Origin of the sequence: Bacillus sp. FSL M7-0003, assembly GCF_038628485.1 — a bacterium.
In the GTDB taxonomy this organism is placed as follows: Bacteria; Bacillota; Bacilli; order Bacillales; family Bacillaceae; genus Bacillus; species Bacillus safensis.
This window is the reverse complement of record NZ_CP152024.1, coordinates 1,438,455-1,496,125: the sequence shown is the minus strand read 5'-3', so window position 1 is coordinate 1,496,125 and position 57,671 is coordinate 1,438,455. Positions and strand designations below refer to the sequence as shown.

Genomic DNA, 57,671 nt, shown 5'->3' with positions numbered 1-57,671 from the left:
TACCGACAGCGACTGCACTTGCACCTGCTAGTAAAAATTCAAGTACATCTTCAGCACTTTGCACTCCGCCCATCCCGATAATCGGAATAGAAACCGCTTGACTCACCTCATGCACCATACGTACAGCGACAGGTTTGACAGCTGGTCCTGATAATCCGCCTGTTTTATTGGCAAGGATGGGTTTCCCCGTTTTTAAATCTAAACGCATCCCAATTAATGTGTTAATCATGGTGAGTCCATCTGCTCCAGCAGCTTCAATCGCTTGAGCAATTTCTACAATATTGGCTACGTTAGGTGACAGCTTGACATAGACAGGTACGGAAGAGACTTTCTTGACTGCTTTTGTCAATGATGCTGCCATATTTGGATCTGTACCAAAGGCGATTCCGCCGGTTTTAACATTTGGGCAAGAAATATTCAGTTCAAGGGCATGAACATTTTTTGCTTGGCTGATTTGCTTGGCTACTTCAACATAATCTTCAACCTGTGAGCCAGCAACATTCGCAATAATAGGCGTATCAAACTGCTCGAGCCAAGGCAATTCATTTTCAATCACGCCTTTTAGACCTGGATTTTGAAGGCCGATTGCATTGAGCATACCAGCTCCTGTCTCGGCTACCCTTGGAGTCGGATTGCCAAATCTCGGTTCAAGGGTTGTGGCTTTGATCATGATACCGCCCAGCAATGATAGGTCATATAAGGATGCAAATTCTCTCCCGAATCCAAAGCAGCCTGATGCAGGGATAATTGGATTCTTTAAAGATAATCCCGGTAACTCAACGTTTAGCATGACAATGCCACCTCCTCTGCTTTAAAAACAGGTCCATCAAGACACACTTTGACGTAAGGTTTGTCGAGCTGATCGGTATGACAGACACATGCAAAGCAGGCACCAATCCCGCAGCCCATTCGTTCTTCCATCGAAATGTAGACAGGCTTATCAGGATACGTGTCTTTCAGCGCTTTTAGCATAGGTGTTGGACCGCAGGAAAACAGCACATCAAAGCTCAGGTTTTGCTCTTTTATCACATCTGTTACAAAGCCTTTAGCACCGTATGTGCCATCAACCGTTGCAATAAACGTATCGCCGAGTGCTCTAAATTTTTCCTCGTAAAATACATCCTTTTTCGACTGAAAGCCGAGGACATGCTTTACGATGACACCTTTTTTCGTTAAACGCTTAGACAGCTCATATAGAGGCGGTACGCCAATTCCGCCGCCGACTAGTAATGCCGTCTCTCCGGGCTTGACGACTGAAGGATCATACCCGTTTCCAAGCGGCCCTAATACATCGACTGATTCTCCCTCCCGCTTTTGGGAGAGGAGCTTTGTGCCCTCTCCCTCTGCGCGGTAAATGATGGTTGCTTCTTTTTGCTCGGCATGAATGTTGGCAATACTGATCGGTCTTCTCAGCAGCGGTGTCATCGATTCACTGACCTTTAGATGAAGAAATTGTCCAGCCGTTTGAAAGGAGTCCACAAGGTCACCTTGTAATGTCATTTCGTAAATATGATCAGCGATCTCTCGGTTCGAGACGACCGTCAAGTATGCTTTTTTCATATCGTTACTGTCACCTCAGCATTCGTTTTCACTTCTGGCATTTCATCCGCTCTAAATGTCATGCTCTCAAGCACTCTTAAAATGGCTTCTGCTGTATCTAGTGACGTTAAGCAAGCCACTCCGTTTTCAACAGATTCACGTCTAATTCTAAAGCCGTCTCTTGCCGGCTGTTTTCCTTTTGTTAATGTGTTGATCACGAATTGGGCTTCCCCGTTTCGAATGACATCAAGAAGATTTTTGCCTTCTTCTCCAATTTTGCCGACCACACTTGATGGAATGGAGGCTTGTTTTAAATAATTCGCCGTTCCTTCTGTTGCTAAAATATGATAGCCGATCGAATGGAATCTTCTTGCGATCTCAAGTCCTTCTTCTTTATCCTTATCAGCCACTGTCAGAAGAACGGTTCCGTCATTAGGGATTTGGATGCCTGATGCAATCAATCCTTTATAAAGGGCTTTTTCGATCGTGACATCTTTCCCCATGACTTCGCCTGTTGATTTCATTTCAGGCCCGAGTGTAATATCCACTCTTCTTAATTTTGCAAAAGAGAAGACTGGAACTTTGACGTACACTCCTTCTTGCTCTGTGTGAAGCCCTTCTTCGTAGCCATAATTTTTGAGCTTGTCTCCTAAGATGACTTTTGTCGCAAGATTTGCCATCGGAATGCCTGTAATTTTACTTAAGAAAGGTACCGTCCGGCTTGATCTCGGGTTCACTTCAAGGACATACACTTCACCTTTTGATAGGACAAATTGAATGTTCAAAAGCCCAATAATGTTGAGTCCTTTTGCAAGCTTGATCGTGTATTCTGCGATCTTTGCTTTGATGTCCTCAGACAATGTTTGCGGCGGATAGACCGCAATCGAGTCACCAGAGTGAACTCCGGCTCTTTCAATGTGTTCCATAATGCCTGGGATTACGACAGTTTCTCCATCAGACACGGCATCTACTTCAATTTCTTTTCCTGTCAAATACTTGTCAATTAACACTGGATGCTGCGGGTTGACCTTCACCGCATTCTCCATGTAGTGAAGAAGCTCAGCTTCTTGATACACAATTTCCATCGCGCGGCCGCCTAATACATAGGAAGGACGGACAAGGACTGGGTAGCCGATTTGATTGGCAATCGCTACTGCTTCAGACACAGACGTTGCTGTTTTCCCTTTCGGCTGGGGCACGCCGAGTGTTTCTAACGTTTGTTCAAACTTGTCCCGGTTTTCTGCGCGGTCTAGGTCTTCTAGAGAAGTTCCAAGAATTTTAACCCCTCTATTTGATAATTCATCTGCTAGGTTGATCGCCGTTTGTCCGCCGAACTGAACGACGACTCCTTCAGGCTGTTCAAGGTCGATGATATGCATGACATCTTCTACAGTGAGTGGTTCAAAGTAGAGCTTATCTGAAATACTAAAGTCTGTTGAGACCGTTTCAGGATTGTTGTTAATAATGATCGCTTCATAGCCTGCTTGTTTAATTGCCCACACAGAGTGAACAGTCGCATAATCAAATTCAACCCCTTGTCCAATTCGGATAGGACCTGAACCTAATACGATAACGCTTTTCTTGTCTGTACGTTCTGATTCATTTTCATCTTCATATGTGCTGTAGAAATATGGTGTCTCTGATTCAAATTCTGCCGCACATGTATCCACCATTTTGTATACAGGTACAATGCCTGCTTCTTGTCTTAGCTTGTAGACATCCGCTTCGTTCATCTCCCACTCGCGGCTAATGTAGATATCTGAGAAGCCTTTTTCTTTCGCTTCTTTTAATACGTCTGTATTGCCTTTGTTTTCTTTTAATCTCTTCTCAAAGGCAATGATGCCTTCCAGCTTATGAAGGAAGAAGTAATCAATTTTTGAGAATTCATGTATTTGTTCGACTGTATAGCCTCTTCTAAGCGCCTCAGCGATATAAAATAATCGTTCGTCTCCCGCTTTGATAATCCGCTTTTCAAGCACTTCATTTGTGATGTCTGCTTCATCTTTTAATTCAATGTGATGCACATCGGCTTCAAGTGAACGTACAGCCTTTAGAAGAGACTCTTCTAATGTACGGCCGATCGCCATGACTTCACCAGTTGCCTTCATTTGCGTACCAAGACGTCTGTTCGCAGATTCAAATTTATCGAAAGGCCAGCGCGGTATTTTTGAAACGATATAGTCAAGTGCCGGCTCGAAGGCTGCATAGGTTTTACCTGTGACTGGGTTCATCATTTCATCAAGCGTTAAGCCGACAGCAATTTTCGCTGCCAATTTGGCAATTGGATAGCCTGTCGCTTTTGACGCAAGCGCAGATGAACGGCTCACACGCGGGTTTACCTCGATGATATAGTATTGAAAGCTGTTTGGATCAAGTGCCAGCTGTACGTTACAGCCGCCTTCAATACCAAGTGCACGGATCAGCTTAAGCGACACATTTCGAAGCAGCTGATATTCACGGTCACTTAACGTTTGGCTTGGGGCTACAACAATACTGTCACCAGTATGGATGCCTACAGGGTCAAAGTTTTCCATGTTACAAACAACGATTGCATGGTCACCGCTGTCTCGCATGACTTCATATTCAATTTCTTTAAAGCCTGCAATGCTTTTTTCAAGTAAGCATTGTGTGACTGGGCTTAGCTTCAGACCGTTTTCAACGATTTCCTTCAGTTCTTGCTCGTTTGTACAAATTCCGCCGCCTGTTCCGCCTAATGTATAGGCTGGTCTGACGATGACAGGGAAACCGATTTGATCTGTAAACGCCATCGCTTCTTCCAGGTTATGAATGATTTCACTTTCTGGTACTGGCTCATTTAGTTCATTCATTAAATTACGGAATAAATCTCTATCCTCTGCTTTTTGGATGGCTGACAGCTTTGTACCGAGTACTTCAACGCCGCATTCAGCTAATACGCCAAGCTCTGACAATTCAACAGCAAGGTTTAATCCAGTTTGCCCGCCAAGTGTTGGCAAGATCGCATCAGGGCGTTCTTTTCGAATGATTCGTGTTAAAAATTCTGGTGTCAGTGGTTCGATGTATACCTTATCAGCCATTTCTGTATCTGTCATGATGGTCGCAGGGTTAGAGTTCACAAGAACGACTTCATAGCCCTCTTCTTTTAGCGCTAAGCAAGCCTGTGTACCTGCATAGTCAAACTCCGCTGCCTGACCGATGATGATAGGACCTGATCCGATTACTAAAATCTTTTTGATGTCTACGCGTTTTGGCATACTTCTTCCCCTTCTTTCTCAGTCGTATGAATCATTTCCATGAACTGGTCAAATAAGTAGTTTGCATCTTCTGGACCCGGTGATGCTTCTGGGTGGTACTGAACAGTGAAAGCTGGTGCTTCTTTATGTTTTAATCCTTCAATCGTATTGTCGTTTAGGGCAATATGTGTGACTTCGAGCACGTCTTCGTTAATACTGCTAACCGTGTAGCCGTGGTTTTGAGACGTCAGTGTCACCTTGCCAGTTGCTAGTTCTTTCACCGGATGGTTTGATCCTCTGTGGCCAAATTTCATTTTTTCTGTGCTTGCACCGCATGCTAGAGCAAATAATTGATGTCCGAGGCATATACCAAAGAGCGGCACCTTTCCAATCAATTGCTGAATCATCTCAACGGCTTCCGGTACATCCACAGGATCTCCAGGTCCGTTTGAAAGCATGATGCCATCAGGCTTTAGCTGCAGCACTTCATCTGCAGTGATGTTGTATGGCACCACAATGACGTCGCAGTCACGTTTATTGAGCTCGCGCAAAATGCCGTGCTTCATGCCGAAATCGACAAGGACAATTCTTTTTCCTCTGCCTGGGCTTGGGTACGCATTTTTCACAGATACTTGACTCACTTGATCTGTTGGCAGCTGCAATGTTTGAAGGCGACGGACAACGTCTTCTACTTGTTCATCAGGTCCTGCAAATGCCCCTCTTAAAGTCCCTGCACTTCGAATCATTCTAGTCAGCTTCCGTGTATCGATTCCGCTCAGCCCCGGAATGTTTTTCATTTTTAAATATTCATCGAGTGAATATGAAGAGCGCCAGTTTGAGGGCTTTTCACAAAGCTCTTTCACAATCAGCCCTTTCACAAACGGTGTGATCGATTCAAAATCGTCACGGTTAATGCCATAGTTGCCGATTAGCGGGTAAGTCAGTGTGACAATTTGTCCGCAGTATGATGGATCAGATAAAATTTCTTGATAGCCCGTCATCCCTGTATTAAAGACGACTTCTCCGACTGATGGTTCTAAGCTGCCAAAGCCTGTTCCTTCGAATACTGTTCCGTTTTCTAGCACTAAGCGTCTCTTCATTTTACTAGTCTCCCCTCTTCATAAACGACTTTCCCAGATGCAAGTGTCATGACCGGCCATCCTGATACAGTCAATTTGTCAAACGGTGTATTTTGCCCTTTAGATAAGAAGCTTTTTTTATCGATTGCCATTTCTTTGTTTAAATCAATGAGTGTGATATCAGCTATGTGCCCTTCTTCAAGCTTTCCGTATGGAAGAGAAAATGCTTCAGCTGGTTTGATTGTCATATAATCAACGAGTTCTTTTAATGTCCATTCGCCTGTTTTGACAAATCGTGTATACAGAAGCGGAAACGCAGTTTCAAGTCCCACAATTCCAAACGGGGCACGCTGCATCGTTTCGTTCTTTTCTTCTTCTGTATGCGGCGCATGGTCTGTTGCGATGAAATCAATCGTTCCATCTAACAGTCCCTCGATCAATGCCTCGCGATCCTCTGTTCCTCTGAGCGGCGGGTTCATTTTATAATTTGTATCAAGACCCGGAATGTCCGTATCACACAACAGCAGGTGATGCGGTGACACCTCAGCCGTCACACGGATGCCTGCTTTTTTTGCATCGCGTACGACCCGCACAGATTCTTTCGTACTGATATGACATACATGATAATGACAGTTCGCTGCTTCTGCTAAAAGAACATCTCTTGCAATATGCACCGATTCACAGATTGACGGTATTCCGTTTAACCCATTTGCTTTTGAAAATTCTCCTTCATGAACGCACCCGCCGTAAATGAGCGAGTTATCTTCACAGTGCGCCACAATCGCTTGATCAAGACTTGCTGCCTGTTTCATCGCTTCGTACATCATGCCTGCTGTTTGGATGCCGACACCGTCATCTGTAAAAGCAAAGGCGCCTGCTTCTTTTAGTGCTGCAAAATCCGTCATCTCTTCCCCAATTTGTCTCGTTGTGATGGAGGCGTATGGCAGCACTCTCACAGATGAGGTTTCTTCGATGCGATTCATCAGCCATTCCATTTGCTCTTTTGTATCTGGAACCGGCCTTGTATTCGGCATCGCTGCAATCGTCGTAAATCCGCCTCTTGCGGCTGCTTTAGAGCCTGTTTCAATCGTTTCCTTTTTCTCTCCGCCTGGCTCTCTTAAATGCACATGCAGATCGATCAAGCCTGGTGACACAAATAGCCCCGCTGCATCAATAACCTCTTCTCCGTCTTCTCTTTCTAGGTGACCAATCGCTTGAATCACTTTTCCTTTTACCCTAATATCCTGCTGCACTCTTTCACCTGTGCTTGTTAAGATAAACCCGTTTTTAATGAGATATGACATAGACAGAATCTCTCCCTTTTTGATGTAGTGTGCTATTTTGAAAAGCTCTTTTTAATACAGCCATTCGGATATAAACGCCATTTTCCATTTGTTTGAAAATCCTTGACTGCTTGGACTCTACTAATGAATCATCTATTTCAACACCTCTGTTTACTGGTGCTGGATGCATAATAATCGCGCGTTCTTTCATTTTGTTTGCTCTGTCTACTGTTAATCCATAAGTTGATAAGTAATCTTCACTGCCCATTTTTTCAGCGTGCCGTTCATGCTGGATTCTAAGCAGCATCACCACATCAGATTGTGCGATGGCTTCATCTACTTGGGCATACGTTCCGTGAGGGTTTTGTTTATCCTGGAAGGAAGCAGGTCCTGAAAAGAGGACTGTCGCTCCCAGCCTCGATAAAACCTCAGCATTTGATCTTGCCACCCTGCTATGTTTGATGTCTCCATGAATCGAAATCGTTAAGCCTTCAAAGCCGCCAAACTCTTCAAAGATGGTCATGAGGTCAAGCAGTGATTGGGTTGGATGCTGCCCGCAGCCATCTCCTGCATTGATGATGGGAATTCCAACCTTCCCAATCAGCTCGTTATAATATTCATCTGTGCTGTCTCTGATCACACATGCCTTTACTCCGATCGATTCCAGTGTTTTTACCGTATCGTAAAGTGTTTCGCCCTTTTGAACGGAGGTGCTTGCTGCATCTAAGCTCAGGACATTCATCCCTAATTTCTTCTCTGCAACTTCGAAGCTAAAACGTGTTCTTGTGCTTGGTTCAAAGAAAAGGTTTGCCACAAATTCTCCGGCTAATCCATGTTCTTGTTTCCCTTTTTTGAGTGCAGCTGCTTCTTCAATCAGCTGTAAAATCTCTTCTTTTGATAAGCTGCTCATTGTCGATAAATCATTCATTTTTTCTTCCCCCTCTAGTTTTTCATCACTTTCAGGTTCAAAAAAACCCTAAGCCTCGGCAGCTTAGGGTTCTCCAAAAGAAGCAGCGGCACTTTCGTGCATTCTGCTCCATTTAGAACCCTTGTCAGCCTCACTGGACTTCTTTTAAAAGGTTTTCTGTATTTGATTCATTTGAGTTGTCATCTTCTGCTTTTTGATGCGGCAGGATCAGATTTAACAGGACACCCGTAATCGCAGCAAGTGCCATTCCAGATAGGGTGAGATTGATTTGTTTCACCTCAATGAATGCCCCGCCAATCCCGATGACTAGGATGACTGATGCGATAATGAGATTACGCTTTTCTTCAAAATTCACTTTATGATCAATCAGAATTCTCAGGCCGCTTGAAGCAATGATTCCAAAGAGCAGGAACGAAACGCCTCCCATCACCGCGGACGGCACTGTACTGATTAATGCTGAAATTTTTCCTACAAAACCGAAGCAGATCGCAAACACGGCTGCTCCGCCGATGACGAAGATACTGAACACTCTTGTGATGGCTAGTACGCCAATGTTCTCTCCATAAGTTGTTGTTGGTGGTCCGCCAATAAGTGAAGCGAAGATCGTCGCCGCACTGTCTCCTAAAATGGAACGGTGAAGACCTGGTTTTTTAATAAAATCTTGTCCTACGACCTTACTTAACACCACTTGGTGGCCGATATGCTCAGACATTGTGACAAAGGCTACCGGCACCATCACTGTGAGAATGCTTAAGGTCACAGCAGGTGTATAGTCGACAAATGGCACAACGAAGTCTGGTACAGCAAACCATTTTGCGTCAATGACCGGCTGGAAGTTCACGATGCCTTGTGTTAAGGCAAAGAGATAGCCGCTGATGATGCCGATTAATACTGGGATTAAGCTAAGGAATCCTCTTAGGAAAATCATACTGATAATGGTGACAGCCAGTGTGAAGCCAGCGACCATTAAGTGTTTGAGGCTGTAAACAAGCTCGGTTGCATTCGGATCAACATACATCGCCATGTTGACTGCTGTTCCAGCGAGTCCGAGTCCGATGACCATAATGACTGGTCCTACGACCACCGGCGGCAGAAGCTTCATCAGCCAGCCTGTGCCGAGCCATTTAATGAATAGGGCGATGAGTGCATAAGCGACACCCGCCATGAAGGCGCCAACCATTGCGGCTCCAGGGCCTCCCGTTGCTTTCACATTCAGTATGGGGGCGATGAAGGCAAAGGACGATCCAAGATACGCCGGAATTTGTCCTCTTGTGATGATTAAGTAAACAATCGTTCCCACTCCGCTTGAGATGAGCGCGACGGCTGGACTCATATCAATGATTTTTGGTACAAGAATGGTCGCACCAAACATCGCAAACAAATGCTGAAGGCTAAGTGACAGCCATGTGAATGGTTTTGGGATATCTCGAATGCCTAAATTGGCTTTTTGCTGACTCATGATTTTCCTCCTAGATGTGTCCTTTTTCATTAAAAAAGCCTCTTTGCGAGTATGCGCAAAGAGGCCTAGATAAACCGGACACGTCATGTTGGCCGTGTGCTCGGTTTCTCTGTTATTGCCCTCTTTGCAAACTCTCTGGAATGCATTTAAAAAGGTTATTTTTCATATATAGCGACAAGGTCGTTTTGATCTACTTCATTGAGCTGAACCATGACTGTCTCTGCTTTTGAAGTCGGAATGTTTTTCCCGATATAATCGGCTCGGATCGGCAGCTCCCGGTGTCCCCGGTCAACGAGCACAGCCAGCTGAATGGAAGATGGTCTTCCTACATCCACAAGGGCATCCATAGCTGCTCTGACGGTTCTGCCTGTAAAAAGGACATCGTCAACAACAATAAGTGTTTTGTCATTAATGTCAGCTGGTATGTCTGCACCCTTTACAAGCGGGTCTTGGTTGTCTGTCTTTTTTGTCAGGTCATCACGGTATAGCGTAATATCAAGTTCACCTACAGTGACTGGATTCCCTTCAATTTGCTCGATGCGCTCTGCAAGGCGCTTTGCAAGATGTATGCCTCTTGTCTTGATCCCGGCAAGGATGACATCCTTCATCCCTTTGTTGCGCTCAATCATTTCATGTGCAATTCGGGTAAGCGCTCGTCTGATCGCTTGTTCATCAAGAATGACTGCTTTTTGTTCCATCTTTTACACCTCTTTTTGACAAATAAAAAGCCCCTTCTGCAAAGGGCAGAGAGGGGCGTTCATTTGTGCATATGCGTGCACAAATTGATCCGTTATCCTTCTCAGCCTCTCTGGACTGTTTTAAAGAATCTCAATTTCTTCGTTTATTATTTCAAAAAAAGAACGGCCTGTCAATCGTTATTTCTTAATGAATCGATAAAGGCTTGCATATCAGCTGGAATTGGTGCTGTGAACTCGATATATTCTCCTGTTCTAGGATGATCAAATCCTAAAACACCTGCATGCAGCAGCTGTCCATTAAAATCGACTGTTTTTCTTGGCCCATATTTCGGATCTCCTGCAAGAGGGTAGCCGATATATTTCATATGAACACGAATTTGATGTGTTCTTCCTGTTTCAAGACGGCATTCGACAACTGTGAAGTCTTTAAAGCGTTCAATCACATCAAAGTGAGTAACGGCTTGTTTTGCATTTTCTTTTGTAACCGTCATGCTTTGGCGGTCTTTTTTGTCTCTGCCAATTGGTGCATCAATTGTGCCTGTATCATGCTGGATAATACCGTGGACAACAGCCGTATACTTTCTTGTGACAGTTTTAGCCACCAGCTGATTGACGAGTGACTCATGTGCCATATCGTTTTTAGCGACCATTAACAGCCCAGACGTATCTTTATCAATTCGGTGGACAATTCCAGGACGCATCACACCGTTAATCCCTGATAAGTCTTTGCAATGTGCCATCAGTCCATTTACAAGTGTTCCTGACACATGACCCGGCGCTGGATGAACGACCATTCCTCGTGGTTTATTTACGACTAACACATCTGCATCCTCATAATAAATATCAAGATCCATTGGTTCAGCTTCTACATCAAGGGCTTCCGGATCTGGAATCTCCACTTTGATTTGATCTCCAGCTTGTACTTTGTAATTGGCCTTTACTTGTTTCCCGTTTACTTCGATCAGCCCATCTTTTACCCATTGCTGGACTTGGGTTCTTGACCATTCTGGTTCTGTCGTGCTTAGAAATTTATCTAGCCGTTCACTCGTTTGTTCTTCTGAAACGGCAATATTTACTTGATTCATGTAGTTGACTCCTTATTTTTCTTTCCATCTAACAGCATTTGAATGAAGAGCAGAATAACCCCTACACAAAGAGAAGAATCTGCAATATTAAAGATTGGGTAGTGATAATCCCCAAATACGAAATGAGCAAAATCAACCACTTCCTGACGGAAAATACGGTCGATAAAGTTTCCGATCGCTCCGCCAAGCATTAAGGCCAGCGCTACTCCCAGCAGCTTGTCCTTTTGTCCATGTTTTTGTAAGTAATAAACAATTCCCGCAATAACAACGAGTGTGATCACATAGAAAAACCACATTTGCCCTTGGAGAATTCCCCATGCGGCTCCTGAATTTCGGTGAGACGTGATATAAAAGAATCCATCAATGACTGGAACAGAATCACCGAGCATCATATTTTTGACAATGAGCCATTTAGTTAATTGGTCTAAACAAATGATAACGAATGCGATTATGTAATAGAACACACACGTTCCTCCATCTTCATACTTTGATCTTTAAGCATTTTATCAAGAAAACAGGAAGGAGTAAAGAAACTTTAGTTGACAGACAAAAACCTCCCTACATGTGGAAGGCTTCAAAATGAGAATCATTTGATTCGTAAGGATAAGGAGTGAATGCTTTTTTCTCGTATTGCTTATGATATAAAAAGTCGTCAGCCGTGCGGGCGGTAGGAAGAATACTCATTTGTTCAAGCGGAATCACATCTCCTGTTGCCTCACATATGCCATAGATTCCTTGTTCGATTTTTGCAATAGCGAGAGACACATCTTGCAGCTCTTCTTTGATGTGATAAAGAAGCGTGGTCGTTTTGACCTCATTCAACGTGACATGCTCAGCGGGTGAACGAAATGATGCGTATTCAAACAGTTTAGATTGCAGCTCTTCTTTCATTTGAAGGAGTTCCGTGTAAATCGTCTCTAGATCGCCATTCATGTCGCTATTTCAACTCCTGCCCTGTCGTGATAATCATATTGTTGCCCCGCCTGGTCACTTTAAAGCCATAAGATTTTTCCTTTCGTTCTAAACGCTGTCATTTTCTCATAAAAGAAAACGCCCCGCATATGACGGGGCGCCAGCTTGTGATATCGCATTGTTAATTTTGGTAATATTTCTCCACGATTTCAGCATTTTTCAGCGACAATGTTGGGTATTTCGGATTTGCACCAACGTCTTTTGAAATAATGCGGGAACGTTCGCACAGTTCTCCTTCTGCTTTTTGAACCACAATTCGTCCTGATGCACATTCAGGCGCTGATGTATCTGCATGCTGCTCATCTTCTACCGTTAATTCAGAGATGATAAAGAGCTGCTTCACATCTTCTTTAATGGATGCAAGAAGGTTTTTCACTTCGTCTGTCGCATAAAGCGTCACACTTGCTTCAAGTGAACGTCCGATGACTTTCTCGTTACGCGCAATCTCCAGCGCTTTTAGCACATCATCACGTACTTCCATAAAGCGGTCAAATTTCGCTTCTGTCGCTTCAGCTTGAGGAACTGCCACACCTTCTGGCATATCTGTTAACTGAACACTCGGCTCTTCAACAAAGCTTAAGTGGCTCCATAATTCATCTGCGGTATGCGGAAGAATTGGTGCAGTCAGCTTTACTAAAGCCATTAATGTTTCGTAGAAGACCGTCTGCATGCTGCGGCGGTCTGGATGATCGGCATGCTCAATGTAGACGACATCCTTTGCAAAATCAAGATAGAAAGAGCTGAGCTCAATCGTACAGAAATTGTGAATCGCATGATACACGACCGCAAATTCGTAATCATCATAAGCTTTTTTCACTTTATCAATCAATTTGTTTAATTTGATCATGATGTATTGATCCACTTCGCGAAGCTCTTCTACTGGCACGGCATTAACTGCTGGGTCAAAGTCAAATAGGTTTCCATGCAGGAAGCGGAAGGTGTTACGGATTTTACGATAGACTTCTGCTACTTGTTTCAAAATATCATCAGATACTGGATGATCGGCTTGATAGTTGACTGAAGATACCCAAAGTCTTAGAATCTCTGCACCAAGCTGCTTCGCAACCTTCGTTGGATCAATCGTATTGCCTAATGATTTACTCATCTTACGTCCTTCTTTATCAAGCGTAAAGCCATGGCTTAGGACACCTTTATAAGGTGCTTTTCCAGTGACAGCAACTGCTGTTGATAATGAGGAGTTAAACCAGCCGCGATATTGGTCAGAGCCTTCAAGGTAAAGATCTGCCGGACGGACTAGGTCGTCTCTTTCTTCTAAAACGGCTTGGTGAGAAGAACCGGAATCAAACCATACATCCATGATATCCTGCTCTTTTGTGAATTCACCATTCGGGCTGCCTGGATGTGTAAAGCCTTCTGGCAATAGCTCTTTTGCTTCTTTTTCAAACCAAATATTCGAGCCATGCTCTCTAAATAATTGAGATACATGCTGAATGGTTTCGTCCGTGATGATCGGCTCACCATTTTCCGCATAAAAGACCGGAATTGGAACGCCCCATACACGCTGTCTTGAAATACACCAGTCACCTCTGTCACGCACCATATTGAACAAGCGTGTTTCTCCCCATGCTGGAACCCATTTTGTTTCTTTAATATTGTCTAATAACGCTTCTCTAAAATCTTTAATGGATGCAAACCACTGAGCTGTCGCACGATAAATCGTTGGTTTTTTCGTTCTCCAGTCATGCGGGTAGGAGTGCGTGATAAAGTCGAGCTTTTTCAGCGCACCTTTTGCTTCAAGCTGTTCTGTGATGGCTTTATTGGCATCCTCGTAGAATAGTCCTTCAAAACCAGGCGCCTCATCTGTCATCACACCTTTTTCATCTACTGGACAGAGCACATCAAGACCGTATTTCATACCGACAATAAAGTCATCTTCCCCGTGGCCTGGTGCTGTGTGCACACAGCCAGTTCCCGCATCAGTTGTCACGTGATCGCCAAGCATCACAAGAGAATTTCTATCGTAAATTGGATGTGCTGCAACGATTTTATCTAATTCTTTACCTTTTAATGTTTTCACAACTTCGCATTCTTCAAAGCCGAGTGTTTTTACTACTTGTTCAACCAGTTCAGATGCAACGACATAACGCTCAGCACCGACTTGAAGAACACTGTACTCTAAGTTTGGATGAACACAAATGCCAAGGTTTGCAGGAAGCGTCCAAGGTGTTGTTGTCCAGATAATGAATTGTTCGCCGTTTTCAAGAACGCCTTTGCCATCTTTTACTTTAAACGAAACGTAAATCGATGGTGAACGTTTGTCTTTATATTCAATTTCCGCTTCAGCGAGGGCTGATTCACTTGAAGGAGACCAGTTAACAGGCTTTAATCCTTTATAGATATAGCCTCTCTTCGCCATTTCACCAAAGACAAGGATTTGCTGTGCTTCGTATTCAGGCTTTAATGTGACATATGGATTGTCCCAGTCTGCTCTAACGCCTAATCGCTTAAACTGGCTGCGCTGACCTTCAATTTGCTTCCAAGCATACTCCTCGCATAGTTTGCGGAATTCTGCTGTAGACATTTCTTTGCGTTTGACTTTTTTATTTTTAGTGAGAGCTGTTTCAATTGGCAGCCCGTGTGTATCCCAGCCCGGAACATACGGTGCATGATACCCGTTCATTGATTTAAAACGGACGATAAAATCTTTTAGGATTTTATTGAGTGCATGCCCCATATGAATGTCACCATTCGCATATGGAGGTCCATCATGCAAAATAAACGTCGGGCGTCCTTTAGTCCGCTCTAAAACCATTTGATAGATGTCTTTCTCTGCCCACTCCTCTTGGATTTCAGGCTCTTTGTTCGGCAAGTTCCCTCTCATCGGGAATTCTGTTTTCGGCATTAATAAGGTGTCTTTGTAGTTCATACCCATTCCTCCACATGCAAATTCTGATTAAAAAACAATAAAAAAAGCCCTCTCATCCCATAAGGGACGAGAAGGCTTGTCTCGCGGTACCACCCTTTTAGACAAGCGATATGAAAGAGCCGCTTATCCACTCTAAAATCGTAACGTGATCAGACGCCTTTTCTTACTGTTTTTTTCAGAAAAGGAACTAAAGGGGTGATCTCATTGCAGCGTCTCGTAATGTCAGGCTTCCACCATCCCTGATTCGCTTTATTACGCATGTGACAGCTGCGAGTGTCCCTTTCAAACGTTTATCTCTTGTTAATTTATGATGGTATTATATGCAACATGAGCACGTCATGTCAAGATGATGCGCTTATTCTTTTTCATCAAAGACAGCGTCTACTTCATATTCCAGTAAATGATCCCAATCGTCATTTTTCAGAAGATCAAGCTGCGCTTCGATGAGCATTTGGAAACGAGTTCTAAAGACCTTCGACTGTTTCTTCAGCTCTTCGATTTCCATTGCAATTTTTCTTGATTTTGACAGCGCTTCGTTGATAATACGGTCTGCATTTTTCTCTGCTTCACGAATAATCAATTTTGCTTCTTTATCAGAATGACGTTTTACGTCTTCTGCTGCTTCCTGCGCCACAAGAATCGATTTGTTTAATGTCTCTTCAATTGTTGCAAAATGACCTAGTCTTTCGTCAAGCTCGTTTACTTTGTCTTCAAGCTCATTCTTTTTACGAAGTACAATCTCATAGTCTTTACGTACTTGGCTTAAAAACTCGTTTACTTCATCTTCATCATAGCCACGAAAGCTTTTTGTGAACGTTTTATTATGAATATCATTAGGTGTTAATGGCAACCTCGCCACCTCCAGATTCAAGTTCGTTATGTCAGAAGCTCAAATGTTACTTTGAATTTATCTTTTTTGGTCTTCCCATCAATCGTTTTGAGGCTAAAGCGGCCAAATCCCCGAACAGAGAGCTGATCGCCTTCACCGATTGTAAAGGAAGGGTCCTCTGTGACTTTCCAATTGACTTTGACAAGCCCATTTTTGACTAAAAGCTGTGCTTTTTGCCGAGACTGACGGCTGACAGCAGCACATACAGCATCAAGCCGAAGTGAAGAAATGGTATCTTCTTTGATATCAGTCTTCGTGATCACTGGCTTTATTTCTGCCTGTGTGATTTCCTCTAATGAAACGGCTGCTCTGCCGACATGAGTCAGCTGCGCCCGCACAAAATCGGCGACATCACTTGTACAAATAAACTGCACATCTTCCTCTGAAAATAATAGATCTCCGAATTTTTGACGCTTCAAGCCTGTCCCAATCAATGAGCCGAGAAGCTTCGGGTGTTCTAAGGAAATAAACTTTTTCGCATAGTTCACCTGAAAATATGACAGCTCAACATCTTGAATAGAAGGTTCTAAATAATCAGGATAAATGAGGGCCCTTTTGCGCTCCGCTCCCTCATACCCGCCAAAAAACATGATCCCAAGTTCTTCGCCATGCTGGATGACGGACTCAGTAATAAATTGCTCACGCGGATCAAGGAAATCTGTTAATTTCATTCGATATTGGTCGAGTGCGATTTTTTTCCAGCCTAACACTTGGTCGACAAATGGCTGTTCGTCTTTTCTAAAATGCTGATAGATATCGCTCATTTTGTTCCCCTCTTATGTAAAAGAGCCTGGCAGTGCCAAGCCCGGCAGCCTGTTTACATGAAGCGCACAATCATATTGTAAAGACCAGTTAGTCCATATGATGATGCAAAACGAATCACAAGCAATGCCACAATCGGCGAGATGTCAATCATGCCGATTGGCGGAATAATTTTACGAAATGGTTCTAAATACGGTTCGCAAATATTTGTCAGAAAACGGCCAAACACAGTTTCTCTTGCAGATGGCACCCATGACATAAAGATGTAAATAATAATCGCGAATGAGTAAATCGTTAATACCGTTCCTAAAATATTAAAAATGAAATTTAGAATCACTATGATTTACCACCTCTGAGGTTCTTCCTCTGTCAATAGCTCTGATATTGTACCAGATACATCTACATTATCAGGTGTGCAGAGGAATATATTCGAGCCAATACGCTGGATGTCTCCACCGATTGCATAAACGGTTCCGCTTAAGAAGTCAATGATTCGCTTTGCTTGATCATGCTGAATGCGCTGCAAATTCACGACGACTGCACGTCTGTTTTTAATATGGTCTGCAATCTCCTGCGCCTCTGCATAAACACGCGGCTCACTTAACACCACTTTAGAGGATTTTTGCACGCTTTGCAAGCTGACGACATTTTGTTTTCCTGTCTGCGGACGATCCTGAAATGCTGCTTTGTCCTTTGTTCCTTTTTCTTCTTGAACGGGTTCTCTTTCTTCATCAATATATTCGTACTCATACTCTTCATCGTCGAGAGTGAAAAAGCTTTTAAACTTATTTTTTATGCTCATGTCACGCACCTCCTGTTTCATTTCCAACAAGTGAAGAGCCAATCCGAACGAATGTCGCACCTTCTTCAATTGCGATTTCAAAATCATTTGACATGCCCATCGATAAATGCTGACAAGGTGCATTTACTTGGTTAAGAAGTTTTACCTCTTCTTGAAGGTTTTTTAATGTTCTAAAACAGTTGCGAATCACAGTGTGATCATCTGTAAATGGAGCCATCGTCATCAGCCCAGCCACTTCAATGTGTTTGAAATCAGCCAGCTGTTTCACAAATGGAATCACGTCTTCGCTTTGCAAGCCGTGTTTTGACTCCTCAAGTGATGTGTTCACTTGTACAAAACAGCGAACCGTATGATCCGCTCTTTTTTCAATTTCATTCGCAAGGGACATTCTGTCAAGCGAATGTAAATAGTCGATTGTCCGAATGACAGATTTCACTTTTCGCGTCTGTAAACTGCCGATGAAGTGCCAGCTAATGTTTTCATCGGTTATGGCCGCCTGCTTTTCAAGTAACCCTTGGTCACGATTTTCACCAAAGTGCATAATTCCTGCTTCTTTGGCTTCTTGTGCTCGTTCAATGGAGACATACTTTGTCACAGCGACGACCGATACATCTGCTGGTTGTCTACCGGCTCTTTTACATGCTTCGTGTATTTGTTCATTTATTTGTCTGAGATTCTCTCGTACATTCAATTGCACTTATGCCTCCTTAAACCCGACAAAAGACATCATACGTCCTGTTTTCCCTTGATCACGCCGGTGTGAGAAGAAAAGCTGATCATTGCAGCTTGTGCACATCGAACTAACATGTATGTTTTCTTCTTTTATTCCTGCATGAAGCAATACGTTTTTGTTTAATGTTTTCAAATCAATTTTATATTGTCCTGGTGAAATCTCGGAATACACATCCTCTGTTGAAAAAGGAAGCTGTTTCACTTGATCCATGACTGCGTCATCGACTATGTAGCAGCAGCTGCCAATGGATGGTCCAATGACGACTTGAATATGATCGGCCTTGGCACCTTCTTGGCTGACCCATACATCAACCATCTTTGCACCAATTTGCTTGACGGTTCCTTTCCAGCCGGCATGAGCCGTTCCAATTAATCCGTTTTGCGGAGCTAGAAAATAAAGCGGAACACAATCAGCGAAACAAAGAGCGAGCATCATGTTCGTCTCAGACGTATATAAACCGTCTGTACCAGGCATTGCCTCATGATAATGAAGACTTCCTCTTCCTCTTTGCTCCTTGGTGACTTTCAGGATGCGATCCTCGTGTGTTTGGTCTGCAAACACCCAATCAGAGAGCGGCACAGCAGCAGCATCTGCTATGACTTGACGATTCATTTGAACACTAGAAGCATCATCTCCTACATGGAGTCCAGTGTTCAATGATTGATATGGAGGTAGGCTGAAGCCGCCGTTTTTTGTTGTAAACCCGGCCAATACCTCTTTACCAGAACATGTCATGTTCGTCCAATCATGAATGGTCATTGCATATGGTAATTTCTGCTGAAAGGGGTCATATTTGTATGTCAAAGCTGCCTCCCACCTTTCATTCATCTCTCTTTATTTCGCTCCTATTTTACCACAAGACATGCATAGACAGTTAGTGGGATTCATTAAATATTACACTCAAATGTGCCCTTTCTGCAGGTTTTTTTACAAATTGATATGAAAACGTAATCTTTTTACCCGAAAAAGACATTGTTTGCTAAGAATGAAGAGTTTGTTTTAAGGAAAAATTGAATGATTCATTGAGGAATTATACGAATTAAGAAGACAAGCGGACAAGTATCACATCTTCGCCAATTTTTACTATATTTCGCCATGGGACAATCATTTCCTCTTCTTTTCCGAAAAATCCCATCATTTTACCTGTGCCGCCAATAATAATCGCTTGGATTTTGCCGCTTGTGACATTAATATCAATGTCCCCAATGGTACCTAATTTTTTCCCGCTGGATACATCGACGACATCCTTGATTTGGAATTCAGAAATACTGATCATCTGTCCTTCCCCGCCTTTCGTTTTCTACTATAATATGTATGATGGAAAAGCAGGGAAGCAGACCAATAGTTTCTTTTATCTACAATTTGCTTAAATGCGGACGGCCATTTCTCCACATGACATCTACCGGACATTCAAAAAAAGAAGAAAGCAGGCCGCTTGTCATCATCTCTTTTGTTTCTCCTTGATCAAAAACCGATCCATTTTTTAATAATAAGGTATGCTGAAAAACAGGCAGAATCTCCTCTGCATGATGGGTCGTATAGAGCAAAGTAGGCGCATCAGGCTTAGCTGCAATAAATGAGATGGTCTCCAGCACTTGCTCTCTTGCTAAAAAATCAAGACCCGTCACAGGTTCATCTAAAATCAAGAGCTGCGGATCATTCATTAAAGCCCTCGCAATCAAGACTTTTTGCTTCTCTCCCTGTGAGAGGGTTTCATATGTTCTGTTGGCATATTTGAATGAACCAAACGCTTTTAATAGATCAATGGCTTTCTCTCTCATTTCATCTGTCGGGGTTTCATAAAGCCCGATAGAAGCAAATGCGCCGCTCAAAACAATTTCAAAAGCATTGTCGTCTCTGTGCAATTTCTTTTCAAGTCCCGCTGAGATGAGACCAATTTTCCTCCTGAGCTTTTCACCAAGAGCTTCCTTGCCAAAGACATGCCCCAGCACTGTCATCTCGCCTGATGTGGGGAAATAATAGGAGCAGAGCATATTTAATAAAGCGGTTTTTCCCGCACCATTTAAACCGTAAAGCACCCAGTGTTCCTGCTTATTTACCTGCCAGTCAACAGACTGCAGCAGCCATTTCCCATTTCTTTTTAATGAAACATTCTTCAATTCAAGTGACACCATAACTTCCTCCTGAGTAAAAATTCTGAATATACAAATAATGAATGTTTACAGCATATCGTAAATGCTCTTTCTGGTAAACCTCATATAAAAAAGCTGCTCCAATTTAGGAACAGCTTTTTTACAAGGTTACGAAATTTCAATTCGTACGCCTTCTTTTATATCAGGAAACGTGTGCGGGGATGCAAATACAGCTCCTGGTAATACATCATCAAACGGCTCTTGGAAGTAGATCGAAATATGGCCGAGCTCTTTAAAGTTGTCATTTGCTTTATTGCCTAGGGCTGTGATCGTGTACGTTTGATCGCCCACTTGAATGGTTCCGCCTAGCTTCAGCGGCTCTTCTTCTAAATGTTCGAACTCATGAATGACAGACATATCTCTTAATTCCTGCGGCGCTGCGGGTCCAAATAAAACAATCAGCTTATCTTCTTTAAATTGCGGGACTAAGATCCCAATTTCTTTTACGACAGATTGTGTTACCATGTATCTCGATTCCTCCTTTAATACGTTTAATACATACCGAAGCTGGCAACGTATGCGATCACAACAGATAGAACCCCTGTAATAAGACGGCTATACAAAACAGCTGGTACCCCATATTGTACCGTTTCCGGCTTCGCTTCACCAAGTGACAGCCCCACTGGAATAAAATCACACCCTACTTGACCGTTAATGGCAAATAGTGCTGGAAGTGCAAATTGAGGCGGAATGTTTCCTAATGCAATTTGACTACCAATCAGAACACCGATGACTTGGGCAATGACTGCTCCAGGTCCTAAGACAGGTGATAGGAACGGCAGTGTACAGACCACAACGAGCAGTAAGAGCCCCCAAAGAGATCCTGCCAAAGGTGATAGAAAATGGGCAATCAGATCACCGATTTTTGTATAATTGATAATTCCAATTAACATACTGACAAATGCCATGAATGGAATAATGTTTTTCAAAAGCATATCAACAGAATCACGGCCAGCCTGGTAGAACGTACCGGTGACTTTCCCGATTCCGCGTGAGAATCTCATCAGGAAATTGCCTTTTTCCTGCCGCTCAATATTTTCCTCTTTCAGCTTTGCATACGTTTCTTTGAAATTCTCTTTGTCAATCGACTCACTGTTTTCCTGACCTTCTGCTTTCGCCTCACCATCAGATGCTTCTGCATAGGAAATATCTTTTTCTGTTACGCCTGATACGAAGATATCTTCTGTAATATGTTTAGCAAGCGGCCCAGAAGGAGAGGATGCTAAAACGTCAACAGTTGGAATGCGTTTCATTGGATAAAGTCCGATTCGCGCTGTTCCCCCGCAGTCAATGACAACACACATCATTTCATCTTCTGGTATAGAGTTTTTAAAGCCATCACATGCTTCTGTCCCTGTCATTTCTGCAATTTTACGTGCAACCGGGTGAATGCCTCCCCCTGTAATGGAAACGACCTTTCTTCTTTTACCAGTTGGTTCAAGCTCTAAGCCTTCTCCCCATCCGCCAGCACCTTTTGCAACAAATACTTTGTGGTTTGTCATGTCTAACCCTCCCCTATTGTGAATTCGCTTTCATTTTTCCTGCTAAATATTTTGTAATCCATTCAGTAATGATTCCGCGTAGTAAAATGACGACGATCCCGACTAAGAAGTAACGAACAGCGAGCTCTGACATTGAATATCCAGCTTCTTTAATCCCGTTCGCAATTCCTAAATAGACAAATAGTTCTCCTGCGTTGGCATACGGGAACAGTGATGTCACCGGATGAACAAATGAAACAGCTGAATCATAGAATGCTGGTTTTTGTTTTTCAGGTAAGAAGCGGCCAAACGTATAAGCCATTGGGTTTGTCAAAATAAGTACAGATAAGATCGGCATTAACGTGTAGCGCAAAATGGTATATTTCGCTGCAAACTGAATGGCTCTATTCACTCGCTCTTCTCCAATAAATTTCATGACAGCATAAGTGAAAGTAAGTAACACAACAAGCGTTGGAACGATACCTGTAATCAGACCCATGAACTGCTTTCCGCCGGCTTCAAACATTCCGATAAAGTGCTCTCCAAACCATTGAATCCATTCCATGTTTCATCTCCCCTTTCTTTAGTTCACATTTGTTATATTTTTTTTCGAAATCGAGACAAGTGCCTGTTCAGCCGCCATGGAAAGTGCTTGCATGACAGCTGGCGCTTTTTTGCGCTTTTTCAACGTTTTCTTCATCATGTGGTGCTCGTCCAGCACAGCCCCTACATGCTTGCCTTCATATGCAGGGACTTCTTTAAATTTAGATAAGATCGACACGCCGCCAAGCACATGGCATTTTTGAATGATATACGATTCATCCACAATGATGAGCGCAATGGCCCCAGGGCCAACTTTGCGCCGTTCCATTCCTGAAAATAAGTGATAGCCTTGTTTCCCTCTGTAGTCATCAATCAGTGAGTCCATGCTTTTGCGATAATACTTGATTTGAATAAAAGATAACCCATACTGCACGATGAGAATGATACAAAGTACGATTGCTAATTTTTCCATAGCTTCACGTCCTTATGATTGAAATAAGTGATCTTGTAATGAACGCAGCTTCCAGACGGTTGTGTTTGAATCAAGCTCTACATCATCATGAGTCAGGAACTGTCCTAATTTGACGTCTTTTTTCGCTACGACTTTTCCGCTGATTAAACCAATTGGAATGTGACCGTTCGTTTTCATGTCTTGATGCGTTTCAAGTACACCTCTTACGGAGTATCCGCCAATCCCGTCAAGTGATTCCCCTGCTTTAATATCTCTTTTCGCAACAGCGACTGTTTCTGACACTGGTACACCAATCGGGTGGATCGATGAATCATGCTGTAAGACCGCTTTTGCGATGGTAACAGGTGTTTCAAGACTCGCTAAGTGGAAAGGACGGTAAAGCGTGTAGTGAGGACCTTTTCCAACTTTTAAGTAACGAAGCTCTTCATCTACTGGCTCTAGATCACTCTTGACGATAACGAATACGCCAGGAGCAAGTCCATTTACATATTCAACGACTCCGAAGTTATCGAGCACGCCGCCTTGTTGTTTTTGATTCAATTTATCTGCTACATTCTCTAAATTTGCTTCGACTCCGTGCATACCGACTTTATCTGGCAAAAGCCCTGTCGCGTTACTTAATAAGTTCATTTCTGCCATTGTTTTTGTTCCGTCTTGGAAGGCAGCGAGCATATGTGCACTCATATGTTTACTATCTGCTTCTGCTTTACACGTATCTGGATTTGCTTCTGGGAAGAATGGGTTGTTCTTGCCTTTCCCAGCAACGAGCACCTCAAGTCCCATTGTTTTTGCAAATTCATATAATTCTAGTGTTGCTGCCGGTTCGTCTCCAGCTGATCCAGAATAAACAAGTCCTGCATTTGTGAATAATTTATGCATCACCAAACCGATGGTAATATCAACTTCTACATTTAAAAGAACGAGATGTTTCTTTGAATTAAGCGCTTCCAAAGAAATGTTTGCTCCGACCTCTGGCACTCCTGTTGCATCTACGACAACTTCCACAAAATCTGATTGAATCACTTCTCTATAATCATTTGTGACGACCATTTGATGCGGCTTCGCATGCTGCTTGTAAAAATTCGCTGCCTTCTCTGCTGCACTAAGGTGAATATCACAAACACCTGCTACAATCATGCCTGGAATTTTAGAAATTTGTGAAATAAGTCCAAAGCCCATTTGGCCTGCCCCAATAATTCCTACTTTGATTGGATCTCCACTGCGTTCTCGAGCTAACAACTGTTGATAGATTGACATCTAAATCATCCTTTCAGGTTTTCTTGCTTCTTGGTAGATTGCTAGAAAAATAATCTGAAACTTTTAACAAATGTTATAAAAATTAACAAAAATCTGTTTCTTGTAACATTTGTTATTTTATTTATCATTTGTTATGAACTTAGTTTATATGATGTGTCAACTTTGTGTCAAGATAAAATCGATAAAATTTTCAATCTTTTTGAGTCTAAAGGCTCAAAAAAACTACCTAATCATATTAGGTAGTTACTTTAATAAGGCATCTCCTGTTCGTTCATCCGTAATTAATACATGAATTAATCCACCTTCTAATGCTGCCCGGATCGCTTCAATTTTTTCTTCTCCTCCAGCGACACCAATGACTAGCGGGATTTCTTTCAACTTTTGCGGGCTTATGCCCATTACCCTGTCGTTCCATGGGTGGGGATACACTTCCCCTTGGTGATCAATAAAGTTATAGCAAATGTCACCCGCTACATCCTTCGCTTGAAGAATATCCTCCTCACCGCTTGTCATATAAGATTTCACCATCGTTGAATGCTGCGGAACCCCGCCAATCCCGACAACCGCAATATTTGATGATTCTCCTAATTCAATCACTTTTTTGATTGACGGCTGCCGTATCAGTACATCCTTCGCTTCTTTCGTATCAAGCATGACAGGCACATGTAAAAACTCACATTTAGATTTGAGTGCCTCTGTGCATCTCGCAATAATATAATTGGCATGGATATCAACATCTTCGTTTCCCACACCCCCGACAAGCGGAACAAATGTCACGGATGGGTAGTGCTGAACTGACGTAAGCGATTTCGCCATTTCATGCAAAGTGGTTCCTGAGGAAAAACCGATGACTTGTCCATCCTTCATAACTTTTAATAAAAAGCCTGCCGCCGCAGCGCCGATTCGGCTTTTTGTTGTTTCTTGGCTGAGCGTTTCCACACAGACGACTTCTCGCAGCCCGTATTTCCGCTCTATTTTTCTTTCTAAAGATCCATATTGTTGATTCATTTCATCATGAATAATGATTTCCACGATTCCTGCTTCACGTGCTTTTGCCAAATATTTCGATATGAGCGAACGGCTAACCCCAACAGCATCTGCTATTTTAGATTGAGTGGCGCCTTCTTCATAATACATATGCGCAACCTTAATGAGCAGCCTTCTTTCATCATGGAATGTCATAATAACCCTTCTTTCCCCTTAAGTGTTCCCTAACAAATGATATCTAAAATAACATTTGTTAAAAACAGATTAAATGAAAAAAATAACAGAGTCAATACTAGAGACGTGCTCTTTCCAAGAATGAAAAAAGCCGCACATGAAGCGGCGGCTTTAAAAGATGTTTTTATTCATTTGTTTGATGGCTGCTTTTTCAAGTCTTGAGACTTGTGCTTGAGAAATCCCGATCTCTTCAGCGACTTCCATTTGCGTTTTTCCTTGGAAGAAGCGTTTGCGGAGAATCATTTTTTCTCGATCATTCAATCTGCGCATTCCCTCTTTTAAGGCCAATTCCTCTACCCATTGTGTGTCTTTGTTCCGATCATCACTAATTTGATCCATCACATAAATCGGATCTCCTCCGTCATTATAGATCGGTTCAAACAAAGAAACAGGATCTTGAATCGCATCTAGGGCAAAGACAATTTCCTCATGAGGCACTTCCAGCACTTTGGCAATGTCTTCTGCCGTTGGCTCCTTGCTTGTCTCACTAATCAGCCTCTCACGAACCTGAAGCGCTTTGTAGGCAATATCTCTTAGTGAACGAGACACCCGAATTGGGTTGTTATCACGCAAGTATCGACGGATTTCTCCTATGATCATAGGGACCGCATAAGTTGAAAATCTGACATTGTGGCTTAAATCAAAATTATCAATTGATTTCATTAATCCGATACAGCCTACTTGGAAGAGATCATCCACATACTCGCCTCTGTTGTTAAAACGCTGAATCACACTTAAAACCAACCGCAAATTGCCATTGACTAGCTTTTCTCTTGCTGTATCGTCACCCTCATCTTGCAGCTGTCTGAACAATTTTCTCATCTCTTCGTTTTTCAGAACAGGCAGTTTGGAGGTGTCGACTCCGCAGATTTCCACTTTATTTCTGGACACTTTTTTCCCTCCCTACAGGAGCTGTTGTACAAAGTTCAGTATCTCCTTGGGATGGAAAAATATGCACGAGTGATGACGAGAATCATGAGAAAAGAAGTTGATTCCTTTGACAGCAAAGGGACAGAGCTTTTCAAAAAATTTTTTTAGACCATTTTGTTAAATTCTTTTTGTAATCGTTTAATAATTCTTTTTTCAAGTCTTGAAATATACGACTGGGAAATGCCTAGCATGTCAGCGACATCTTTTTGGGTTTTTTCCTCACCGCCAACCAAGCCGAATCTGAGCTCCATGATCTGTTTTTCGCGGTCATTTAATTGTTCCAGCGCTTTTTTCAAAAGTTTTTTATCTACATTTGCTTCAATATCCCGTGTGATAATATCATCATCTGTTCCAAGTACGTCTGATAAAAGCAGTTCATTTCCGTCCCAATCAATGTTGAGCGGCTCATCAAACGACACTTCTGAACGAATTTTATTATTTCGGCGCAAATACATCAAAATCTCATTTTCAATACATCTCGAAGCATATGTCGCAAGCTTGATCTTTTTTTCTGGGTTAAATGTATTGACTGCCTTAATTAGACCAATAGTTCCAATACTAATTAAATCCTCAATATTAATCCCTGTGTTTTCAAATTTTCTTGCGATGTAGACCACCAACCGCAAATTTCTTTCAATCAGGATAGCCCTTGCTGTTTGATCACCTTTTGGTAATTTGACAAGCAGTTCCTGCTCTTCATCCTTTGATAATGGCGGCGGCAGCGCCTCACTACCACCAATATAATAAATCTCATCACTCTTAAGACCTAGCTTCATGAGGAGTTTATACCAGTAGTAAGTGAGTTTAAATTTTAATTTTTTCATCTTCTTCTCCCTTCTAAATGTCAAGTTGACCTCGTAAGATAAAAGACATCACCAAAACTTAAGACACCCCTTGGATGATTTTTCCGTCTAACATATCTGGATGAATGATGGATTGAAATTCCTGATCTGCTGATAAACCGCTCAGACTCATGCCTACAAAACACTTGGCTGGCTGGATCATATGCGTTTTTGAATAAATGATGACCGTATCTGGTTTTAAGCATAGAAGAAACCCGTGATCATGACCGACCGCTCGATATGGAACAAGTCTTAAACGGTCAAGAAGCGGAAATTGATCATCGAGCTTTTGCATCACTTCAACAGGATGAGACTGCTTCATAAGCTCTATAAATGGCTCTCCGCAAATGGACATGAGTTGATCTGCTTGAACGATCATCACAGGTGTTTTCGTCATAGGATCATACAGCTGATTGCCAGAATCGACGAGTCCCTTTAAGCGGATGGTCTCTCCTTGAATGTGTATCTCCGCAAGGACTTGTTCATCAAACTGTCTTTTTTTCGCACCGACCTCTCCTAATCGTTTCTTTGAAAACAGCCAAATCGCAGGAAAGCCGGTTAAAACGAAAAGCCAGCTAATGGGATCACCAAAGCCATCATTTTGTGAAATCAGCAGCCCGTCTTGAATAACAGTATTGGTTTGTAAAAACGAATGAACCCCGATCATGCCTCCTCCCATCAAAAATGTGACAAAGTAAAAAGCAAACAGGTTTTGAAAAAAGAATCGAAATCTTTGAAATCCAAAAGTTGCAAGCACGATCAAGACAGAAAAAAGCAGTTTGCCTAGAGGGTGTGACACAAACATTGCAAATGGTGTAAAGAGCAAGAGAACAATGCTCGATCCAATCAGAGCTCCTAACATATATCGCCGTTTTTTTACTTGTCGTTTGAGAATAAATGCAGTGAGTAAGAGAAGCAATAGATCAAAACAAAAGTTTAACAGCCAAATCACATCTAAATAAATGACCACCTTCTGCTCCTTTCATCTGAAACAAAGAATCAAAAGCAGTACTTGCACTTGTTTGTACCAGTATAAAACAGCCAAGAGATGGAAGTCTGTCAATTCTTGTTGGGGATGATAGAGAACTTTTGGTGGATTGTTATTGTTTTTGTCGAGGAATGAGAGCACAAAGAAAGAGAGTGTGCTTCCGGACAAGCTTACAAACAATCATTCGAAACGAAAAAGACACGCTCCAAGGAGGCGTGCCTTTTTTTAAGGGTTATTTTACATTGATATTTAATGTGCCTGGGGCCTTTTGTCGAGTAACATTTCCATAATCATCCCGCACAATCACTTCAATGACTGCACCTTTTGCTTTGGCGGTAGAAGTAGCTGTCCAGTAACCTTCATATGTTCCCTTGGCTACCTCACGAAGCGGCAGCTCTGTTGTATTTTGCAGCTTTGATCTCGCGTTTGTCAGCGGCATGTGAATGACAAACGTTGCGTCTAGCTTTTCTCTGCTGTTAAATGAAATTTTAACAGACTCACCTGATGATAGATTGACATTCTCTGCTGGTGTCAGCTTAGAAATCTCAGGCGCTTCGTATTGAACATCGATATCGACTTTTTTAGTCGTTTTGTTTCCTGCTGCATCTTTTGCTGTTACTTTGATCGTATTTTTCCCGTTTTCAAGCAGGATTCTTGCAGAATATTTCCCATCTTTTATTGCTGCTTTTTTTCCATTCACAGTGACTTGATCAAGATGATCATCCGTTACCTTTCCTTCTACAGTGAGTGATTCTTTGTTAGACTTTTCCCCTTTTTTTGGTGTATCTATCGTTAACACTGGGGCTGTTTGATCAATGATCACCTTGACTGATTTGGATTTTTTCGTTGCGCCTTTATCCGTAACAGTAGCAGCTGTGAATACATGCTCTCCGCTTGACACTGTAACCTTCTCTTTGAAAGCACCCGACTGATCTGCTGTCACTTTGGCAATCTCTTTATCGTTTTGATAGATCGCTACATCAAGCCCTGGAGAGGCTTTACCTTCAATCTCCAGTTCATCTTTGTTCGTGATCGTTCCAGCCTTTGGAGATGTTATTTCTGGCACATCTGCTTCATATTGGACAAGCGCACGAATCATATAATTTCCCTCTTCTTTTGGAGAAGGAGAAAAGGCACCGCTTGTCAGCTGCCAGCTTCTTTCAGCATTTGGTCCATCTTCATCTGTTGCAAGGCCTGGAGATTCCGTATTCTTTTTCGTTTGAATATAGACAAGATAGAAATCTCCATCCACCGTAATGGCTTGATCTTCTAAATCTACTTTTGTCCATTCACCATTACGCAGCGCATTCGCTTTAAAAGGTCCCGCAATTTTCTCACCTGGAGCGCCGTCCTTCCCAGAAGCATCATACACTTCAACCGCAAATTCATTCCCGCCAGGGGCTGGCCACTCTGTTGTCCAGAAACGGAAAAGCCCCCCTGTGACCTGTGCTTGTTTCTTCCCTTTTTCTAATGAAAATTTCACCGCCCAGCCATTACCAGGATCATAGAACGCCCGTGCATTTTCAGCTGTTCCGTCATCGTAGCCAATTTCGCCAGCAAAACCGATGAAAGGTTCCAGCTTGATTGCTTTTTCAAGCGGCTTTTCTGTCACATCGGCTGTAAACGAATATCCTTTAAACCCTTTCGCAAATACTTTGACTGTATACACACCGCTCAATGCCTCTAGAGAAAACTCGCCAGATTCATCTGTTTTCACCGGCTCAATTTTCGCATCCTCTACAAGATAAACCGTAGCATCCTTTACTTTTTCACCCGTTGTTTCATTGACAATTGTGCCAGATATCGTTCGTTTTTCTAGTGGCTGTAATGAGAAATTTGCCTCTGCCTGATCATTTGCAGGAATATTGACTTTTTGTGTGCGTGATTCAAAGCCATATGCTTCAGCTTTCACTGTAAATTCCCCTGCACCATGAGAAAGCTGATATCTCCCTGTCGCTTCATCTGTGTACGTGGACTTGCCGCTTTCAAGAACACTGATTTCTGCCTTCATCGGAAGAGCTTTGATAGATGGGGCATCTACACTTTTTTCCTTTTTCATCTGGACATGTTTTTCTTTTATTTTAGCAGGCTTTGCGCTTTTCGGATCGACAGGTTTCTTCTGCTCCTGTGCTGGCTTTTCTTTTTTGATGACGCCAAGCTGTTTCTTTGCCTTTTGAGGCAAGGCTTGATCTGTTATTTTCACATCATCTAAATAAAAACCGTCTTTTGTTACACTGCCATCCGTTCTTAGCTGAAAAATAACTCTCACGTTCTGACCTTTGTAAGCAGATAAATCTACTTCTCCTTTTGTCCATCCACTTGTTTTGCCTGTGTAGGCTGCCACTTGGACAGCATCTTCCCCCTCAGGCTGCACATGAATATGCACATAGTCATAATTTGCTTCAAGGTCATGCCAGTATTGATATTGTAAAAAGGAGGAGCCTGACTCAGGTACAGCAATCATCGGCATAGATAAATGAGCATCTGTTTGATTTTCATAAGGACTGTCTAGGTTTGTAGCATAGACATGATCTCCAGTAAAGGCCTTTTTCGGACCGGTGGTCGGCTTCCCCCACTGCCAAGGATCTTTTGTTCCACCACTGAACCATCCACTTGGCCAAGCTTCAAAATCTTGCGAGTAGCCAGTCGTGATGGATGTTTTAATCGGAAGCGTATACGGTTCTGATGCAGCTTCATTTTCTCCAAAATCTTTCACAATCCATCGATACGTGACATTTTCACCCTCAACTTCTGGGAGCTGAACAACATATGTCCCTTTTAAATGATTTCCATCCGTTCGTTTTGCTTGCAGCGTCTCCCTTTTCCCTTGATCCACTTGATAGCTCAAGGAGACATTTGTCACAGCTACTTCATCTTCTGCTGTAATACTTAGAGGTGTTGGTGTAGAGGCAAAAATTTCATTCGGTCCTTTATGAGAAAAAACAGGTGGGTCTGTATCTTCTCCTTCTTTTGTTACCTGTCCTTCAATCTTGCCAATTCCATCTGTTAATGCTGTGATGGCTTCTTTTGCATCAACTAATCCTGCCCCATAGCCATTGTTAGGGGATTCCGGGAATTGCTGATCTGTCAGCGGTTTTGCAGTATCAATGAGAATTTCTTCGATCTCTTCAACAGACAGATCTGACTGTACTTGGCGCAGAAGAGCCACAACAGCTGAAACATGCGGACCTGCCATCGAGGTTCCATTCCAGCCATCCTCATACCCTTTCCCAGGAATAGAAGAACGAATATTTACCCCTGGGGCCGCAATATCTGGTTTCATGACCCCATATGGAGAGGGGCCTTGCAAAGAGAAAGAACCCAGTTTGTTGTTTTGATCTGTTGCACCCGTCGCAAAGGCTTCGGGATAGTTCGCAGGATTTGCAATAGATCCCTCACCGCCAGGGTTAAATAAATCCGTATTACCAGCTGAAAACTCTGGGAAGATGTCCGCTGCTCTCCAAGCATTGACCACATCTTTATACCAATCATCAAGACCAGGCCCACCGCCCCAAGAATTATTGACCACATCTGGCGCCTTTTCTGGATGAGGGGTTCCGTTTTCATCTTTTGGAGCTAAAATCCATTCACCTGCGTCAAGCAGATCAGCATCTGATCCACCATCTTCTGAGAAAGCTTTCACCGCGATCCATTTTGCACCTGGTGCAACTCCAATTTGATTCTCTCCATTTGGCTCAGAGCCAACCATCGTTCCCGTTACATGTGTACCATGCTCTAAATCATCGTATGGCGCTTTAGAACCTGTCGTTGCATCGTACCAATTGAATTCATGAGAAGGTTCATTCGGACGTGCAGGGTCAAATCCGCGGTATTTTTCTTTTAATGCAGGATGATCCCATTCCACACCTGTATCAATACTTGCCACAACGGTACCAGTTCCGTCATAGCCTAAAGCCCACGCTTCTGGGGCATGAACTTGAGAAATATTCCACTCGATTCCATCTGCTGCTTTGATTTGTTTGTTTTTCATTGAAGTCTTCAAATCAACAGGACGATGGATTTGACGGATTTCATTTGGCAGCACTTGTTCTACTTCTGGGAAGGAAGCCACCTTTTCCATGACTTCTTTCGTTCCCGTCACAGCGAGACCATTCACAATATAGTACGAATGAATATCCTTCACTTGCTTTTTCTTTTGGGCTTTTTGTAAATAAGCAAGCAGCGCTTCCTGCGTCTCTTCAGACGTCGCTCTTAGTTCTGATACGACAGCTGATCTTTTTGTGTACTGCGTTTTAGCAGCTGTTAACTTTTGTTTTTTGGCTTTTGACACAGCATCCTTCGCCACTTTTTTGACATTGGTTTGTTCCTTCATTTTGACTAAAAAGGTCACCTTGTCTTCTTGTTGAAACTGTTTCATTAATCTAGATGAGATCTTTGCTTTTGTTTTCTTGGAGGAAACAGCTTCCTCTTGATATGAGGTAGAAGTCGATTTTGCTTGAACCATCCCAAAGCTTGTCATCGTTAAAGTACCAATCACCAAAAGACTCATCAAACGATAGCCGGCGGTTTTGCGAAACTTCACTTTCAATCAAATCCCTCCTCCTCAAATGGTCAAACAGTGTGTGGGTTTAACTCCTCCCTTTCCTTTGTTCATGACAAGATTCATGGTGTTCTATTTAATGTAGTCAAATAAAGTTCATCATTTTGTCGCTTTTTGTAACAGGATTTAAAAATGATTCTTTTTGCTTAATCACTCTAAGTCGAAATACATATGTTGGATAAAGTAATCCAGACACATTTAAGACTTTTTGATTAGTAGTGATGCGGGTTTCTTTATATATTGGACATGAAAAAATCCCCTTCCGGTGGAAGGGGATGAGTGATACTCGATTAGCGTTTATTACGGTTGCGCAAGAACGTTGGGATATCCAGCGTATCATCGCTTGATTGTGTATTTTGTCTCGGCTGAGATGATGACTGCTGATGTTCCTCACGTTTTACTTCACGTTTTTGAGGAATGGATTGATTTTGCTTTAATCCTTGCCCTAATGGATTTCTTTGTGGTTTTGACACCTCTGGCTCTTGCTCAATAAATCCAGTTGCGATCACAGTTACCACAATTTCATCCTTCAAGTTATCATTAATGACAGAACCGAAAATCATGTTTACATCTTCATCAGATGCAGAAGCCACAATGTCCGCTGCTTCTTGTACCTCATAAAGACTTAGGTTCGTACCACCAGTAATATTCATGATGACACCTTGTGCACCGTCGATTGCCGTTTCTAGAAGTGGTGAAGAAATAGCTTTCTTCGCAGCTTCAGCGGCACGATTTTCACCAGTCGCAACACCGATACCCATAAGAGCAGAACCTTTATTGGACATGATCGTTTTCACGTCAGCAAAGTCAAGGTTGATTAAACCCGGTGTAGCAATAAGATCTGAGATCCCTTGAACACCTTGTCGTAGTACGTTATCTGCTGCACGGAATGCTTCAAGCATTGGCGTGTTTTTATCAACAATTTCAAGCAAGCGATCGTTTGGAATCACAATTAAAGTGTCAACTGCTTCTTTCATAGAAGCAATTCCTTCGACTGCTTGAAGCTGACGCTTTCTTCCTTCAAATGTGAAAGGACGAGTCACGACTCCAACTGTCAATGCACCAGAATCTTTTGCGATTTTTGCAATGACAGGTGCAGCACCCGTACCAGTTCCACCGCCCATACCAGCAGTAACAAAGACCATGTCTGCGCCTTTTAATACTTCTTCAATCTGTTCTTTGCTTTCCTCAGCAGCTTTTTTACCGACTTCAGGATTCGCACCTGCTCCAAGCCCTCTTGTCAGCTTAGCACCGATTTGCATTTTCGTTTCTGCTTTTGATAGATTTAACGCCTGTGCATCTGTGTTGACTGCAATGAAATCGACACCTTGTACGTCATTTTCGATCATTCGGTTGACAGCGTTATTTCCGCCTCCACCTACTCCGATTACTTTAATTGATGCTAGGCCGTCTATATTTGTTTCAAACTCCAACATGCTGAATCCTCCTAATCCGTCGAAAATCTAATTCTATTCCCAGAACATATTAAATAGTTTTTTCATTTTGCCCGGTTTTTTATTTGTCTCTTCTTGTGCTTTTTGTTTTACTTTCGGTCTTGGCTGCGCTTCTTTCACTTGTGGTGCAGAAGAAACCGGCTCCATGGATGCGCCTACTTCATGAAACGCCTCATCCGGCATTTGGAATCCAACTTGTCTGCCCTGAATCTTTGCATTGCGATAAGCAAAGTGGATCAGACCCACTCCTGTCATATACTGAGGTTCTCTCACCCCAATATAATTCGGACTTGCAATTCTAACATTGTTTTGCAAGACCGTTTGTGCAAGAGAAAGGATACCTGGTATAGCTGCCTGTCCACCTGTTAGAACGAATCCGCCAGGCAAATCATGGACACCCATATTTCTTAATTCCTCTGCCACAAAGAGCAAGATTTCTTCCAGCCGAGCCTCGATGATATTAGCCGCTTCAAGCTGTGTATACGTCTGTTTCTGATCGGTACCGATGACAGAAACTTCAAATGTTTCTTCAGACGATGCCTCATCATAAAACGCATGTCCAAATTGTTTTTTAATTCGTTCAGCTTCTTCAGTAGAAGTTCTAAGTCCTATAGACAAATCTTTTGTAATGTTCTCTCCGCCCAAAGGGATACTGTGAGTAGAATAGAGATGCCCGTTTTCAAATACGGAAATCGTTGTAGATCCGCCGCCAATATCGACGAGAGCTACCCCTAGATTTTTTTCATCTTTCGATAATGCTGCTGAGCCCGATGCGAGCGGCTGCAAGCAAATATCCATAATTTCAATTCCAGCTCTTTCTACACATCGGAGCCAGTTATGTAGAATCGTTTTAGAACCTGTAATTAACGATCCATCCACCTCTAGCCGAACACCAAGCATTTTTTTCGGATCAGTGATCTCATCTCTTCCGTCGACGATAAATTGTCTCGGGATGACGTCTACGACGAGATGTTCTTGAGGAATAGATACTACCTGTGCAGCATCTAAGACACGTCTCACATCTTCAGCATGTATTTCTTTGTTTTCACTAGATACTGCGACCACGCCGCTCGTATTCTGAATATGAATGTGGTTTCCGTTAATTCCGACAATCGCCTTTTGTAAAGGAAAACCTACCATTCTCTCAGCCTGTTCAAATGCTTGTCTAATAGAATGAACTGTCTCATCTATATCAACAATCGATCCTTTTTTTAACCCTTCTGAAGGGACATTTCCAACACCTATAATGTTAAGCGAATCATCCGCCATTTCTCCGACGATGACTTTTATATTGGATGTACCGATGTCAAGGCTGACGTAAATTTCATTGTTGTTCATTCTATGGCACCTCCTCACATATCAATACTTTCTATTCTATTATTTGCTGAACAACAATACAATGAATGTGTTTTTACAAGTGTGTAACAAAACTTAAAAAATCAACATTTTTTATTAGGATTACTGAAAATATTCGTTACATCATATGTATATCCTTTTTTATGACTCACTTTTTTTCTTTTTTTCTCTAGAAATTGTCCATTTTGTTAGTAGAATTCTTCGAATAACTGCTATATTTTGAAACAATCTAACGCCGAAAGCAAACATTCCGACTAAATACAAGTCTACACCAAGATGGACGCCCAGAAAAGCTAAACTTATTGCAAGTATAATATTAAAGAAAAAGCCTGATACAAACACTAGTTCATCGTATGCCCCTTGCAGATGTGCTCTGATTCCACCAATCAATGTATCAAGCGCAGCAAGTACAGCGAGGGAAAGATAATTAGAATACTCATTCGGTATCGTAAAATTTGTTAAGAAACCGATCGCAACTCCTATGATTAAGCCAAGTACAGGAAGCCACATTAAGATTTTCCCTCCTTTACATCGTCAAGAGGCTTCAACTCGTTTAACTGAATTGCACCGTCATATGCTTTTAATTGAATTTGCTGCTTCGGCTGGCTAATACTTAAGCCGAAATTTTCCTGAGCAAACAAATCACCAATATCTGATACATTTAAACGGCTGTATAATTTGTCGGCCTGGTCGCTGATCATCTTGATGGTCACTTCATCACCATCTAAGCTGTAGCCATCCATTTTCGTCGTACCATTAATATCTCGAATCACACTTGTATTAATCACACGGTGGTCATTAATGGAAATATGTTTTGCCCCATACATATTGGCTTCGTTGATTAGCTTTTTCAGAAGATCAGGCGGGATATTTTTCACTTCTTCTCCGGTCAGATCCTTGGAGAAGAGCTGAGAGATGTCCACTTCAATTCCCTCCCCTGTCACTTCTGTAAAACCAGCCTTTTCTTTTAAATCTTTTAATGTTTTAGTTAGTTGAGCTTCTTTTGATTGATCTCCTTGATGACCATACTTTTTCAGCATTTCATCGTATTTATCAATTTCTTTCAGCAAATCCAATTCTTTACTTTTAGATGCAGATAAATCCTCTCTTAGCTCCCACACATCGCGAGTATCACGAACTTTGGGCTTTTGCAATGAATTAAATTGGATGGAGACCATGATGCCGAATATCACCATTAAGGCTGTCAAACTAAGTAAAGGCTTCTTTTTCCTCAACACCACTCACCTTTTCACTTTTAATCTTTGTGTTTTAAAAGAGGATTCATACGAATATCCTTTTTTTCAATCGTCATCGAAATGTGATCACTTGTCAGCTGATCGACCACTCCTCCTGCAATATTTAATGCAGGTATTAACACAGCCGGATCACCAATAGCAGAAATAACAAATGGCGCTGGATGCTGAACACCGTCAACTGTGACAACTGGGCCATTACAATGTATGTATGATTGGTGTGTAATTCTCTGTCCATTAATAGATACGGCAGAGGCGCCTGATATAAACAGTTCGTTTATCACATGAAAAATGTGGCTCTCATGAACAATGTAATTATTGACATTTTGTCCACTCGGGATATAAGATGCATCTTCAAGGGATACTTGTACCCCTTTTCCTTTTACACCGATCTCTCCTGTAAACATCCTGTATTTCTCAACATCTTCCAATACATTAAAATACTGCTCTTTTTCATTTTTCAAATTGGACTCAGTGGCTTGAACCTGTGATTGAAGACTATATAATTCTTTTTCAAGTTTCTGATTCGCCTTTTCTTGCTTTGTCAGCTGACTTTTCAAGGAGTATTCTTTTTTCCATTGCTCTGTTCGAATGACATCTGCCTGATGCTGCTTAGTATATTGGTATGAAAAAGAAATCAGAAAACCAAGAACAAGCATGACAATTGAGAATATAACTGTTTTGCCTCTCAACGTTCATCTTCCTTTTTCTTAGATTTAAACGCTTCAAAATACGTCGCGACTTCCATATGGATTGTGCCTTTTTCAGATGGCGAAAGTTCTTTTACAATGGCAGGATAGGTTTTCATTTTATCAGCGAATGTTTTAATTGATGCAATCACGGTGTTCCCGTCATTCATATAAAATTTAACGAGCCACTGGTTTGAGCTTGTTGGCACATAATATATTTCTGAGATGAGTTCCTGAATAGAGGCTGGCAGCTGATTTAAAGATCTAACCGTTTGCTTCAGCTTCTCTTTATTGTCCCAATCAACAAAAATAGGTCCTGCATGACTTGGTGTGACTTCTTCTGGTAATGCTGTCCCATTTTCAAGAAGCTCATAGTATAAATTTCCCTTTTGAAGATACGCAATATTGGCATATTCTTTGACAGCAATACTAACCTTATTTGGAAAATGTTTTTTGATACTGACACTTTTAATCAGTTTGTTTTGCTTAATATGATCTGCTGTTAAATCTTTATTTAAATTCCAAAACTCTGTTTCGCCTTCTTTAATCTGGGAAAGTTTCACAAGCTGTTTTGTAGGGACATGCTCATTACCCGTAATAGTTAAAGAAGAAATTTTACTGATTGGTGTCTGCAAATAAATAATGATTAAAACCATGATAAAAAACAGTAGAATAAAAGAGATTAGTCTCCGATTCGCTTTCTGCTTCCTTTGTTCTTTAATTTTAGGAATTCGTTCTTCTATATTGACGATCTTTTCATTTTCATGATCAGGCCGCATATATATTCTTCACCCCATTCAAAGCTGCTTGTCCACACCTTTGGGTCATCTTTTGATGAGAAAACAAACGGCATTCTTTCATGCCGTTTGTTTTCCTGTGATGCCATCATTCATAAGACTTGCTTTTATTTTGCTTCACCGATAATTTCTACTTCTGTATGCATTTCTACATTGTAGTCATCTTTAATTTTCTTTTGGATGTACTGGATTAAGTCCAGCACGTCTTGAGCAGTAGCCCCGCCAGCGTTCACAATAAAGTTGCCATGCATATCAGAGATTCTTGCTCCGCCAATTTGGTACCCTTTTAAATTCGCTTTTTCTACAAGCTGTCCTGCATATTCAGGCAGCGGATTTCGAAAAATACTTCCGGCACATGGTCGATTATAAGGCTGTGTTTCCTTGCGATAGTCTTTATTTTGCTGCATTTTCTTTGTGATTTTCTCGCGATCATCCTGTTTGAGCTTAAACACGGCCTCGAGAACAATGCCTGGTCGTTCCTTTTGAAGGACAGACGTTCTATAGCTAAAGTTCATCTGTTCATTTGTTAGCCACTCGATGCTTCCATCTTCAAATAAGATTCTCGCTTTCACAAGAATCTTACTGATATCAGATCCGTGCGCACCTGCGTTCATATAAACAGCGCCGCCAATAGACCCTGGGATACCAGCTGCAAATTCCAGCCCTGAAAGACCCTGCTTACTAAGAGACGTTGCAAGCCTTACAACAGAGTAGCCGCCGCCAACTGTAATTTCTTCATCATTTACAGTTAAGTGATCAAGTCCAGCGCCTAACTTCAGGACGACGCCACGTATTCCTTTATCAAGTACGAGTAAATTTGACCCTCTTCCAATAACCGTCCAGTCCGCGTGGTGTTTTTTTATCTGATCCATGATCGTTTTAACTGAATCGATATCTTTAGGAACGATCAATAGATCTGCCGGCCCGCCTATTTTCATTGTCGTATGATTTGCAAGCGGCTCATTTTCAAGCACTTTACCGACTTGCGCTTCTAATAATTCATTCTTCAAGTTCTCCATATTACCCTCCGCCTTACCTAATATCATTCCATCATGTAGTCGTAATTTCTTTTAATACATTATATAAACGTCCAGCCGCATCTGGTACTCCAAGTTCTTTTGTTAAACGGCTCATTTCGTTTAATTTTTCTTCATTACCAGCAATTTCATCAATGGCATGAAGGAGGCTTTCTCCAGAAAGCTCTGATTCTCTTAAAACGATTGCAGCGTCATGCTTTTCTAGTGATCTTGCATTGATTTCCTGGTGATTTGCCGTCACGTATGGGCTTGGAATAAAAATAGTTGGAATTCCAAGGGCTGTTACTTCAGCAATCGTTGTGGCACCGGCTCTTGCAACAATCACATCAATCGATTTCAAGTACTCCGGCATTTGATGCAAGAAAGGCTTTGTGATCATATTAGGTGCTGCACCTTTTTCCTTTAGTTCGTTCAGCACTTTTTCATAATGAACCTCACCCGTGATATATAAAAGCTGATAGTTCTTAGCCTTTAATCCATCTTGCATGTCAATAACTGCTCTATTAATTGGCGCAGCCCCCCGGCTTCCGCCAAAAATAAGAACCGTTTTTTTCGTTTCATCCAGTCCAAACTCCTTCAGAGATTTCCCCTCTTTTATAGAGACGACTTCAGAGGCTCTAGGGTTTCCCGTAAATACAACCTTTTCAGAAGGAAAATGTGCCTTTGCTTCTTCAAAGCAGATGGCTACCTTATCAACATATCTTGCTAGAAACTTATTAGTGATACCCGGCAGGCTGTTCTGTTCGTGAATAATGGTCGGGATTTTCAGCTTAGAAGCTGCATAAACGACAGGGCCGCACACATAACCACCTGTTCCAATGACCGCATCTGGCTTAAATTCCTTTAAGTAAGATTTGCTTTTTTGAACGCCTTTTAGAAATCTCATCACCGTTTTTACGTTATCAAAGGAAAGCTTTCTTTTAAAACCTGAAATTTCTATGGACTTGAAAGGGATATTTTCTCTTTCTACAATTTTCTTTTCAAGTCCATTTTCAGTACCAATATATAAAAATTCTACATCAGGATGCAGTCTTTTCACTTCTTTAATAAAAGCTAAGGCTGGATAAATATGTCCGCCTGTTCCGCCTCCACTGATTACTATACGCATTATACCATTTCCCCTCAATTTTTTTCTGCTCTGAACAAAGTATAAACCCTGTTTTAAACAACAGGGCTCCGTTAAAACCTGTAAAGAAGAGTCAAAAAACATGTTTCCAATACAAAATCTGTCATTTCTACTCTTCAAATCATTTTTTTGTACTTTTGCAAAATAAATGTCATCATGGTTTCATGAACTAGCAGCACTAATATCTAGCGTACCTGCTTACATTTAAGAGTACGCCAATTGCCATCAGCATTAATGTCAGTGATGAGCCGCCATAACTTAGGAATGGGAGCGTGATACCTGTCACAGGGATAAGTCCAGTAACAACTGCGATATTAATCATCACTTGAATGGCAACCATTGAAATAATACCAACTGCTAGGAAACTTCCATATAAGTCTGGGGCTCCAAGTGCTATTCGTATGCCTCTCCATAATAGAACACTAAAGAGCAGCAAAATGAGTGATCCTCCTATAAAGCCAAGCTCTTCAGACAATATTGCAAAGATGAAGTCTGTTTGAGGTTCAGGTAAATAAAAGAATTTTTGTCTACTTTGACCGAGACCCATTCCGAACAGACCGCCTGGACCAACAGCGTATAAGGATTGAATAATTTGAAACCCACTGCCTAGTGGATCTTCCCAAGGATTTAAGTACGATGTAATTCGTTTTATGCGGTAGGGCGCTGATAAGACTAGTGCAGCAAATCCGCTGAGCCCTAAAAGACCGAGAAATATAAAGTGAGCAATTCTCGCACCTGAAACAAATATCATAATAATACAGGTTCCAACCATTACCGTCCCTGTTCCCAAATCTGGCTGCAGCATGATGATGGCAAATGCAGAAAACACAATGCCTAATGCTGGTGCGAAACCTTTACGAAAGGATGTGATATTTTTTTGTTTTTCAGATAAGAATTTTGCAAGAAACGCAATCATCGCAAGCTTCATAAATTCAGAGGGCTGAATACTAAACGCACCGACACCGATCCAGCTTCTTGATCCATTTCTCTCCATACCGATACCAGGAATAAGTACAAGCAGCAAAAGGAGAAAACAAACAGCAATCAATATCTTTGACCAAGTCCGCCACGTCCAATAATCGACTCGCATAATGAAAAACATCGCGATAACTCCGATTCCGGCAAACAAAAGCTGTCTTTTTGCAAAATAAAACGAATCATCAAATTTATACGATGCCCACACAGCACTAGCGCTGTACACCATAATTAAACCAATCGTCAATAAAAGTAACGTAATGACAACAAGCAAAAAGTCCGGAGAAGTTTTCTTATTCGTCAAGAGACCGACACCCCAAGCATAATTTCATTTGGGCTGTCAGTCATACGAGAGACAAGCCCTTATTTAAGCATATGCACGGCGTTTACAAACATGTCTCCACGTTCTTCAAATGTTTTATGTTGATCCCAGCTTGCACAAGCCGGGGATAATAAAATCACGTCTTCTTCTTCAGAAATGTTAAACGCCGCAGGTACTGCTTGTTCAACATTATCGACATGTTTTACGTGATGTATTCCCAGTTCTTCACCAAGCTTCACAAACTTAGGTGCCGTCTCACCAAATGTGATAATTCCTTTTACATTTTTCATAAAAGGTTTCAATTCATCAAATTCATTGCCGCGATCAAGCCCGCCAGCTAGTAAAATGGTCGGCTGATTAAAAGCTGACAATGCTTTACTTGTTGCCAGTATATTGGTGGCTTTACTATCGTTATAGAATTTTCTGCTTTGAATTGTATCTACAAACTGCAGACGATGCTTCACTCCACTAAATGTCGTGAGAACGTGTGCGATTGCTTCATTTGAACAGCCTGCATTTTTCACAACACAAATAGCTGCCAAAATATTTTCTTGGTTATGCTCACCAGGAAGAACAACATCCTTTAAATCGATGATATGTTCATTCATGTAGTAGATCGCACCATTTTTAATATACGCACCATGTTCTACTTGCTCTTTCACTGAGAAAAACACTTTTTTTGCTTTTGAAGCTTCAGCCAGTTTTACGACTGATGGATCATCGAGGTTAATAACAGCTATGTCATCTTCAAGTTGATGTGCGTATACTTTCTGCTTTGCTTTTTCATATTCATCACGAGTGTGGTGATAGTCTAAATGTGCATCAAAAATATTTAATATTAAGCTGATTTTAGGTCTGAAATCAACTGTTCCCATTAACTGAAAAGAAGAGAGTTCAGTTACGATCCACTCATCGCCAGCTGCCTTTGCAGCGACTTCGCTGGCAACTGTGCCAATATTACCTGCCACTAAAGTTTTTTGACTGTCTTGTTTCAACATTTCATAAATCAAAGTCGTGGTAGTGGTTTTTCCATTTGATCCAGTAATCCCAATAAAAGGAGCTGAGGTTAAATGATAAGCTAATTCTATTTCCGTCCAAACTGGAATTCGTCGGCGAAGCGCTTCTTGAACCATCACATTTTCATATGGAATTCCTGGATTTTTAATTAAAATCGTAATTTCTTTATCATCGAACATACGAAGAGGATGGCTGCCGCAAACGACATCAATCCCCTTTTCAGAAAGAAGCTGAGCAGGTTCATTTTCTTCAAACGGCTTTTGGTCATTTACTATGACATTTACTCCATGCTCATGAAGAATTGAAGCTGCCGCATATCCGCTTTTTGCAAGACCTAATACTAGTACATGTTCGTTTTTTAACATTTGCATCTTATTCAATTATAACCACACCTCGATGTAAATTCCTAAAACAGCAAGTAATAAACCAGCTGTCCAGAAGGTGACAACTACTCTCCACTCAGACCAGCCAACTAACTCATAGTGGTGGTGAAGCGGACTCATCTTAAAGATTCTTTTTCCAGTTGTTTTAAAGGAGATCACTTGAAGAATAACGGATAACGTTTCGACAACAAATACTCCTCCAATAATGACAAGTAAAATTTCAAGCTTTGTTAAAATCGCAATTGCTACAATCGCTCCGCCTAAAGCAAGCGACCCTGTATCACCCATAAATACTTTTGCAGGATGCGCGTTAAACACAAGAAACCCAAGAACGGCTCCAGCAACAGCTACTGAAAAGATCGCTACATCGTACTGTGATTGATTCCAAGCCAATATAGCAAAGGCTCCAAAGGCAATAGCCGCGGTTCCAGATAATAGACCATCCAGTCCATCCGTTAAGTTCACGGCATTAGAACCTCCGACAAGCATGAAAACGACAAGGATAAAGTAAGCCCATCCTAAATCGAAGCTCACATCTGTTCCTGGAATGCGAATCGTCGTTGCAAACTGATAATAATGGAAGACTGCATAAAAAATCACTGCGATCACAATTTGACCAATTAATTTCTGTTTCGATGTTAAACCTAGGTTTCGTTTCATCGCTACTTTAATATAATCATCTAAAAATCCTAATAGACCGTAGCCAAGCGTGACAAATAACAATAAAAACATTTCTGGACTAATCTCAGAAAATTTGTTGATCATCACAATCGTTGTAATGGTAATAGAAAAGATAATCATAATTCCGCCCATTGTCGGAGTACCTGATTTCTTTTGGTGAGACTGTGGTCCTTCTTCTCTAATACTTTGACCAAATTTAAGCCTTCTTAAAAACGGAATAAAAATCGGGGATAAAAGAACACTGATTAAAAATCCCATTATGATTGTAAACAATATCACCTGTTCAAGCATCGTTCTTTACTCCTTCCGAATTTCCAAAGCCGTTTTCCATCAGAAAATCACATTCATTATTAAGGTATTCATTCGCGTTCTTCGTATGTTGTTTTTGTACAAAATGCTTCATTTCATTACACTCTTTTCATCATTTTAAGATTTGTTTAGATCTAAAATAGCCTCCATAGCAACCTTTGCATCATCAAAATCGTAAACTTGATCGCCGACGATTTGATATGTCTCATGACCTTTACCCGCTATTAAGACTGTATCGCCTTTTTTCGCATTGGCAATTGCAAAAAAGATGGCTTGTTTGCGATTCACAAAACTATGATAATATGCGTCTGGCACCCCATTTTCCATATCCTTTAAAATAGCTGAAGGATCTTCGCTTCTTGGGTTGTCTGATGTAAATACAGGTTCATCTGCATACTTCACAGCGATTTGGGCCATTTGAGGACGCTTTGTTTTATCACGGTCGCCGCCGCAGCCTATCACACAGAAAATTTTGCCCTCTGTTAATTCTCTACACGTTGTAAGGACATTTTCTAAGCTGTCAGGTGTATGGGCGTAATCGACGATAACAGGGAAATCTTGATCAAAGTTCACAAGTTCAAATCGGCCTTTGACTCCCTCCAGCTCTTCAATAGCACTTACAATCGTTTCAAATGTTAAGCCAGATACGATCCCTACTGATACAGCTGCTAGGATGTTGTACACATTAAACTTACCGATGAGGGCAACTGTCACATTTTTTGTGCCAATTGGAGTGATCAAATCAAATTGAGTCCCCTTCGGTTTGATTTTAATATTCTTTGCCATCACATCTGCTTCTTGCTCTAAGCCATATGTCATGACTTCAGCAGCTGTCACTTTTTCATAATAACTCGAAGCGTCATCATCTGCATTTAAAATCGCATGCTTCGGCTTGTCGTGATGAAAGGCACTGCCAAGCTGTGAGAATAGCAAGCTTTTCGCATGTTTATATTCTTCCATTGTGTTGTGGTAATCAAGATGGTCCTGAGAAAGGTTTGTGAAAACAGCAATATCATAATCACATCCATGTACCCTGCCAAGATGCAGTGCATGTGATGATACTTCCATAATGGCTGTGTCTACATCTTGGTCAAGCATCTGTTTAAAAGTTTTCTGAAGCGTGACACTTTCAGGTGTGGTGTTTTTCACATCGAGAATGTCATCATTCACCTTCATATACATCGTACCGATTAAGCCAGTTTTCTTTTCGGCTTTTCTCATCATTTGTTCAATCATGTGTGTTGTCGAAGTTTTTCCGTTTGTTCCTGTGATCCCGATGAGATTCAGCTTATGAGTTGGCTGCTCGTAAAACGCATCAGCTATTCTTGCAAGAGCTCTTTGAGAGTGTTTTACAATAATGACTGGTACATCTGATATGTTAAGAGGGTGTTCTGCTACAATCGCTGCAGCCCCGCTTTTCACCGCTTTTTCAGCATAATCGTGTCCATCTACTGTATAGCCTTTTATACAGACAAAAAGGCTTCCTTTTTTCACCTCTCTTGAATCCATTTCAATGGAAGTGATATCAGGATTTTCGTTTATTAGTTCGTTGTTTTCACTTTTAAAATATGTAAGGAGTTCTTGTAATTTCATTTCATATCAAACCTCTCAAATTCGTTCACGTGCATGTCTTGTGAAAAAAACACACAGTCTATATTTTATCGTAAAAAAAGGGATACATCCAGCGTATTCCTTAAGTTTCTCTTGGAAAAAACACACTTTGGGCTCTTTTTTTTAAACAGACCTTCTCTTTCAACAAAAAGAGGCAGCCGAATGAGTGCGGCTACCCTCTGTTCATTCTTTATTATTCATCGTTTAAGTATAATCTGATGGTGGAGCCTTCTTTGACTTTTGTCCCGGCAGCAGGCGATTGCTTCACCACTTTACTGCCAGTTCCAGAAGCATCGATCTTCAGGTTAATCAGTAAGGATTCAAGGTCTGAAACAGAACCCCCTACAAGATTCGGTACTTCAATGGTTTTTGTGTCCAGCCACTGGTACTTCTTTTCAATTTGTCCTTTTCTTTTTTTCACACCCATCTCAGGCAGGCTGTCCCGCATAATATGACCCACAATTGGTGCAGCAACTGTCCCGCCAAATTGAATAGTGCCTTTCGGGTTATCTACCGCCACATATACAACGATACTCGGATCATCAGCAGGCGCAAATCCGATAAATGACACAATGTGGTTATTTTCCATGTACTTGCCGTCTTTTACCTTCTGTGCTGTCCCTGTTTTTCCGCCAACTCGATATCCTTCAACAAATGCATTTCGGCCAGTTCCTTGAGCGACTACACTTTCAAGCGCATATCTGATTTCTTTGGATGTTTCTGCTGAAATCACTTTCTTTTTGGCAATCGGTGATTGCTTTTTCACTACCTCTTTTGTGATTGGATCTATCCATTCTTTTGCAATGTACGGCGTGTAAAGTGTTCCGCCATTTACCGCAGCTGCTACGGCAGCTACTTGCTGTATCGGCGTAACAGATACACCTTGACCAAAGGCAGTTGTCGCCTGCTCTACAGGGCCAACCCGGTCCAGCGGGAACAAAATGCCTCGCCCTTCCCCTTGAAGATCGATTCCTGTTTTTTGGCCAAATCCGAAATTTTTAATATAGGAAAATAATTTATCCTTTCCTAGACGATCGCCTAGTTCAACAAAACCGGGGTTACAGGAGTTTTGAACCACTTCTAAAAATGACTGTGATCCGTGGCCGCCTTTTTTCCAGCACCTAAGTCTTGCACCATCAACTGTCACAGAACCGCTGTCAAAAAAATGATCGCGTTTTAAATTGACTTTTTTCTCTTCTAGTGCTGCTGCAAGCGTAATAATTTTAAACGTTGAACCTGGCTCATATGTGCTCCACACCGGTAGATTTCGGTTAAACACTTTCGAGTCAACTGATTGATAATCCGCTGGATCAAAATCCGGTCTGCTCGACATCCCAAGCACTTCACCGTTCTTCGGGTTCATCGCAATTGCAATCATCCCATCTGGGTTATATTTTGCCTGCGCATTGTCTAATTCCCGTTCTATAATGGTTTGCACCTTCGCATCGACAGTTAACTTCATATCAAGACCATCTTTAGGCGGTGTATAATCATCTGCTTCATCTGGCATTTTCTGCCCTTTTGCATCGGAATAGAACTTGACAGAGCCTTTTTCACCTTTTAGGTCATCATCATAATAGGCTTCCAGTCCAAGTAACCCTTGATTATCAATTCCAGCGAAGCCCAGCACATGAGAAAGAAAACTGCCAAACGGATAGTGTCTGATGCTGTCTTCCGCAACATAAACGCCATCTAAATCAAGCTCTCTGACTTCTTTTGCTTTTTCATGAGATACTTTTCTGCCTTCTGGAGAAATTCGTTCGATGGATGTTTTCTTTGTGACGTGCTTGTACGCTTTCTCTTCAGACATATTCAGTACTGCCGCCAGTTTTTTGCTTGTTTCTGCGGGATCTTTAATTTGCCGCGGGACGACCAATATAGATGGGGCACTTTTGTTCGTCGCAAGCTCTACCCCATTTCGGTCCAAAATATCTCCCCTTTCTGGTTCGAACGGGAGATTCCGGCTCCATGAATCTTTTGCTAAGCTTGTGAGCTTCTCGCCCATAATAAACTGTACATATCCTAATCTAGTATCTATGATGAAAAAAATGATCACCCCAAACATCAGCACGAAAAGCAATCGTTTTCTCACTGTTACACTTGATACTCGCACGCCCGGTTCACTCCTTACATACATATGGCTTGTTTCCATCATATGCAGGCCCGTCCTTATGTAGAACGTCTCGTCTATACCGCTCGGCAAAAGAAAAAACCTAGCAAGTGGTTTGCTAGGTTTTGCAGTTAATTCGGGCTTTTAAATGTCACAGTGACGACTTTATCTGAAATCTCCGCTCCATTTTTCACACTTTGTTTGACAGCATATCCTTGTCCTTTTGTTTCGATATGCACACCGGAAATGGATGCATATTGAAGGACTTCCCGTCTCGACCAGCCTGTCATATCAGGCATTTTTATCGTTTTTCCTGCTGTTTTCAAGAAAACTTTCTGGCTTTCAGAGAATTCAGAGCCTGCACTTGGCCACTGTCGTTTAATGGAGAGGCCGTCGCCGATGACAACAGGCGTTAAGTTTTTGTTTTTGGCTTCTGTTTCCGCCTGCTTCACTTCTAAATCTAAGAATGAAGGCATTGTTTCTTGTTTCACTTTTTGTTCGCCTGATTTTTTATCGTCTGTTTTTGTTGGTGCAATATTTAAATATAGCAGACTATTTTTCATGACTGGGTTAAAGATTTGTGCAACTGGGGCAGAGCCAGTTTCTGTATCAGACAGCTGCGGCTGCTGTACAGCGACATAAACGAGCAGCTTCGGATCATCTTTTGGCGCCATTCCCATAAATGAAAAGACGTAATCGTTTCTTCCTTTGAGATAACCGCCGGCACCGCCAATTTGTCCTGTTCCTGTTTTCCCAGCAACGTCAAATCCTTTGATTTGGTAAGGCTGGCCTGTTCCAATCTTCGAGGAAACCACCTCACCTAAAATGTCACGGACTTGCTTTGCTGTATCAGAGGAAATTGGTTTTCCAGCTACTGTTGGTTCGTGCTGTAAAATCGTTTTGTTTGTGTTCGGGTCTGTAATATGATCAATGACATATGGCTTCATCATCGTTCCGCCGTTTGCTATCGCTGTCGCTGCTTCGATTTGTTGAATCGGTGTAATGGCAGACGCTTGACCGTAAGCCGTCGATGCTTTGTCATATTCGTATCTGTAATTGATTTTACTAGACGCTTCGTTCGGTAAGTCAATACCTGTTTTGTCATAGAAATGGAACTTCTGCAAATATTGTTCGTAGCGCGTGAAGCCTAATTTTTCTTTTGCCAGCTTTGCAAAAGCTACGTTAGACGAACGGAGAACCCCTTCATGAAAGTCAATTTTCCCCCAGCCGTTTCCATTGTTGTGGTCTCTTACAAGGCCGCCTCCTACTTTATAAGTACCAGATTGATATTTATCATTGCCTTGGTAGACCCCTTCTTGGATTGCCGCAGCAAGTGTGAAGATTTTCATCGTTGAACCTGGTTCAAACGCATATGAAATGACATCATTGTTATAATTCGTAATGTCTAATTCATTTAAATTAAAGCTTGGCCGCTGTCCCATCGCGAGCACCTTTCCCGTTTTTGGGTCAACGACTGTGGCAATGATTTTCTTCGGTTTATATTTTTTGGCAACCTGCGTCATACTTTCTTCAAGAAACGCTTGGATTTTTTGATCAATGGTCAGTGTGACATTTTTTCCATCCTTCGGAGCGACAATGTCTTCTTTACTATTTGGAAGAGCCCATCCGCTTCTGTCACTGTTATATGTCACATAGCCGTCTTTTTCTTTTAAAAATTTGTTCAGCGCCTTCTCAAGTCCCATCGCGCCTGACATGTCCTTCGTTGCCTCATCTAATCTTGCATAACCGATCAGATTCGACGCAAACATGCCGTTTGGATAATATCGCTTCGTGTCTTTTTCAAATGCGATCCCTGGAAGCTTTAGCTTTTCAATTTTTTCTTTTGTTGAAAAACTGATGTCTTTCCCAGCTTTACCAAACTCAACTTGGAACGCATCTTTTGTATTCAGACGCTTTAAAATTTCGCTTTCACTCGTATCAATGACTTTTGACAGCTCTTTTGCTGTCTTTTCTTTGTCGACGACATGCATCGGGTGCTTTGGATCGACCGTCATTTTCTTGCTCATGATCGCAATGAGCTTATAGACAGACGTATCCTCGGCAATCACATTCCCATTTCGGTCTAAAATAGACCCTCTTTTCGCTTCAAGTGTTTTCTTCGATTGATATTGTTCATTTGCCTTTGCGGCTAACACTTGGCCATCGACCGTTCCTGTAATCTGAATATAAATAAAACGTGCAAGGATGATAAAGAAAAACAGGGCGAAGCAAATACTCGCAATTGCCGCGCCTCTGTTCATCATTTTATTCTTTTTAGGCATCGCCATCTTAATCGACCTTCTTAACATCTTTCGAAATGCTTAAGCCAGCTTTTTTCGCAGTATCAATGACTCTCTCTGGTTCACTCAGCAAGTCTTTTTCCTTTTGAAGCTCAGTGATCTTCTTCGATTCTAAAGATACTTGCTGCTCTAATTTCTGCACCTCGATATTGGCGTGATAGACAGCAAAGGCTTTAGAAATGATGAGAATGGAGCTGCACATAAGAGCCATGACAAACATAACAAGTAAGATTTTTTCACCAAGTGTGATAGAACCTCTTCTTTTAATAACAACCGATTGGCCTTGCTGCTCTGTTTGATATTGTTTCACTTCTCTTTGGTAAGCCAAATTACTCATAAGAAACCTCCTTTTTATCATCATCTATGGTGTCGTTTTACTTTTTTTCTGCAATTCGGAGCTTCGCTGAACGGGCACGGTTGTTATGTTCCAGCTCTTGTTCTGATGCAACGATTGGTTTTCTCGTGATCAGCTTCAGCTTTGGTTCAAGTCCTTCTGGAATCACTGGTAGTCCGTGCGGAAGTTCTGGAAGAGAAGACATTTCTTTAAATGTACTTTTACAAATCCGGTCTTCAAGTGAATGGAATGTAATGACAGAAATTCTCCCCTTCGGATTGAGTAACTCTATTGCTTGTTCTAGTGCTTCTTCAAAAACTTTCAATTCATCATTGACGGCAATTCGGATCGCTTGAAACACTCTTTTTGCTGGATGTCCGCCAGTTCGTCTTGCAGGTGCGGGAATTCCTTCTTTGATAATGTCGACAAGCTCACCTGTTGTTTCAATTGGTGCTTTTTTTCTAGCTTCTTCAATTTTGCGTGCGATTTGCTTGCTGAATTTTTCTTCCCCATATTTGTAGAAAATCCGAACTAGATCTTCAAATGGCCATTCATTCACCACTTGTTTTGCCGACAATGCGGCTGTTTGATCCATTCGCATGTCAAGAGGTGCATCATGGTGATAACTAAAACCTCTCTCTGGTGTGTCGAGCTGAGGAGATGAAACCCCAAGGTCAAAAATCACACCGTCTACGCTTGTAATGCCTTGTTCATTCAGACGTTCTTTTAAATATCGGAAGTTGCTCTTTATGAAAAGAATGTTCGCTTTTGAATCTGCGAGCTTCTCTCGTGCATGATCCAGTGCAGCATCGTCTTGGTCAAATCCAATCAATGTACCTTTTTCTGATAGTTGAGATAGTAAATATGAGCTATGACCTGCTCCGCCCAGCGTGCAGTCTACATATGTACCGTCTTCTTTGACGTTTAAACCGTCAACTGTTTCTTTTAATAATACTGTCTCATGTTGAAACATGATGTTATGGTCCCACCTTTTTCAAATAGAAATGAATGTGTAGAAAGCTTGCTGCACAAGGGATTATTATATATCAAACCCAATCATGTTTTCAGCAATTTCAGCAAAAGAATCTTCTTGCTCTTCTGTATATTGTTCCCAGATCGACTTACTCCACAACTCAATTCGATTTGAAACGCCGATGACCACACATTCTTTTTCGAGTTTTGCATATTGGAGTAGGTTTGATGCGATGTTAATGCGCCCCTGCTTGTCCAGATCACATTCAACTGCGCCGGAGAAGAAGAACCGGGTAAACGCACGTGCATCTTTTTTCGTTAGCGGCAGTGCTTTGAGTTTCTCTTCAATTAGTTTCCACTCACTCATAGGGTAGCCAAATAAACATTGATCAAGCCCTCTCGTCAGCACAAACTGTTCTCCGAGACCGTCTCTAAATTTAGCAGGGATGATCATGCGCCCTTTTGTATCAATCGTATGTTGGTATTCACCCATGAACATGATAATCAGAGCCCCACTTTCTCACCCTTACTCTCCACTATCCACCACTTCTCTCCACAAAACTTATTTTACACTGTTTCTACATAAAAAAAAACCCTGAACTAGTCAGGGTTCATTAAAACTTTATTTCAAAGTTTGACAATTTGCTGCTTGTTTTGAAATGAAAATGGCAGATTTTTGAACGTTTTGAAGAATTCTGGACCATATTTGTTTAAAAAGTACATGATATTCCAAATTCTTTCTTGCGGGGCATCTAATGGTTTTAAGCTGTTTTCAATCCGTTCAAAATCTCGAAGGATATATCCTTCCTTCTCTTCCACACGCTGCGCCACCTTTTGATAAACAAATTGAAGCTGGTCTTCGATAAATTTGGCATTTTTATCTAGCAGCTGCTCGAAGTTTGGTTCAACCTTCAGTGCTTCTTGCCTCAATACACCATGAACATTCGCTAATTCACGTTTCGCCTGATCAACGGCTTGAACAAAGCTGTCTGGAAGGCTTTGCTCAAAGTGAGCCTCTTTCTTTTCTTTTACTCCGCTTGTGAGCACTTCTTCTAGAGAAAGTTCTCTGACCGGCAGCTTCTTATCGATGTGCCTTTCAAGAATGGTCACGTGCAGTCTTGGAAGAACGGGTGCCATCTTTAATTCAAAATGCTCAAAGATTCCTTTCAGTTCTCCCCAATAGTTGATTTCACCGTGTCCTGCCATAAAAGCAAGTGTTGGGAGAAGGGTTTCCTGCATTAAGGGACGCGTCACCACATTGTTGCTGAACCGTTCTGGGTGCTCCTCAATTTCCTGCAAAAGCTCTTCTTTTGTCCACGTAAGCCCCACTTCTGATATAGAAAACTGGCCGTTTTCTTTTTCAATAAGGAAACGCTCTTCATCATATTCGTAAAACAGGTTTGCCTGATTGTCACCAGCTTCAATGATCGGCTGATATCCCGCTCGTTTCATGGCAGCCTGCGTTTCATTCAAACGAGCCGTGACTGCTTCATTTGTCTCGACAATGTGCTTGAATAACGTACGCTCAAGTGGTTTGACGCCTAAGTCTCCTGAATTAAATAGAAGCAGTCCATCTTCTTCAAAAAGGTCGCATACAATCCATTCAAAGAAATCCGTAAACGTTTGTGATTTGCGTAAACATCGAAGAAGCTGATCAAGCAAGTCATTAGTATACGCAGATTCTTCATACGTTGAAAACACATCGCGGAGCCATTTTTCTGTTTTTTCTTGATGCAGAGGTGTTCTTTTGGCCGCAGTTTTTTTGCCGTTATGTAATGGCAGCTTTTGCTTGACTGGACCTTTTTCGCCGGATGTGTAGACAAAATTAATTTCATCTACGTCATGATCCTCACCTGCTACCCAAAAGACTGGAATCACAGGAACGCCAAGCGCTGTTTCTTTTTCTTTTGCGAACTGAATAATGGATATGATTTTATGTATGGTATAAAGCGGTCCTGAAAGTAGACCTGCCTGCTGTCCTCCAACCACCATGACACTCCGTTCATCACGGATCTTTTCAATGTTCTGACGCATCGCTGCCGATTCAAACTTTGCGTGGTATGCGCTCATATAATCCGCTAAAGCCTCGCGCGGGAAGCTCATTTCCATGAGATCGTCGTATCTTTTTTTCCATGTGTGCTCAGAATGTATATCATAATCAAAAAAAGCAGTCATCTCTTTTTTTTCTTCTATATAATCACGTATGAATAAATTCTGACTTCGGATGGAAAGTTCAGTCAATTGCATGTTTAGAACTTCCTTTCTTCAATAAATAGTTAGTTTCCCGAAAAAAGTATAGCATGTAAATGAGCTCACTCAAAAGATTTTGTTTGCTTTTTTTCCAATACTTCCAAGCTTCGATTAAAGAAAGTAAGATGTGGCGCCAGAATCTCTTGAGCTTGAGCCTTTTTTAAAAGATAGCCAACGATGGCTTTTCTTTCGGTTTCACGGCCTTTGACGATATCTTGAAGCATTGACGATTGATTGGCGGCCGTTTTTTTACAAATTGAAACGACGTGTGACCAGAGACGCTCTTCTTCAGCCAGACCTAAAATGGACAATGCTTCTTCAAATGCACATTTCATCATGTATTCATATGCAGGATTTGCGATCAATTCTCCATTTTTCACATGCAATAAAGCCGTGAGCGGGTTAATGCATACATTGACTAGCAGTTTTTCCTCAAGCACTTTTTTCCATTCATCCGTATAAATCATCTGAAAATGGACCGGCGTTTCATTCAAAGCATTTCTCACATCATCTGTATCCTCAGGATGAAAAGCTCCCCACTTGATGACACCGATCCCTGTATGGTTCACTGCATGGTCTGATACCTTCATGGCGCCGTGCTCTACGACACCTATATATATCGAATGCGACGTGTCCCAGTTTTCTAAATCTAATAAGTGGGCCATGCCATTTTGTAAAAATAAGATTCGCTGACGAGGTAATGTTGATAGTTCATCAAGCACCTCTTGCAGATGGTGATATTTCACTGTCACAATCAGCAGATCAAATACTCCTGTAATCCCCGCCCTTGCCTCCGCAGACGCCCGGAATGTCTCTCCTTTTACCGTTCGCTTAATTCCTGATGTTCGAATCTCCTCTGCTTGTTCTTTTCTTCTTGTCAAAACAGTGATGTCATGATGCTGTGATAAATAACTGGCACAAAGCAGACCAATCGCACCGCCGCCAATGATTCCAATATTCAACTGCCGCACTTCCCTTTTTCTGTTTACTTCATCATATCAACCATTTTAACAGTTTCAAGCCGCGATGCAAAAAGCAGATAGCGCGCCGTGATTGAATTTTTTTAATTTAAAAACTATAATAATAAGTGTAAAAACTTTTTAAGGCGGATGGGATGAAAACGCCTTCAATGACATCACTGTCGACATTATGTGTGTAAGGGGGAAGATCATATGACACAAGTAAAACGACTTCTAATCAATTACAAAACTTTAGAGGAATTTAAACAATTTAAAGAATATGGCATACAAGAACTATCCATGCTTGAAGACCTTGAAAGTAATATGATTGAAAATGACAGCAATTCTCCATTTTACGGGATTTATTTTGGAGATAAGCTGGTTGCACGTATGAGCCTTTATCAAGTGGACGGCTCGACGACAACGTATTTTGACCACAATCATGATTATTTAGAGCTGTGGAAGCTGGAAGTGCTTCCTGGGTATCAGCGTAAAGGGTACGGCGAGGCACTTGTTGATTTCGCCAAATCTTTCGGATTGCCAATCCGGACCAATCCTCGCGTCAAATCTGCCGGTTTTTGGGATAAAATGGGCTTTGAAGCGGTCAAATACGATATGGAACGCGACAAAGGGGAAAATCCACTCATCTGGGAACCTGCCCATATCCAAAAAAATACAGGTGAATCTGCTTAATACTGATGGCAAAACGCCCCTCCTTTCTCTGTGAGGGGCGTTTTCTTATTTAGCATATTCTTTTAAGTTGATATTCTGTTTGACTCTTTCAACAATCCCAATGAGTGCCCGGTAATCTTCTTCTGTCATTTTTAATTGCCGCTTCAAGTGTTCATTTTCCTCAGTGAGCGACTTCAGTTGATGCTGCGTGTCCGCTAGTTCTTCGCGTAAATCTGCAGAGCCAGCAGGTTCTTTTTCAAGCTGCTCTAAGAACTGAATCACTTCTCGCAAGGTCAATTCAGCCTGATCTGAAGTTGCCTTTTCTTCTATCGTTAACGTATTTTGTGGTAAACCCGAGGAATGAATCCCAATCTTTTTACGCAGTTCTTTCCGCTGTTTTTTCGCCAGCTCAATGCCTGCCTGATATTGTTTTCTGACGTATGAATTCCACCTGAATCCACATGCTGCAGCCGTTCTTGACAACGCTTTTCCGACTTCTTCAAATGCGGAAAGCTGCGTTCCTCCATCTCGAATGTGTCTTAAGACGACTTCTGCTAAAAGTAAATCTTCATCTTGCGTCCATGCGTCCTGCCTTGTAATCGTCAATTGATCATCCCCCCTGAATCTGAATACCACATCATATGCGCTTACTAGAGTAGATAGACTATTTGCAGGAGAGAAACCTAAAAAATAGACAAATAAAAAAACGCAAGGGAAGATTCCCTTACGCTTTTTTATCAAGCATTAGTTGCTTTTTACGTCTTTGCCTTTGTATGTTCCGCAAGATTTGCAGACACGATGAGAAATTTTCATTTCACCGCATTCTGGGCAAGCTACCATACCAGGTACTTGTAGTTTGAAATGCGTACGACGCAATCTTTTTTTCATTTTAGAAGTTCTTCTAAAAGGTACAGCCATTATTCCCACCTCCTTAAAGAGTTAAGATTCATTATTTTCTTCTAAGAGCTTCTTCAAGCCTTCCAGACGCGGATCAATTCGGTTTTGATGTGCATCTTCCGAAATGACCGCCCAGTCATTCCCTTCCTGTGGTGCAGCACCTTTTACGTCTGTTTGGTCGCAAAAGATTTGCATCGGCACTTCAAGAAGAATTTCTTCCTTGACTATAGGCGTTAAGTCGATGATATCGTCTTCTACAACAGATACGTCTTCATCTTCTATATCGTCTGTCTTATGAAGTACAAATAGTTCTTTCGTTGAAATCGCAAATGGATAATTTACATCAACAAGCGTTCTTGAACAAGGCAATGTCATTTCACCTGTGATGGTTAAATCAAATGCGACTTGCTTTGATTCGATCACTCCAGTCCCTTTCACCTCTACTGGTGAAATGCGACGTATATCTGAATGAAGGCTAGTAAGTTCATTTAAGTCAACCGTCTCATGAAAATCGAAGCTGTTTTTAGCTTTTTGATGTAACTGATAAACTGTCCATTTCAATTGTATCACCTCTAAGAGCAACAAACATGATTATAGCTTTCATCATGCTATTTGTCAATATTTTTTCTTTACAGTCCTTTGTGATGTCAGAGCGTTGTTTGACATCAGTTCACGGAATGCCTACACTGAAAAAAATGGGCTTCATTTTTCCCTTATGCTACTGTAGCATAGACCATTTAACCATAGCAAGAAAGGCGGAACATCTATTGAAAGCAACAGGAGTCGTTGTCGAGTACAATCCATTTCATTATGGGCATGCCTATCATGTTCGCCAGGCGAAAACACATACCTCCTCAGATGTAGCCATTGCCGTCATGAGCGGATCTTTCCTCCAGCGCGGAGAACCTGCTATCGTCTCCAAATGGGCACGTACAAAAATGGCATTGCAAAACGGTGTAGACATCGTATGTGAGCTTCCATACATCTATGCAGTGCAAAAGGCAGAAACCTTTGCAAATGGTGCTGTGTCTATTTTAGACGCTTTAAAATGCCGCTCCCTTTTTTTCGGAAGCGAGGATGGGGACATTAAAGCATTTGAGCGAACAGCGCACGCTTGGCATGAAAAAAAAGAAGAAATTGACCTTTTTACAAAAGCAAAGGTCAAAGAAGGGCTTAGTTATCCGGCAGCCTCTGCCGCTGCGTTTCAAAAGATCATTGATCCTAAACACTTACTGGATCTGTCTAAGCCCAATAACATTTTAGGCTTCCACTATGTCAAAGCCATCTTAGAGAGATCTCCTCACATAGAGCCCTTTACCTCTCAAAGAATTGCATCCGGTTATCATGATCAAGAGCTTCCTAAACATCAGAAAATCGCAAGCGCGACAAGC

54 protein-coding genes and 1 other annotated feature (2 of these 55 cut by a window edge) are annotated in these 57,671 nt (G+C 41.7%); of the genes, 2 read left to right on the top strand and 52 right to left on the bottom strand.

Annotated elements, in window-relative coordinates:
• The 49 genes from MHI23_RS07585 to MHI23_RS07345 form a co-directional block, all read right to left on the bottom strand.
• Positions 1–790 carry the 5' portion of a dihydroorotate dehydrogenase gene (locus MHI23_RS07585; RefSeq protein WP_342492415.1) on the bottom strand. It extends 143 nt beyond the left edge of the window, so the window shows 790 of its 933 coding nt (coding positions 1–790); it begins with the start codon at positions 788–790; the stop codon falls past the left edge of the window.
• Positions 784–1,560 (bottom strand): dihydroorotate dehydrogenase electron transfer subunit, encoded by a 777-nt coding sequence (locus tag MHI23_RS07580; RefSeq protein WP_342492414.1) that lies wholly within the window; start codon positions 1,558–1,560, stop codon positions 784–786. The genes MHI23_RS07585 and MHI23_RS07580 overlap by 7 nt, the downstream gene beginning before the upstream one ends.
• Positions 1,557–4,772: a carbamoyl-phosphate synthase (glutamine-hydrolyzing) large subunit gene (carB, locus tag MHI23_RS07575; RefSeq protein ID WP_342492413.1), complete on the bottom strand. Its 3,216-nt coding sequence runs from the start codon at positions 4,770–4,772 to the stop codon at positions 1,557–1,559. Before carB ends, MHI23_RS07580 begins: the two co-directional genes overlap by 4 nt.
• Positions 4,757–5,851: a carbamoyl phosphate synthase small subunit gene (locus MHI23_RS07570; RefSeq protein ID WP_024424230.1), complete on the bottom strand. Its 1,095-nt coding sequence runs from the start codon at positions 5,849–5,851 to the stop codon at positions 4,757–4,759. The genes carB and MHI23_RS07570 overlap by 16 nt, the downstream gene beginning before the upstream one ends.
• On the bottom strand, positions 5,848–7,134 hold the full coding sequence (locus tag MHI23_RS07565) for a dihydroorotase (protein WP_087975465.1): 1,287 nt from the start codon (positions 7,132–7,134) through the stop codon (positions 5,848–5,850). Before MHI23_RS07565 ends, MHI23_RS07570 begins: the two co-directional genes overlap by 4 nt.
• Positions 7,118–8,041, bottom strand: a complete 924-nt coding sequence (locus tag MHI23_RS07560; RefSeq protein WP_185854388.1) for an aspartate carbamoyltransferase catalytic subunit — start codon at positions 8,039–8,041, stop codon at positions 7,118–7,120. The genes MHI23_RS07565 and MHI23_RS07560 overlap by 17 nt, the downstream gene beginning before the upstream one ends.
• Before the next feature lie 130 nt (positions 8,042–8,171).
• Positions 8,172–9,500: a solute carrier family 23 protein gene (locus tag MHI23_RS07555; RefSeq protein ID WP_025092549.1), complete on the bottom strand. Its 1,329-nt coding sequence runs from the start codon at positions 9,498–9,500 to the stop codon at positions 8,172–8,174.
• Positions 9,501–9,655: 155 nt separating this feature from the next.
• Positions 9,656–10,198: a bifunctional pyr operon transcriptional regulator/uracil phosphoribosyltransferase PyrR gene (pyrR, locus tag MHI23_RS07550; protein WP_024424234.1), complete on the bottom strand. Its 543-nt coding sequence runs from the start codon at positions 10,196–10,198 to the stop codon at positions 9,656–9,658.
• 170 nt (positions 10,199–10,368) lie between these two features.
• Positions 10,369–11,283, bottom strand: coding sequence for an RluA family pseudouridine synthase (locus MHI23_RS07545; protein ID WP_024426940.1), 915 nt, complete (start codon positions 11,281–11,283; stop codon positions 10,369–10,371).
• Entirely contained in the window at positions 11,280–11,747 is a 468-nt protein-coding gene (lspA, locus tag MHI23_RS07540; RefSeq protein WP_024424236.1) for a signal peptidase II, read from the bottom strand. Before lspA ends, MHI23_RS07545 begins: the two co-directional genes overlap by 4 nt.
• Before the next feature lie 94 nt (positions 11,748–11,841).
• Positions 11,842–12,216: a TraR/DksA family transcriptional regulator gene (locus tag MHI23_RS07535; protein WP_342492412.1), complete on the bottom strand. Its 375-nt coding sequence runs from the start codon at positions 12,214–12,216 to the stop codon at positions 11,842–11,844.
• Positions 12,217–12,376: 160 nt separating this feature from the next.
• Entirely contained in the window at positions 12,377–15,142 is a 2,766-nt protein-coding gene (ileS, locus tag MHI23_RS07530) for an isoleucine--tRNA ligase (RefSeq protein WP_342492411.1), read from the bottom strand.
• Between the two features lie 59 nt (positions 15,143–15,201).
• Positions 15,202–15,436, bottom strand: a binding site (T-box leader).
• A 61-nt stretch (positions 15,437–15,497) separates the two neighbouring features.
• Positions 15,498–15,992 carry a DivIVA domain-containing protein gene (locus MHI23_RS07525; RefSeq protein WP_008344947.1) on the bottom strand — a complete coding sequence of 165 codons (495 nt, stop codon included), beginning with the start codon at positions 15,990–15,992 and terminating at the stop codon, positions 15,498–15,500.
• Between the two features lie 26 nt (positions 15,993–16,018).
• Positions 16,019–16,795, bottom strand: a complete 777-nt coding sequence (locus tag MHI23_RS07520) for an RNA-binding protein (protein WP_024424239.1) — start codon at positions 16,793–16,795, stop codon at positions 16,019–16,021.
• A gap of 53 nt (positions 16,796–16,848) precedes the next feature.
• Positions 16,849–17,130 carry a YggT family protein gene (locus MHI23_RS07515; protein WP_024424240.1) on the bottom strand — a complete coding sequence of 94 codons (282 nt, stop codon included), beginning with the start codon at positions 17,128–17,130 and terminating at the stop codon, positions 16,849–16,851.
• 6 nt (positions 17,131–17,136) lie between these two features.
• Positions 17,137–17,595, bottom strand: coding sequence for a cell division protein SepF (sepF, locus tag MHI23_RS07510; RefSeq protein WP_024424241.1), 459 nt, complete (start codon positions 17,593–17,595; stop codon positions 17,137–17,139).
• Position 17,596: 1 nt separating this feature from the next.
• Positions 17,597–18,286 carry a YggS family pyridoxal phosphate-dependent enzyme gene (locus MHI23_RS07505; RefSeq protein ID WP_326148761.1) on the bottom strand — a complete coding sequence of 230 codons (690 nt, stop codon included), beginning with the start codon at positions 18,284–18,286 and terminating at the stop codon, positions 17,597–17,599.
• Positions 18,287–18,292: 6 nt separating this feature from the next.
• Entirely contained in the window at positions 18,293–19,132 is an 840-nt protein-coding gene (gene pgeF / locus MHI23_RS07500) for a peptidoglycan editing factor PgeF (protein WP_342492410.1), read from the bottom strand.
• A gap of 235 nt (positions 19,133–19,367) precedes the next feature.
• Positions 19,368–19,604 (bottom strand): YlmC/YmxH family sporulation protein, encoded by a 237-nt coding sequence (locus MHI23_RS07495; protein WP_008344958.1) that lies wholly within the window; start codon positions 19,602–19,604, stop codon positions 19,368–19,370.
• Between the two features lie 79 nt (positions 19,605–19,683).
• On the bottom strand, positions 19,684–20,460 hold the full coding sequence (locus MHI23_RS07490) for an ABC transporter ATP-binding protein (protein ID WP_024424244.1): 777 nt from the start codon (positions 20,458–20,460) through the stop codon (positions 19,684–19,686).
• Positions 20,461–20,589: 129 nt separating this feature from the next.
• A complete protein-coding gene (locus MHI23_RS07485) occupies positions 20,590–20,946 on the bottom strand; it encodes a PTS glucitol/sorbitol transporter subunit IIA (protein WP_007499733.1) in 357 nt (118 codons plus the stop codon).
• Positions 20,947–20,972: 26 nt separating this feature from the next.
• A complete protein-coding gene (locus tag MHI23_RS07480) occupies positions 20,973–21,983 on the bottom strand; it encodes a PTS glucitol/sorbitol transporter subunit IIB (protein WP_024426936.1) in 1,011 nt (336 codons plus the stop codon).
• Positions 21,984–21,996: 13 nt separating this feature from the next.
• The gene (locus tag MHI23_RS07475) at positions 21,997–22,527 is read right to left on the bottom strand and encodes a PTS glucitol/sorbitol transporter subunit IIC (RefSeq protein ID WP_024424246.1); all 531 of its coding nucleotides are present in this window, start codon (positions 22,525–22,527) and stop codon (positions 21,997–21,999) included.
• An 18-nt stretch (positions 22,528–22,545) separates the two neighbouring features.
• Positions 22,546–22,977 (bottom strand): transcriptional regulator GutM, encoded by a 432-nt coding sequence (locus MHI23_RS07470; protein WP_024424247.1) that lies wholly within the window; start codon positions 22,975–22,977, stop codon positions 22,546–22,548.
• A gap of 12 nt (positions 22,978–22,989) precedes the next feature.
• Entirely contained in the window at positions 22,990–24,234 is a 1,245-nt protein-coding gene (locus MHI23_RS07465; RefSeq protein ID WP_342492409.1) for an SAF domain-containing protein, read from the bottom strand.
• 243 nt (positions 24,235–24,477) lie between these two features.
• A complete protein-coding gene (locus MHI23_RS07460) occupies positions 24,478–25,416 on the bottom strand; it encodes a sugar-binding transcriptional regulator (RefSeq protein WP_024426934.1) in 939 nt (312 codons plus the stop codon).
• A 150-nt stretch (positions 25,417–25,566) separates the two neighbouring features.
• On the bottom strand, positions 25,567–26,346 hold the full coding sequence (gene sigG / locus MHI23_RS07455) for an RNA polymerase sporulation sigma factor SigG (RefSeq protein ID WP_024424250.1): 780 nt from the start codon (positions 26,344–26,346) through the stop codon (positions 25,567–25,569).
• 143 nt (positions 26,347–26,489) lie between these two features.
• Positions 26,490–27,209, bottom strand: a complete 720-nt coding sequence (gene sigE / locus MHI23_RS07450; RefSeq protein WP_007499746.1) for an RNA polymerase sporulation sigma factor SigE — start codon at positions 27,207–27,209, stop codon at positions 26,490–26,492.
• Between the two features lie 58 nt (positions 27,210–27,267).
• The gene (gene spoIIGA, locus MHI23_RS07445; RefSeq protein WP_024426933.1) at positions 27,268–28,197 is read right to left on the bottom strand and encodes a sigma-E processing peptidase SpoIIGA; all 930 of its coding nucleotides are present in this window, start codon (positions 28,195–28,197) and stop codon (positions 27,268–27,270) included.
• Between the two features lie 250 nt (positions 28,198–28,447).
• Entirely contained in the window at positions 28,448–32,758 is a 4,311-nt protein-coding gene (locus MHI23_RS07440) for a S8 family serine peptidase (RefSeq protein ID WP_342492468.1), read from the bottom strand.
• Positions 32,759–33,066: 308 nt separating this feature from the next.
• Positions 33,067–34,212, bottom strand: a complete 1,146-nt coding sequence (gene ftsZ, locus MHI23_RS07435; RefSeq protein WP_024426931.1) for a cell division protein FtsZ — start codon at positions 34,210–34,212, stop codon at positions 33,067–33,069.
• Between the two features lie 33 nt (positions 34,213–34,245).
• Entirely contained in the window at positions 34,246–35,568 is a 1,323-nt protein-coding gene (gene ftsA / locus MHI23_RS07430; RefSeq protein WP_024424253.1) for a cell division protein FtsA, read from the bottom strand.
• Positions 35,569–35,727: 159 nt separating this feature from the next.
• Positions 35,728–36,096 (bottom strand): small basic family protein, encoded by a 369-nt coding sequence (locus MHI23_RS07425; protein ID WP_003210988.1) that lies wholly within the window; start codon positions 36,094–36,096, stop codon positions 35,728–35,730.
• Positions 36,096–36,821 carry a DUF881 domain-containing protein gene (locus MHI23_RS07420; RefSeq protein WP_024424254.1) on the bottom strand — a complete coding sequence of 242 codons (726 nt, stop codon included), beginning with the start codon at positions 36,819–36,821 and terminating at the stop codon, positions 36,096–36,098. Before MHI23_RS07420 ends, MHI23_RS07425 begins: the two co-directional genes overlap by 1 nt.
• A 20-nt stretch (positions 36,822–36,841) precedes the next feature.
• Entirely contained in the window at positions 36,842–37,531 is a 690-nt protein-coding gene (locus tag MHI23_RS07415; protein ID WP_025092542.1) for a DUF881 domain-containing protein, read from the bottom strand.
• A complete protein-coding gene (locus tag MHI23_RS07410) occupies positions 37,528–38,307 on the bottom strand; it encodes a cell division protein FtsQ/DivIB (RefSeq protein WP_024424256.1) in 780 nt (259 codons plus the stop codon). Before MHI23_RS07410 ends, MHI23_RS07415 begins: the two co-directional genes overlap by 4 nt.
• A gap of 125 nt (positions 38,308–38,432) precedes the next feature.
• A complete protein-coding gene (gene murB / locus MHI23_RS07405; RefSeq protein ID WP_034623687.1) occupies positions 38,433–39,344 on the bottom strand; it encodes a UDP-N-acetylmuramate dehydrogenase in 912 nt (303 codons plus the stop codon).
• Between the two features lie 31 nt (positions 39,345–39,375).
• Entirely contained in the window at positions 39,376–40,470 is a 1,095-nt protein-coding gene (gene murG, locus MHI23_RS07400) for an undecaprenyldiphospho-muramoylpentapeptide beta-N-acetylglucosaminyltransferase (RefSeq protein ID WP_034623688.1), read from the bottom strand.
• 196 nt (positions 40,471–40,666) lie between these two features.
• Positions 40,667–41,767 carry a stage V sporulation protein E gene (gene spoVE, locus MHI23_RS07395; RefSeq protein WP_024424259.1) on the bottom strand — a complete coding sequence of 367 codons (1,101 nt, stop codon included), beginning with the start codon at positions 41,765–41,767 and terminating at the stop codon, positions 40,667–40,669.
• A gap of 59 nt (positions 41,768–41,826) precedes the next feature.
• Entirely contained in the window at positions 41,827–43,182 is a 1,356-nt protein-coding gene (murD, locus tag MHI23_RS07390) for a UDP-N-acetylmuramoyl-L-alanine--D-glutamate ligase (RefSeq protein ID WP_024426928.1), read from the bottom strand.
• On the bottom strand, positions 43,183–44,157 hold the full coding sequence (gene mraY / locus MHI23_RS07385) for a phospho-N-acetylmuramoyl-pentapeptide-transferase (RefSeq protein WP_003211854.1): 975 nt from the start codon (positions 44,155–44,157) through the stop codon (positions 43,183–43,185). It lies immediately after the preceding gene.
• 135 nt (positions 44,158–44,292) lie between these two features.
• Positions 44,293–45,768 carry a UDP-N-acetylmuramoyl-L-alanyl-D-glutamate--2,6-diaminopimelate ligase gene (locus tag MHI23_RS07380; protein ID WP_342492408.1) on the bottom strand — a complete coding sequence of 492 codons (1,476 nt, stop codon included), beginning with the start codon at positions 45,766–45,768 and terminating at the stop codon, positions 44,293–44,295.
• Between the two features lie 211 nt (positions 45,769–45,979).
• Positions 45,980–47,899: a stage V sporulation protein D gene (locus MHI23_RS07375; protein WP_034623693.1), complete on the bottom strand. Its 1,920-nt coding sequence runs from the start codon at positions 47,897–47,899 to the stop codon at positions 45,980–45,982.
• Positions 47,900–48,027: 128 nt separating this feature from the next.
• A complete protein-coding gene (locus MHI23_RS07370) occupies positions 48,028–50,178 on the bottom strand; it encodes a penicillin-binding protein (RefSeq protein WP_342492467.1) in 2,151 nt (716 codons plus the stop codon).
• 7 nt (positions 50,179–50,185) lie between these two features.
• Positions 50,186–50,533: a cell division protein FtsL gene (ftsL, locus tag MHI23_RS07365; protein WP_024424265.1), complete on the bottom strand. Its 348-nt coding sequence runs from the start codon at positions 50,531–50,533 to the stop codon at positions 50,186–50,188.
• 37 nt (positions 50,534–50,570) lie between these two features.
• Positions 50,571–51,503 carry a 16S rRNA (cytosine(1402)-N(4))-methyltransferase RsmH gene (rsmH, locus tag MHI23_RS07360; protein WP_024426925.1) on the bottom strand — a complete coding sequence of 311 codons (933 nt, stop codon included), beginning with the start codon at positions 51,501–51,503 and terminating at the stop codon, positions 50,571–50,573.
• A gap of 66 nt (positions 51,504–51,569) precedes the next feature.
• Positions 51,570–52,001: a division/cell wall cluster transcriptional repressor MraZ gene (gene mraZ / locus MHI23_RS07355; protein WP_003211163.1), complete on the bottom strand. Its 432-nt coding sequence runs from the start codon at positions 51,999–52,001 to the stop codon at positions 51,570–51,572.
• A gap of 128 nt (positions 52,002–52,129) precedes the next feature.
• Positions 52,130–53,749, bottom strand: a complete 1,620-nt coding sequence (bshC, locus tag MHI23_RS07350; protein ID WP_342492407.1) for a bacillithiol biosynthesis cysteine-adding enzyme BshC — start codon at positions 53,747–53,749, stop codon at positions 52,130–52,132.
• A gap of 65 nt (positions 53,750–53,814) precedes the next feature.
• Positions 53,815–54,714 carry a 2-dehydropantoate 2-reductase gene (locus MHI23_RS07345; RefSeq protein ID WP_342492406.1) on the bottom strand — a complete coding sequence of 300 codons (900 nt, stop codon included), beginning with the start codon at positions 54,712–54,714 and terminating at the stop codon, positions 53,815–53,817.
• Between the two features lie 210 nt (positions 54,715–54,924).
• Here MHI23_RS07345 and MHI23_RS07340 point away from each other — a divergent pair, with 210 nt between their 5' ends.
• The gene (locus MHI23_RS07340) at positions 54,925–55,404 is read left to right on the top strand and encodes an N-acetyltransferase (RefSeq protein ID WP_007499784.1); all 480 of its coding nucleotides are present in this window, start codon (positions 54,925–54,927) and stop codon (positions 55,402–55,404) included.
• A gap of 45 nt (positions 55,405–55,449) precedes the next feature.
• Here MHI23_RS07340 and gerR read toward each other — a convergent pair whose 3' ends face one another.
• The 3 genes from gerR to MHI23_RS07325 form a co-directional block, all read right to left on the bottom strand.
• Complete coding sequence (gene gerR / locus MHI23_RS07335) at positions 55,450–55,989, bottom strand: sporulation-specific transcriptional regulator GerR (protein ID WP_024424269.1); 540 nt, start codon at positions 55,987–55,989, stop codon at positions 55,450–55,452.
• A 138-nt stretch (positions 55,990–56,127) separates the two neighbouring features.
• A complete protein-coding gene (rpmF, locus tag MHI23_RS07330) occupies positions 56,128–56,301 on the bottom strand; it encodes a 50S ribosomal protein L32 (RefSeq protein WP_008354700.1) in 174 nt (57 codons plus the stop codon).
• 21 nt (positions 56,302–56,322) lie between these two features.
• Positions 56,323–56,841 carry a DUF177 domain-containing protein gene (locus tag MHI23_RS07325; protein ID WP_019743276.1) on the bottom strand — a complete coding sequence of 173 codons (519 nt, stop codon included), beginning with the start codon at positions 56,839–56,841 and terminating at the stop codon, positions 56,323–56,325.
• Positions 56,842–57,047: 206 nt separating this feature from the next.
• On the opposite strand from MHI23_RS07325, the gene MHI23_RS07320 reads away from it, so the two are divergent.
• Positions 57,048–57,671, top strand: partial view of a nucleotidyltransferase gene (locus tag MHI23_RS07320; protein ID WP_342492405.1) — the beginning only. Its footprint extends 624 nt past the window's final position; only the first 624 of its 1,248 coding nucleotides appear in the window; the start codon lies at positions 57,048–57,050; its stop codon lies off the right edge, out of view.

What these genes read in the sequence shown, in the direction of transcription:
- sigE (WP_007499746.1), bottom strand. Translation starts at nt 27,209, where the DNA reads ATGAAAAAATTAAAATTTAAACTCACTTACTACTGGTATAAACTCCTC.
- MHI23_RS07480 (WP_024426936.1), bottom strand. Translation starts at nt 21,983, where the DNA reads ATGACAAACCACAAAGTATTTGTTGCAAAAGGTGCTGGCGGATGGGGA.
- rsmH (WP_024426925.1), bottom strand. Translation starts at nt 51,503, where the DNA reads ATGTTTCAACATGAGACAGTATTATTAAAAGAAACAGTTGACGGTTTA.
- MHI23_RS07570 (WP_024424230.1), bottom strand. Translation starts at nt 5,851, where the DNA reads ATGAAGAGACGCTTAGTGCTAGAAAACGGAACAGTATTCGAAGGAACA.
- MHI23_RS07535 (WP_342492412.1), bottom strand. Translation starts at nt 12,216, where the DNA reads ATGAATGGCGATCTAGAGACGATTTACACGGAACTCCTTCAAATGAAA.
- MHI23_RS07485 (WP_007499733.1), bottom strand. Translation starts at nt 20,946, where the DNA reads ATGGTAACACAATCTGTCGTAAAAGAAATTGGGATCTTAGTCCCGCAA.
- carB (WP_342492413.1), bottom strand. Translation starts at nt 4,772, where the DNA reads ATGCCAAAACGCGTAGACATCAAAAAGATTTTAGTAATCGGATCAGGT.
- ftsA (WP_024424253.1), bottom strand. Translation starts at nt 35,568, where the DNA reads ATGAACAACAATGAAATTTACGTCAGCCTTGACATCGGTACATCCAAT.
- MHI23_RS07460 (WP_024426934.1), bottom strand. Translation starts at nt 25,416, where the DNA reads ATGACATTCCATGATGAAAGAAGGCTGCTCATTAAGGTTGCGCATATG.
- MHI23_RS07340 (WP_007499784.1), top strand. Translation starts at nt 54,925, where the DNA reads ATGACACAAGTAAAACGACTTCTAATCAATTACAAAACTTTAGAGGAA.
- MHI23_RS07520 (WP_024424239.1), bottom strand. Translation starts at nt 16,795, where the DNA reads ATGAGCGATATCTATCAGCATTTTAGAAAAGACGAACAGCCATTTGTC.
- MHI23_RS07545 (WP_024426940.1), bottom strand. Translation starts at nt 11,283, where the DNA reads ATGAATCAAGTAAATATTGCCGTTTCAGAAGAACAAACGAGTGAACGG.
- mraZ (WP_003211163.1), bottom strand. Translation starts at nt 52,001, where the DNA reads ATGTTCATGGGTGAATACCAACATACGATTGATACAAAAGGGCGCATG.
- MHI23_RS07565 (WP_087975465.1), bottom strand. Translation starts at nt 7,134, where the DNA reads ATGTCATATCTCATTAAAAACGGGTTTATCTTAACAAGCACAGGTGAA.
- ftsZ (WP_024426931.1), bottom strand. Translation starts at nt 34,212, where the DNA reads ATGTTGGAGTTTGAAACAAATATAGACGGCCTAGCATCAATTAAAGTA.
- murG (WP_034623688.1), bottom strand. Translation starts at nt 40,470, where the DNA reads ATGCGTATAGTAATCAGTGGAGGCGGAACAGGCGGACATATTTATCCA.
- MHI23_RS07475 (WP_024424246.1), bottom strand. Translation starts at nt 22,527, where the DNA reads ATGGAATGGATTCAATGGTTTGGAGAGCACTTTATCGGAATGTTTGAA.
- MHI23_RS07580 (WP_342492414.1), bottom strand. Translation starts at nt 1,560, where the DNA reads ATGAAAAAAGCATACTTGACGGTCGTCTCGAACCGAGAGATCGCTGAT.
- MHI23_RS07410 (WP_024424256.1), bottom strand. Translation starts at nt 38,307, where the DNA reads ATGCGGCCTGATCATGAAAATGAAAAGATCGTCAATATAGAAGAACGA.
- MHI23_RS07370 (WP_342492467.1), bottom strand. Translation starts at nt 50,178, where the DNA reads ATGCCTAAAAAGAATAAAATGATGAACAGAGGCGCGGCAATTGCGAGT.
- sepF (WP_024424241.1), bottom strand. Translation starts at nt 17,595, where the DNA reads ATGAGCATAAAAAATAAGTTTAAAAGCTTTTTCACTCTCGACGATGAA.
- murB (WP_034623687.1), bottom strand. Translation starts at nt 39,344, where the DNA reads ATGGAGAACTTGAAGAATGAATTATTAGAAGCGCAAGTCGGTAAAGTG.
- bshC (WP_342492407.1), bottom strand. Translation starts at nt 53,749, where the DNA reads ATGCAATTGACTGAACTTTCCATCCGAAGTCAGAATTTATTCATACGT.
- rpmF (WP_008354700.1), bottom strand. Translation starts at nt 56,301, where the DNA reads ATGGCTGTACCTTTTAGAAGAACTTCTAAAATGAAAAAAAGATTGCGT.
- MHI23_RS07470 (WP_024424247.1), bottom strand. Translation starts at nt 22,977, where the DNA reads ATGGAAAAATTAGCAATCGTACTTTGTATCATTCTCATCGTGCAGTAT.
- mraY (WP_003211854.1), bottom strand. Translation starts at nt 44,157, where the DNA reads ATGCTTGAACAGGTGATATTGTTTACAATCATAATGGGATTTTTAATC.
- ftsL (WP_024424265.1), bottom strand. Translation starts at nt 50,533, where the DNA reads ATGAGTAATTTGGCTTACCAAAGAGAAGTGAAACAATATCAAACAGAG.
- MHI23_RS07380 (WP_342492408.1), bottom strand. Translation starts at nt 45,768, where the DNA reads ATGAAATTACAAGAACTCCTTACATATTTTAAAAGTGAAAACAACGAA.
- MHI23_RS07555 (WP_025092549.1), bottom strand. Translation starts at nt 9,500, where the DNA reads ATGAGTCAGCAAAAAGCCAATTTAGGCATTCGAGATATCCCAAAACCA.
- ileS (WP_342492411.1), bottom strand. Translation starts at nt 15,142, where the DNA reads ATGAACTACAAAGACACCTTATTAATGCCGAAAACAGAATTCCCGATG.
- MHI23_RS07560 (WP_185854388.1), bottom strand. Translation starts at nt 8,041, where the DNA reads ATGAATGATTTATCGACAATGAGCAGCTTATCAAAAGAAGAGATTTTA.
- pyrR (WP_024424234.1), bottom strand. Translation starts at nt 10,198, where the DNA reads ATGGAACAAAAAGCAGTCATTCTTGATGAACAAGCGATCAGACGAGCG.
- MHI23_RS07425 (WP_003210988.1), bottom strand. Translation starts at nt 36,096, where the DNA reads ATGTGGCTTCCTGTACTTGGCTTAATCATAGGAGTTGCGATCGGTTTC.
- MHI23_RS07465 (WP_342492409.1), bottom strand. Translation starts at nt 24,234, where the DNA reads ATGTCAATCTATCAACAGTTGTTAGCTCGAGAACGCAGTGGAGATCCA.
- MHI23_RS07495 (WP_008344958.1), bottom strand. Translation starts at nt 19,604, where the DNA reads ATGATCAGTATTTCTGAATTCCAAATCAAGGATGTCGTCGATGTATCC.